The 55,338-nt window shown below is 72.9% G+C and carries 52 protein-coding genes, 4 pseudogenes and 1 riboswitch (1 of these 57 only partly in view); of the genes and pseudogenes, 28 read left to right on the top strand and 28 right to left on the bottom strand.

Annotated features, from left to right (window positions below; translation table 11 throughout):
• The 5 genes and pseudogenes from ACIPYQ_RS29180 to ACIPYQ_RS29200 all read right to left on the bottom strand — a co-directional run.
• Nucleotides 1–335, bottom strand: a pseudogene (locus tag ACIPYQ_RS29180) (urease subunit alpha); the annotation flags it as partial.
• Entirely contained in the window at nt 332–1,036 is a 705-nt protein-coding gene (gene ureA, locus ACIPYQ_RS29185; protein WP_401256714.1) for an urease subunit gamma, read from the bottom strand. The gene ureA and the pseudogene ACIPYQ_RS29180, both read right to left, overlap by 4 nt.
• A gap of 450 nt (nt 1,037–1,486) precedes the next feature.
• Entirely contained in the window at nt 1,487–2,068 is a 582-nt protein-coding gene (locus tag ACIPYQ_RS29190) for a helix-turn-helix domain-containing protein (RefSeq protein ID WP_361770110.1), read from the bottom strand.
• Nucleotides 2,069–2,142: 74 nt separating this feature from the next.
• Nucleotides 2,143–3,309, bottom strand: a complete 1,167-nt coding sequence (locus ACIPYQ_RS29195; protein ID WP_401256716.1) for an agmatine deiminase family protein — start codon at nt 3,307–3,309, stop codon at nt 2,143–2,145.
• A 124-nt stretch (nt 3,310–3,433) separates the two neighbouring features.
• Nucleotides 3,434–5,143 carry a serine/threonine-protein kinase gene (locus tag ACIPYQ_RS29200; RefSeq protein WP_401256718.1) on the bottom strand — a complete coding sequence of 570 codons (1,710 nt, stop codon included), beginning with the start codon at nt 5,141–5,143 and terminating at the stop codon, nt 3,434–3,436.
• 111 nt (nt 5,144–5,254) lie between these two features.
• Between ACIPYQ_RS29200 and ACIPYQ_RS29205 the strand changes: the two genes are divergently transcribed.
• Together ACIPYQ_RS29205 and ACIPYQ_RS29210 are read left to right on the top strand one after the other, a co-directional pair.
• Nucleotides 5,255–5,854 carry a TetR/AcrR family transcriptional regulator gene (locus tag ACIPYQ_RS29205; protein ID WP_401256720.1) on the top strand — a complete coding sequence of 200 codons (600 nt, stop codon included), beginning with the start codon at nt 5,255–5,257 and terminating at the stop codon, nt 5,852–5,854.
• A 181-nt stretch (nt 5,855–6,035) separates the two neighbouring features.
• Nucleotides 6,036–7,187, top strand: coding sequence for an agmatine/peptidylarginine deiminase (locus tag ACIPYQ_RS29210; RefSeq protein ID WP_401256721.1), 1,152 nt, complete (start codon nt 6,036–6,038; stop codon nt 7,185–7,187).
• Nucleotides 7,188–7,512: 325 nt separating this feature from the next.
• On the opposite strand, the pseudogene ACIPYQ_RS29215 reads toward ACIPYQ_RS29210, so the two are convergent.
• Nucleotides 7,513–8,115, bottom strand: a pseudogene (locus ACIPYQ_RS29215) (Ku protein); the annotation flags it as partial.
• 238 nt (nt 8,116–8,353) lie between these two features.
• Between ACIPYQ_RS29215 and ACIPYQ_RS29220 the strand changes: the two are divergent.
• Nucleotides 8,354–9,172, top strand: a complete 819-nt coding sequence (locus tag ACIPYQ_RS29220; RefSeq protein ID WP_401256722.1) for a hypothetical protein — start codon at nt 8,354–8,356, stop codon at nt 9,170–9,172.
• A gap of 131 nt (nt 9,173–9,303) precedes the next feature.
• Here ACIPYQ_RS29220 and ACIPYQ_RS29225 read toward each other — a convergent pair whose 3' ends face one another.
• Nucleotides 9,304–9,927: a DUF6262 family protein gene (locus tag ACIPYQ_RS29225; RefSeq protein WP_401256724.1), complete on the bottom strand. Its 624-nt coding sequence runs from the start codon at nt 9,925–9,927 to the stop codon at nt 9,304–9,306.
• A complete protein-coding gene (locus ACIPYQ_RS29230; protein WP_401256726.1) occupies nt 9,924–10,073 on the bottom strand; it encodes a hypothetical protein in 150 nt (49 codons plus the stop codon). The genes ACIPYQ_RS29225 and ACIPYQ_RS29230 overlap by 4 nt, the downstream gene beginning before the upstream one ends.
• Before the next feature lie 272 nt (nt 10,074–10,345).
• On the opposite strand from ACIPYQ_RS29230, the gene ACIPYQ_RS29235 reads away from it, so the two are divergent.
• The 3 genes from ACIPYQ_RS29235 to ACIPYQ_RS29245 all read left to right on the top strand — a co-directional run bounded on the left by ACIPYQ_RS29235 (nt 10,346) and on the right by ACIPYQ_RS29245 (nt 11,624).
• Nucleotides 10,346–10,612, top strand: coding sequence for a hypothetical protein (locus ACIPYQ_RS29235; RefSeq protein WP_401256728.1), 267 nt, complete (start codon nt 10,346–10,348; stop codon nt 10,610–10,612).
• A gap of 15 nt (nt 10,613–10,627) precedes the next feature.
• Nucleotides 10,628–11,002 carry a hypothetical protein gene (locus ACIPYQ_RS29240; protein WP_401256732.1) on the top strand — a complete coding sequence of 125 codons (375 nt, stop codon included), beginning with the start codon at nt 10,628–10,630 and terminating at the stop codon, nt 11,000–11,002.
• Nucleotides 11,003–11,132: 130 nt separating this feature from the next.
• On the top strand, nt 11,133–11,624 hold the full coding sequence (locus tag ACIPYQ_RS29245; protein WP_401256734.1) for a hypothetical protein: 492 nt from the start codon (nt 11,133–11,135) through the stop codon (nt 11,622–11,624).
• A 411-nt stretch (nt 11,625–12,035) separates the two neighbouring features.
• Here ACIPYQ_RS29245 and ACIPYQ_RS29250 read toward each other — a convergent pair whose 3' ends face one another.
• Nucleotides 12,036–13,304 (bottom strand): hypothetical protein, encoded by a 1,269-nt coding sequence (locus tag ACIPYQ_RS29250; RefSeq protein ID WP_401256735.1) that lies wholly within the window; start codon nt 13,302–13,304, stop codon nt 12,036–12,038.
• A 359-nt stretch (nt 13,305–13,663) separates the two neighbouring features.
• On the opposite strand from ACIPYQ_RS29250, the gene ACIPYQ_RS29255 reads away from it, so the two are divergent.
• A complete protein-coding gene (locus tag ACIPYQ_RS29255) occupies nt 13,664–14,311 on the top strand; it encodes a hypothetical protein (RefSeq protein ID WP_401256737.1) in 648 nt (215 codons plus the stop codon).
• A gap of 291 nt (nt 14,312–14,602) precedes the next feature.
• Here the strand turns inward: ACIPYQ_RS29255 and ACIPYQ_RS29260 are convergent.
• From ACIPYQ_RS29260 to ACIPYQ_RS29285, 6 genes and pseudogenes are all read right to left on the bottom strand, one after another.
• Nucleotides 14,603–14,995 (bottom strand): annotated as a pseudogene (locus ACIPYQ_RS29260) (transposase family protein); the annotation flags it as partial.
• Nucleotides 14,996–15,244: 249 nt separating this feature from the next.
• Complete coding sequence (locus tag ACIPYQ_RS29265; RefSeq protein WP_401256739.1) at nt 15,245–16,345, bottom strand: S8 family serine peptidase; 1,101 nt, start codon at nt 16,343–16,345, stop codon at nt 15,245–15,247.
• 545 nt (nt 16,346–16,890) lie between these two features.
• Nucleotides 16,891–18,204: a competence protein CoiA family protein gene (locus tag ACIPYQ_RS29270; protein ID WP_401256741.1), complete on the bottom strand. Its 1,314-nt coding sequence runs from the start codon at nt 18,202–18,204 to the stop codon at nt 16,891–16,893.
• 251 nt (nt 18,205–18,455) lie between these two features.
• Entirely contained in the window at nt 18,456–19,028 is a 573-nt protein-coding gene (locus ACIPYQ_RS29275) for a hypothetical protein (protein ID WP_401256742.1), read from the bottom strand.
• A 229-nt stretch (nt 19,029–19,257) separates the two neighbouring features.
• A complete protein-coding gene (locus ACIPYQ_RS29280; protein WP_401256744.1) occupies nt 19,258–19,686 on the bottom strand; it encodes a hypothetical protein in 429 nt (142 codons plus the stop codon).
• A gap of 159 nt (nt 19,687–19,845) precedes the next feature.
• The gene (locus ACIPYQ_RS29285; protein ID WP_401256746.1) at nt 19,846–20,049 is read right to left on the bottom strand and encodes a GDP-mannose 4,6-dehydratase; all 204 of its coding nucleotides are present in this window, start codon (nt 20,047–20,049) and stop codon (nt 19,846–19,848) included.
• A gap of 53 nt (nt 20,050–20,102) precedes the next feature.
• On the opposite strand from ACIPYQ_RS29285, the pseudogene ACIPYQ_RS29290 reads away from it, so the two are divergent.
• Nucleotides 20,103–20,192: pseudogene (locus ACIPYQ_RS29290) on the top strand (glycosyltransferase family 2 protein); the annotation flags it as partial.
• A 338-nt stretch (nt 20,193–20,530) separates the two neighbouring features.
• On the opposite strand, the gene ACIPYQ_RS29295 reads toward ACIPYQ_RS29290, so the two are convergent.
• Nucleotides 20,531–21,718 carry an MFS transporter gene (locus ACIPYQ_RS29295; protein ID WP_401256748.1) on the bottom strand — a complete coding sequence of 396 codons (1,188 nt, stop codon included), beginning with the start codon at nt 21,716–21,718 and terminating at the stop codon, nt 20,531–20,533.
• 79 nt (nt 21,719–21,797) lie between these two features.
• On the opposite strand from ACIPYQ_RS29295, the gene ACIPYQ_RS29300 reads away from it, so the two are divergent.
• The gene (locus ACIPYQ_RS29300) at nt 21,798–22,187 is read left to right on the top strand and encodes a MerR family transcriptional regulator (RefSeq protein ID WP_401257074.1); all 390 of its coding nucleotides are present in this window, start codon (nt 21,798–21,800) and stop codon (nt 22,185–22,187) included.
• Between the two features lie 791 nt (nt 22,188–22,978).
• Here ACIPYQ_RS29300 and ACIPYQ_RS29305 read toward each other — a convergent pair.
• The gene (locus tag ACIPYQ_RS29305) at nt 22,979–23,440 is read right to left on the bottom strand and encodes a VOC family protein (RefSeq protein WP_401256749.1); all 462 of its coding nucleotides are present in this window, start codon (nt 23,438–23,440) and stop codon (nt 22,979–22,981) included.
• On the bottom strand, nt 23,437–24,024 hold the full coding sequence (locus tag ACIPYQ_RS29310; protein WP_401256751.1) for a DinB family protein: 588 nt from the start codon (nt 24,022–24,024) through the stop codon (nt 23,437–23,439). Before ACIPYQ_RS29310 ends, ACIPYQ_RS29305 begins: the two co-directional genes overlap by 4 nt.
• Before the next feature lie 62 nt (nt 24,025–24,086).
• Here ACIPYQ_RS29310 and ACIPYQ_RS29315 point away from each other — a divergent pair, with 62 nt between their 5' ends.
• Nucleotides 24,087–25,112, top strand: coding sequence for a helix-turn-helix transcriptional regulator (locus ACIPYQ_RS29315; protein WP_401256753.1), 1,026 nt, complete (start codon nt 24,087–24,089; stop codon nt 25,110–25,112).
• A gap of 174 nt (nt 25,113–25,286) precedes the next feature.
• Here the strand turns inward: ACIPYQ_RS29315 and ACIPYQ_RS29320 are convergent, their stop codons facing one another.
• Both ACIPYQ_RS29320 and ACIPYQ_RS29325 read right to left on the bottom strand, forming a co-directional pair.
• On the bottom strand, nt 25,287–25,538 hold the full coding sequence (locus ACIPYQ_RS29320; RefSeq protein ID WP_401256755.1) for a hypothetical protein: 252 nt from the start codon (nt 25,536–25,538) through the stop codon (nt 25,287–25,289).
• A gap of 75 nt (nt 25,539–25,613) precedes the next feature.
• The gene (locus ACIPYQ_RS29325; protein ID WP_401257076.1) at nt 25,614–25,820 is read right to left on the bottom strand and encodes a DUF6262 family protein; all 207 of its coding nucleotides are present in this window, start codon (nt 25,818–25,820) and stop codon (nt 25,614–25,616) included.
• Between the two features lie 148 nt (nt 25,821–25,968).
• On the opposite strand from ACIPYQ_RS29325, the gene ACIPYQ_RS29330 reads away from it, so the two are divergent.
• The 4 genes from ACIPYQ_RS29330 (at nt 25,969) to ACIPYQ_RS29345 (ending at nt 29,958) form a co-directional block, all read left to right on the top strand.
• On the top strand, nt 25,969–26,391 hold the full coding sequence (locus ACIPYQ_RS29330) for a hypothetical protein (RefSeq protein ID WP_401256757.1): 423 nt from the start codon (nt 25,969–25,971) through the stop codon (nt 26,389–26,391).
• A riboswitch (cobalamin riboswitch) is annotated at nt 26,389–26,615 on the top strand. It overlaps the preceding gene by 3 nt.
• 390 nt (nt 26,616–27,005) lie before the next feature.
• Complete coding sequence (locus ACIPYQ_RS29335) at nt 27,006–27,995, top strand: ABC transporter substrate-binding protein (protein ID WP_401256759.1); 990 nt, start codon at nt 27,006–27,008, stop codon at nt 27,993–27,995.
• Between the two features lie 101 nt (nt 27,996–28,096).
• On the top strand, nt 28,097–29,113 hold the full coding sequence (locus ACIPYQ_RS29340; protein ID WP_401257078.1) for a FecCD family ABC transporter permease: 1,017 nt from the start codon (nt 28,097–28,099) through the stop codon (nt 29,111–29,113).
• On the top strand, nt 29,083–29,958 hold the full coding sequence (locus tag ACIPYQ_RS29345; protein WP_401257079.1) for an ABC transporter ATP-binding protein: 876 nt from the start codon (nt 29,083–29,085) through the stop codon (nt 29,956–29,958). Before ACIPYQ_RS29340 ends, ACIPYQ_RS29345 begins: the two co-directional genes overlap by 31 nt.
• A gap of 12 nt (nt 29,959–29,970) precedes the next feature.
• Here ACIPYQ_RS29345 and tsaD read toward each other — a convergent pair whose 3' ends face one another.
• On the bottom strand, nt 29,971–31,029 hold the full coding sequence (tsaD, locus tag ACIPYQ_RS29350) for a tRNA (adenosine(37)-N6)-threonylcarbamoyltransferase complex transferase subunit TsaD (protein ID WP_401257081.1): 1,059 nt from the start codon (nt 31,027–31,029) through the stop codon (nt 29,971–29,973).
• Nucleotides 31,030–31,233: 204 nt separating this feature from the next.
• Here tsaD and ACIPYQ_RS29355 point away from each other — a divergent pair, with 204 nt between their 5' ends.
• The 6 genes from ACIPYQ_RS29355 to ACIPYQ_RS29380 all read left to right on the top strand — a co-directional run bounded on the left by ACIPYQ_RS29355 (nt 31,234) and on the right by ACIPYQ_RS29380 (nt 36,768).
• On the top strand, nt 31,234–31,464 hold the full coding sequence (locus ACIPYQ_RS29355; protein WP_361770700.1) for a hypothetical protein: 231 nt from the start codon (nt 31,234–31,236) through the stop codon (nt 31,462–31,464).
• Nucleotides 31,465–31,517: 53 nt separating this feature from the next.
• A complete protein-coding gene (locus ACIPYQ_RS29360) occupies nt 31,518–33,803 on the top strand; it encodes a heavy metal translocating P-type ATPase (RefSeq protein ID WP_401257083.1) in 2,286 nt (761 codons plus the stop codon).
• Nucleotides 33,803–34,327 (top strand): copper chaperone PCu(A)C, encoded by a 525-nt coding sequence (locus ACIPYQ_RS29365; protein ID WP_401256760.1) that lies wholly within the window; start codon nt 33,803–33,805, stop codon nt 34,325–34,327. Before ACIPYQ_RS29360 ends, ACIPYQ_RS29365 begins: the two co-directional genes overlap by 1 nt.
• 157 nt (nt 34,328–34,484) lie before the next feature.
• On the top strand, nt 34,485–35,120 hold the full coding sequence (locus ACIPYQ_RS29370; RefSeq protein WP_361770706.1) for an ABC transporter ATP-binding protein: 636 nt from the start codon (nt 34,485–34,487) through the stop codon (nt 35,118–35,120).
• Nucleotides 35,117–35,983: a metal ABC transporter permease gene (locus ACIPYQ_RS29375; RefSeq protein ID WP_401256762.1), complete on the top strand. Its 867-nt coding sequence runs from the start codon at nt 35,117–35,119 to the stop codon at nt 35,981–35,983. Before ACIPYQ_RS29370 ends, ACIPYQ_RS29375 begins: the two co-directional genes overlap by 4 nt.
• Nucleotides 35,941–36,768 (top strand): metal ABC transporter solute-binding protein, Zn/Mn family, encoded by an 828-nt coding sequence (locus ACIPYQ_RS29380; RefSeq protein ID WP_401256764.1) that lies wholly within the window; start codon nt 35,941–35,943, stop codon nt 36,766–36,768. Before ACIPYQ_RS29375 ends, ACIPYQ_RS29380 begins: the two co-directional genes overlap by 43 nt.
• 126 nt (nt 36,769–36,894) lie before the next feature.
• Here the strand turns inward: ACIPYQ_RS29380 and ACIPYQ_RS29385 are convergent, their stop codons facing one another.
• Nucleotides 36,895–38,640 (bottom strand): class I adenylate-forming enzyme family protein, encoded by a 1,746-nt coding sequence (locus tag ACIPYQ_RS29385; RefSeq protein WP_401256766.1) that lies wholly within the window; start codon nt 38,638–38,640, stop codon nt 36,895–36,897.
• Nucleotides 38,637–40,424, bottom strand: coding sequence for a CoA transferase (locus ACIPYQ_RS29390; protein WP_401256768.1), 1,788 nt, complete (start codon nt 40,422–40,424; stop codon nt 38,637–38,639). Before ACIPYQ_RS29390 ends, ACIPYQ_RS29385 begins: the two co-directional genes overlap by 4 nt.
• A gap of 128 nt (nt 40,425–40,552) precedes the next feature.
• On the opposite strand from ACIPYQ_RS29390, the gene ACIPYQ_RS29395 reads away from it, so the two are divergent.
• The gene (locus tag ACIPYQ_RS29395; protein ID WP_401256770.1) at nt 40,553–41,764 is read left to right on the top strand and encodes an acyl-CoA dehydrogenase family protein; all 1,212 of its coding nucleotides are present in this window, start codon (nt 40,553–40,555) and stop codon (nt 41,762–41,764) included.
• A 36-nt stretch (nt 41,765–41,800) separates the two neighbouring features.
• Here ACIPYQ_RS29395 and ACIPYQ_RS29400 read toward each other — a convergent pair whose 3' ends face one another.
• The gene (locus ACIPYQ_RS29400; protein ID WP_401256772.1) at nt 41,801–42,841 is read right to left on the bottom strand and encodes a sugar ABC transporter permease; all 1,041 of its coding nucleotides are present in this window, start codon (nt 42,839–42,841) and stop codon (nt 41,801–41,803) included.
• 59 nt (nt 42,842–42,900) lie between these two features.
• Nucleotides 42,901–44,019: an MFS transporter gene (locus ACIPYQ_RS29405; protein ID WP_401257085.1), complete on the bottom strand. Its 1,119-nt coding sequence runs from the start codon at nt 44,017–44,019 to the stop codon at nt 42,901–42,903.
• Nucleotides 44,020–44,351: 332 nt separating this feature from the next.
• Between ACIPYQ_RS29405 and ACIPYQ_RS29410 the strand changes: the two genes are divergently transcribed.
• The 3 genes from ACIPYQ_RS29410 (at nt 44,352) to ACIPYQ_RS29420 (ending at nt 47,242) form a co-directional block, all read left to right on the top strand.
• On the top strand, nt 44,352–45,107 hold the full coding sequence (locus tag ACIPYQ_RS29410; RefSeq protein WP_401256774.1) for a hypothetical protein: 756 nt from the start codon (nt 44,352–44,354) through the stop codon (nt 45,105–45,107).
• A gap of 151 nt (nt 45,108–45,258) precedes the next feature.
• Complete coding sequence (locus ACIPYQ_RS29415; protein WP_401256776.1) at nt 45,259–45,999, top strand: sigma-70 family RNA polymerase sigma factor; 741 nt, start codon at nt 45,259–45,261, stop codon at nt 45,997–45,999.
• A gap of 157 nt (nt 46,000–46,156) precedes the next feature.
• Nucleotides 46,157–47,242 (top strand): PI-PLC domain-containing protein, encoded by a 1,086-nt coding sequence (locus ACIPYQ_RS29420; protein WP_401256778.1) that lies wholly within the window; start codon nt 46,157–46,159, stop codon nt 47,240–47,242.
• Between the two features lie 78 nt (nt 47,243–47,320).
• Here ACIPYQ_RS29420 and ACIPYQ_RS29425 read toward each other — a convergent pair whose 3' ends face one another.
• Nucleotides 47,321–48,520: a S8 family peptidase gene (locus ACIPYQ_RS29425; protein ID WP_361758746.1), complete on the bottom strand. Its 1,200-nt coding sequence runs from the start codon at nt 48,518–48,520 to the stop codon at nt 47,321–47,323.
• Nucleotides 48,521–48,808: 288 nt separating this feature from the next.
• Between ACIPYQ_RS29425 and ACIPYQ_RS29430 the strand changes: the two genes are divergently transcribed.
• Nucleotides 48,809–49,018 carry a hypothetical protein gene (locus ACIPYQ_RS29430; protein ID WP_401256780.1) on the top strand — a complete coding sequence of 70 codons (210 nt, stop codon included), beginning with the start codon at nt 48,809–48,811 and terminating at the stop codon, nt 49,016–49,018.
• A gap of 244 nt (nt 49,019–49,262) precedes the next feature.
• Here the strand turns inward: ACIPYQ_RS29430 and ACIPYQ_RS29435 are convergent, their stop codons facing one another.
• Nucleotides 49,263–50,756, bottom strand: coding sequence for an FAD-dependent monooxygenase (locus tag ACIPYQ_RS29435; RefSeq protein ID WP_401256782.1), 1,494 nt, complete (start codon nt 50,754–50,756; stop codon nt 49,263–49,265).
• A gap of 27 nt (nt 50,757–50,783) precedes the next feature.
• Between ACIPYQ_RS29435 and ACIPYQ_RS29440 the strand changes: the two genes are divergently transcribed.
• From ACIPYQ_RS29440 to ACIPYQ_RS29450, 3 genes are all read left to right on the top strand, one after another.
• On the top strand, nt 50,784–51,434 hold the full coding sequence (locus tag ACIPYQ_RS29440; RefSeq protein WP_401256784.1) for a TetR/AcrR family transcriptional regulator C-terminal domain-containing protein: 651 nt from the start codon (nt 50,784–50,786) through the stop codon (nt 51,432–51,434).
• A 79-nt stretch (nt 51,435–51,513) separates the two neighbouring features.
• A complete protein-coding gene (locus tag ACIPYQ_RS29445) occupies nt 51,514–53,595 on the top strand; it encodes a DUF4139 domain-containing protein (RefSeq protein WP_401257087.1) in 2,082 nt (693 codons plus the stop codon).
• 8 nt (nt 53,596–53,603) lie between these two features.
• Nucleotides 53,604–55,166, top strand: coding sequence for a mucoidy inhibitor MuiA family protein (locus tag ACIPYQ_RS29450; RefSeq protein ID WP_401256786.1), 1,563 nt, complete (start codon nt 53,604–53,606; stop codon nt 55,164–55,166).
• Between the two features lie 69 nt (nt 55,167–55,235).
• On the opposite strand, the gene ACIPYQ_RS29455 is transcribed toward ACIPYQ_RS29450, so the two are convergent.
• Nucleotides 55,236–55,338 carry the 3' portion of a Fur family transcriptional regulator gene (locus tag ACIPYQ_RS29455; RefSeq protein ID WP_401256788.1) on the bottom strand. Its footprint extends 326 nt past the window's final position, so only the last 103 of its 429 coding nucleotides appear in the window; the start codon falls outside the window, past its right edge; the stop codon is at nt 55,236–55,238.

Consider the following 55,338-nt stretch of genomic DNA (forward strand, 5'->3'; position numbering starts at 1 on the left):
CCGATCGCGTGGATCCGGCCCTCGCGGATGCCGATCGACACCTTGCGGATGCCCAGGACGGCGTCGATGACCAGCACGTTGCTGATCACCACGTCACAGGTCTCGCGGACCGCGGCCGCCTTCAGGTGCAGGCCGTCCCGGGCCGTCTTCCCGAAACCGGCCAGGAACTCGTCACCGGGCCTCTGCGCGTCGGACTCCACCCGGACGACGAGGCCCGAATCGCCCAGGCGTACCCGGTCCCCCGCCCTCGGGCCGTGCACCGCGACGTACTCGTGCGGGTCGATGTGCCGGCTGCCGGGCGCGCAGTGGTCGCTGTGCCGGGTCGGTCTGCTCATGACGGGGTTCCTTCTGGGGTGGCCGCGCCCAGGTAGCCGCAGGCCGCGGCCTTGTGGAGGGCTTCTTCCTTCGCGCCGGGAGCGTCGAGCGGGCCGTCCACCAGGCCGGCGAAGCCGATCGCGATGCGGTCGCCGCCGATGGGGACGAGGCCCACCTCGACGGTGGAGCCCGCGTCGAAGCGGGTGGACGATCCCGCGGGGACGGCCAGGCGCATGCCGTAGGCCGCGGCGCGGTCGAAGTCGAGGCGCGGATTGGCCTCGAAGAAGTGGAAGTGCGAGGTCACGCTGACCGGGACCGTCGCGGTGTTGCGCACCGCGAGGACCAGCGCCGGCGCGACGGCCTCGACGGTGTCGGTGGCGGGCAGTACGGCGCCCGGCGCCCCGTCGTCGCGCGGGCACGCGCCGAAGGGTTCGCTGACCGCCGCGAGCCGGGTGCCGTCCTCGAACACCGCCTCGACCATCACCTCGGTCACGATGTCCACGACGCCCGGCAGGACGTCGTCCGGGCCGAGGACGCCACGGCCGCGTGCGAGGGCGTCGGCCAGGCGGAGGCCGTCGCGCGCCGCCTCGCACACCGTGTCGGCGATCACCGCGGTCGCCTCCGGAACGTTGAGCCGGAGGCCCCGCGCGTGGCGCGCCCGGGCCAGTTCGGCGGCGCTGAACAGCAGGAGCCGGTCACGTTCGGTGGGCGTCAGGGGCATGACGTCCGCCGGGCGTCCGCCCGGGCAGCGGGGCGGCTGCCCGGGCCTGTCGATACGTTCATGATCTTTGACTCCTTCAGAACTTCGGAACCTCGGAAGGCGAGCGGCGGGCGGGGCGGGGGCGGGCCACCGGAGCCGGGCCCTCGCCATCCGTGTCCGGGTGTACGGGTGCACCGAGCACGGGAGGGGATGCCGGTGGCGCGGCGGAGAACGAGGGCCGGATGCGGCCCGCGTGACGGTTCAGGGCCTGCGGGGCGGGCCGGAGCGGGGCCCTGCGGTGGTCGGGCGGCTCGTGGCTCACTCTGACATTGACTGAAAATTCAGTCAATAGATGGGACGGCGAAAGGTTCCGGCCATGGGAGGAAGGAGGGGAGGAAGGAAGGAACGGCGTCCGGAGCACCGGCGTCCGTCAGCCCGGCAGCCCCCTTCGCGAGGGCGTCGCCGGGTACGTCAGCCCTGCCGGAGCCCGGCCAGTTCGGCGTCGATGGCGCCGCGCATGAGTTCCCGCGCGTGGCCGATCTTGGTGCCACCGCTGAGCCAGCGCATGCTGAGCCCCTCCAGGAGGGCGGTGAGCCGTTCGGCGGCGGCGGCGAGCGACGAGGCGGGCGCCATCGGCTGGACCTGGCCCAGAAGCGCGGCGACCTCCTGGACCCACACCAGGGTGGCCCTGGCGAGGTCCTCGCGCAGCACCTCGTCGAAGACGGCGCTCGCCCGCAGTTCACCCCAGGCCGAGCTGTTCTCCCGTACCTCCACGGTGTCCTGGAGCTCCAGCAGCAAGGTTTCCTCCAGCTCTTCCCGAGGGGTGAGCGGAGGGTCGTCCGGGTCGCGGTCGGTGGTGTAGCGCTCGGCGCGGTCGTTGATGAATTCGAGGGTCTGGCGCAGGACGCCCGTACGGTCCTTGAAGTGGTAGTAGATCAGGGCGGTGGAGACCCCGGCCTCGGCCGCGAGTTCCTCCACGCGCAGCCCGCGGACCCCGCGCCGGGCGATCACCCGTGCGGCCGCTTCGAGGATCTGAGTGCTGCGAGACGCCATGACCCGCACCTTACCGGGGCCTTCCGGGGCAGGTGCACACGGCCCGTCACCGGCAGTTCGGGGCGCGGCGGGCATCAGGACGCCGGCGGGACGGCCGGGTGCGACTGGGTGGCGCAGTGGATGCCACCGCCTCCGCCCGCGATGTTGTCGATGCCGACCTGGACCACCTGCCGGCCGGGGTAGGAGGCCTGCAGCACGGCGTGGGCCAGGCCGTCGGCGTGGTCGTCGCCGAACCGGGGTGCGATGACGGCGCCGTTCACGGTGTAGTAGTTGGTGTAGCTGGACAGGAACTCCGCTCCCCCGCCCCGGATGAGGCGACGGTCGGGGCCGGGGAGTTCCGTGACGGCGAGGCGGCGGCCGCGGGTGTCGGTGGCGCTGTCCAGGACCCGCCGGGTCTCCTCGTAGACGGCGATCCACTTGCGGTCCGCCCCGGCTCCGGGCTTGTCGAGGATGACGCGTCCCGGGGCGGTGAACCGGGCCAGGCAGTCGATGTGGCAGTCGGTGATGTCCTGGCCGGCCAGGCCCGGGACCCAGATGACCTTGTCGATGCCGAGCGCGGATTTCAGGGCCTGCTCCACCTGCTCCTGGCTCATGCCCGGGTTGCGGTTGGCGTTCACCAGCGAGCTGACGGTGGCCAGCAGCGTTCCCTCGCCGTCGGTCTCCAGCGAGCCGCCCTCGCCGACGAATCCCGCGCGGATCCGGCGCACCCCGTACTCGTCGAGGAGGACGCCCGCGGCCGCCGCGTCGTTGGCGAAGGGCTGGGCGTACGGGGTTCCGGTCTTGCCCCAGCCGTTGAAGTTGGTGTCCACTCCGGCGACGGCTCCCGGGCCCACGACGAAGGTGGGCCCGAAATCACGGATCCACAGGTCGTCGGTGGGGATCTCGATGACGTCGATGGCGTGGCGGGCACCGCGCCCGCACCGGTAGCGGGCATCGGCGGCCTGGCCGGGGCGGGCCAGCATCACGACCGGCTCGAAGCGCGATATCTCGTACGCGACGTCGGCGATGTCCCCGCGCACCGCCTCCAGCTTGCCGTCCCACACCGCGGAGAGCGCGGGCCAGGACATGTAGGTACGGACGTGGCGCTCGCTCTCCTCGGGCATCCGCAGGGTTGCGGAACCTCCGTCGGGGGCGGGGGCCGCGTGCGCGGCGGCGGGGAGGGCCGGGCCGAGGGCGGCGATCGGCAGGGCCGCCGCTCCGAACCGGAGCAGTCGGCGGCGGGTGGTGCCGGGCGTGTCCATGGGTCTCCCTGAGGGGTGAGCGGGCGGGATGACTCGGCATCCTTGCGTTAACTGAAAATTCAGTCAAGTCATTCGAGTGGGCGAGTGGGCTCGTGCGCCCTACATCCGGGCCCCGTCCCGGGCGTCAGACCCGCCGGTACTGGTCGACCGCGATCGTGACCGAGCCGTCGGCGGGCGCGGCGACCAGCCGCACGATGGCGATCTCGCTCCGGTCCGGACTGCGCACGCAGAACGGCCGCGCGTTCGCGAGCGCACTGAAGGGCAGCGCGGCGGCAGGGCGCGATTCGATGCCCTGCACGCAGTCGGCCGGGGTCGGTGCTGTGCCCTCGGCGACGAAGGCGTCCGACTCCTCGGACGGCAGGAAGGCCTGACCGTCGCGGGCCAGGTACCAGGTGGCCGTCTCGGCCGGGACCACCTTGCCCGCTCGCAGATCGAACTCGTAGCCGGAGTCGGGGGCGGTGAGCTGGGACTTCGTGTAGCCGGGCAGGTACGCGGGGCCGGTGGGCGGTGTCGATCCGCCGGCGGTGGGAGGTGTCGACCCGACGTCCACGGGCGGGGTCGGTCCGACGGAGGGGCCCGCATCGAGGTCCGCTCCCCCGTCCAACGGGTCGTCGAAGTAGTACAGGGCTCCGCCGCAGGCCAGCAGGGTGGCGACCACCGCCAGAGCCACCGCCGACAGCCGCCCGCCCCGGGCCGCACGGCGGCGCGCCCCCGACGCAGGGACCGGCGCCGACACAGCGACGGGTGCGGGTGCGGGTGGGGCGGCCCGTGTGGGGGTCGGCATCGGGGTGCCGGGCGCCGGCGGGGCCGCGGGAGCCGCAGGGTTGGCGGCTGCGGCGGTCGGCGCGAAGGAGTCGACACCCGGAGGCACTGGGGCGGCGGGGGCGGCGGGGGCCGCCGGGCCGGTGCCGACGGCCGCGCCCGCGCCCGGGCCCGCGACCTCGTCCCGGACCGGGCGGGGCAGCCAGCCGTCGGTGAACTCCGGCCGGGGGCCCACCTCGGGGTGCGCGTGCACGGACGCGATCAGATCGACGGTCGTGGGGCGGTCCTCGGGGCGCTTGGCCAGACACCACGAGATCAGGTCGTGCAGGTCACGGGGTACGCGGGTGAGGTCGGGCTGTTCGTGGACCACCCGGTACAGGGCGCTGGACTCCGGCCCGTTCCCGAAGGGCGGAGCCCCTCCCGCCACGTAGGCGGCCAGGGTTCCGAGGGCGAAGACGTCGGTGGCCGCCGTCGCCTGGACGCCCAGCGCCTGCTCGGGTGCCATGAAGGCGGCGGTGCCGATGCGCAGGCCCGTGCCGGTGAGCGCGGCCGCGTCGGCCGCGCGCGCGATCCCGAAGTCGATCACTCGCGGCCCGTCCCCGGCGACCAGCACGTTGGCCGGCTTGAGGTCGCGGTGGACGACACCCGCCCGGTGGATGGCCTGGAGCGCCTCGGCGATGGCCGCGACGAGAAGCAGGACCGTGCGCACGGGCAGCGGTCCGTGCCGTCGCACCACCTCGTGCAGCGACGGGCCGGGGACGTAGGCCGTGGCGAGCCACGGGGTGCGGTCGTCGACCCCTGAGTCGACCACCTGGGCCGTGAACAGGCCGTGGATCCGGCGGGCGCTGGCCACCTCCTGGGCGAACCGCTCGCGGAACTCGGGATCCGCGGCGAACTCCCGGCGGACGGCCTTCAGCGCGATGGGGCGGCCCCCGGGCGTGTACGCCAGGTAGACCACCCCCATTCCGCCGGCGCCGAGACGGGCGTGGAGCCGGTAGCCGCCGATCTCGTAGGGGTCGTCGGCGGACAGCGCCGTGGGGGTGGGTGGTACGCCGGGGGGCTGCTCGGGCATGCGGTGGCTCTTTCAACGTTGCGGCAATGACCTGCGCGCATCGTGCCGCTAACTAAAGTTTCAGTCAATGTGTGACAATGCGAGACGCACACGGCCAGGAGGGATCACACAGTGACCGACCGCAGACGAGCAATCCTCACGGGCGCCGCGCGGGTCATCGCGCGCCAAGGCGTCCGGGGCCTGCGGGTGGCGGACCTGGCGGCCGAGGCCGGCGTGTCCACCGCCCTGATCTACTACCACTTCAAGGACCGGCCCGGCATCCTGCGGCACGCCCTGGCGTTCATCGGGGACCGGGCGGACCGCTACACCGCCACGGAGGACGGCCAGGCCGCGACCCGCCCGTCCGACCCCCGGCAGCTCCTGGAGCAGACCCTGCTGCTGGAGTTCCAGGACCTGCCCGAGGTGCGCGAGAACAGCACGGCCTGGGGAGAACTGCGGGCCCACTCGGTCTTCGACCCGGAGCTCCGGGACGAACTCGCCGCCGCGGGGGCGGCCTGGGTGGCCGAGGTCGCCGGCCACCTCGCCGAGCTGTGTCCGGCCGCGCCGGCAGGTGCCGTCACGGCCGCCGCGGAGCGGCTGACCGCCCTGCTGGAGGGGCTGAGCGTCCGCTGGCTCAGCGGCCTGCTCCCCCTCGGACACGCCCGCGGCCTGCTGAGCGAGGCGATCGGAGTGGAAATAGGCCGACTGGGTTCCGCAGCGTCCATGAATTGACTGAATTTACAGTCAGTGGGACAGTGACGACACGAGGCCGCATCACTCACCGTGCAGAGCGGCCGTTCGCGGCGCGGTGCGCGCACCCTTGTCCGTAGGGCCCGGTTTGTCGTCCTACGCCACTTTCGCGCCCGCCCTGGCCGGATGCACCCCGTCCGCCAGTCCACGATCGGAGTTCCCCGTGTCCTTCCTGCCCCCCACCCGGCGGACCGTCCTTCGCACCCTCGCCGGAATCGGCGCCATCGTCGCGGGCGCGTCGGCCTGTGGCCCCTCGGCGAGCGGAGCCCCCGCCGGCTCCTCCCAGCCCGCCCCGGCGGGCGGCAAGCGCCGTCTCGGCGCCGAGTGGGAGAGCCACACCCGCACCTTCATGTCCTGGCCGGCCCTGTCGTCGGTCTGGGAGGGAGACCTGCCCTACGTGCGCGAGGACATCGCGCGGATCGCGCGGGCCGTCGGGGAGTACGAGGCGGTCGTCATGATGGCCCGGCCCGATCAGGCGGACGCCGCCCAGCGGGCCTGCGGATCGCAGGTCGAGGTGATCCCGCTCGCCGTGGACGACCTGTGGGCCCGCGACACCGTTCCCGTCTTCGTCGAGGAGGGCGGCAAGGTCGTCGGCGTCGACTTCAACTTCAACGGCTGGGGCAACAAGCAGGAGCACAAGAACGACGGGGTGGTCGGCCGCGCCCTGCTCCAGAAGTACGGGATCCCCCGGGTCCAGGCCCCGCTCGTCGCCGAGGGCGGTTCCTTCGAGCCCGACGGCGAGGGCACCCTGCTGATCACCGAGAGCTCGATCGTCAACGACAACCGCAACCGGGGCAAGAACCGGGACACCATCGAGGCCGAGCTCAAGCAGACCCTGGGCGTCGAGAAGGTGGTGTGGCTGGCCGGCGTACGCGGTGAGGACATCACGGACGCCCACGTGGACAGCCTGGTGCGCTTCACCGCGCCCGGTGTGGTCCTGCTGGACCGCGCGCACCCCAGCACCCCGGCGGACTCCTGGTCACGCTCCGCCGACCAGGCCAAGTCCGTCCTGTCGAAGGCTACGGACGCACGCGGGCGGCGCTTCGAGGTCATCGACCTGCCGCAGCCCGACCTGAACCGGATCACGGGCGAGGGCGACGACTTCGTGTCGACCTACGCCAACTTCTACATCGCCAACGACGCCGTCTTCATGCCCAAGTTCGGCGACCGCAAGGCCGACGACAAGGCCCGCGGGATCCTGCAGGAGCACTTCCCCAAGCGGGACGTCGTGCCGGTCGCGATCGACACGATCGCCTCGGGCGGCGGCGGCATCCACTGCTCGACCCACGACCAGCCCGGAAAGCCCGCCGCCTGAGCAGCGGCCGAAGAGAACGGCGGCCCGCGGTGGGCGTTGTCAGACCCCCCATGATGGAGAGCTCCAAGGGGGCATGGAGGAGGGGCGAGTTGGAGAAGCTCACCGCGGCGGAGCTGAGGGATGTGTTCCGCCTGTCGGAGGCCGCGTGGTCACGCATCACGACCGGCATGATCGCCCCCATCGAACCCGCCGGCACCGGAGGCGAGACGAGGTGGTCCGGGCATGCCTTCGGCCGGTGGCTCGCCGCCGAGCATCCCGGCCTGGCCGACAAGGGCCCCCTCCTGCTGCGCCCGACGCCTCCGGTCGAGCCCCGCTACCTCGGCGGTCATGGCTCATGCCGGATCGGCCGTGGATGCCGGCCTTGGTGGCCTTCTCGTACAGCTCGGCCTTGGTCAGCGACCGGAGCGACCGGGGACGGGAGGTTCCGGAAGAGCCGGTGCGCTTCTTGGCGGCGGCTTCCTCCCGGTGGTCTTCGTACCGGCCGTGGCGGTGCTGGCCTTCTCCCCGGTGTCCTTGGGGCTGCGGGCCCACTCGACGGAGGCGCGCAGGCCCCCATGAGGTCCACGGCGCCGGTGGCCTTCGGGGCGGGTTCGGCCTTCTCAACGCTCTCGCCGGCCTGCTTGGCCTCGATGAGGGCGGCGACCTTCTCCTGATAGACGTCGCGGTAGTCCTCCGGCTGCCAGTCGATGGCGAGGGCGGCGATCAGCTGGTGGGCCATCTTCAGCTCGCCCGCGCTCGCCTGCCCGGTCTTGGGCAGGTCGGGGATCTCATGGTGGGGGTCGCGGATCTCGTCCGACCAGTGCAGCGTGTGCACGGCCAGCAGGCCCTTCTCCGCCTTCAGGGCGACCAGGTACTCGCGGCCGCGCATCACGAAGGTCGCGATCCCGGCCCGGTTGGACTCCTCCAGCGCCTGCCCCAGCAGGCAGTAGACCTTGGTTCTCTTGGGGAGAAGTGTGGCGCGAGGCGCGTCGGGACGACTTTGTGCAGCTCAGCGCAGGTGTCGATCACCCTGGCCTGTGCGACAGGTGTGGCGCTATCGCTGGATCAGGTGACTGCCAACGCTTCAATGCGTGGGCCCCTCGTAGCCCGGGAGGCCCGCGCGGAACGGTGGTCGGATGCCTATAGGGCGGGGCCGGCGGCAGCCGTCTGGGCACTACGCTGCACGCGTGATCGATCATTCGAACGTACGTCTCGCCGATCTTCTCGACCGCCGTGCGGACGGGCACGAGCCCGCGCCGGACACGGTGCTCGCCGCGCTGTTCGAGGGCGGGGTGTTCGTTCCCGTCACCGACACCGGATCGGTGATGTTCCTCCCCGACGACGAGCAGCCACCCACGCTGCTCGGCTTCACCGACGCGGCGCTCGGCGCGCAACTGCTGCCGACGGCCGCCGGGATGGTGCACTGTGACGCGGCGCGGCTGAAGGACATCCTGGAGAAGACCGGCGTCGCCGTGCTCGGGGTCCGCTCCGGAAACGGGCAGGCGATCTTTCCTGAGCAGGTGCTGCGGGACTGGGCGACCTACGGGCCCGGGGCGGAAATGAAGCTCGACTGGTCCACCGACCCAGTGGCGGTCGCCCTGCGCGACGCACTGGTTCGGCGGGTCCGCGAATTCCCCGCCGTCCGCTCGGTGTGGGTGGCGCAGGTCCGGTGGCGGGCCAGCGGCGAGGAACACCTGATGCTGCACGTCGCCGTGGACGAGGACCTGCCCTCGGCCTCCGCCGACCGCCTGATGCAGATCCTGCTCGGCGAGGAGGTGAAGCTCGGCCCGATGCACCCGAAGGTCGGGATGCTCGCCCTGAACACCACCACCCACGCCGACACCATCGCCCAACTGGACCGCCAGGGCCTGGACACGGTGCGCCACGACGTCGAGTCGGGCCAGGTCCAGGTGATCTCCCGCGAGTACGACGACCCGTCGGCGGCCCCGGCGAATGGCGCCGCGCCCCCGCCCCGGGCCAAGCGCCGCTGGTTCGGCCGCTCCTGACGGGACGTCGCCGATGGGCTCTCCTTCGGATCTTGCCGGGCGCCCAACGCGCGTGCCGATCCGACAAGTTCCGAAAGGGAGGGCCCAGGACTGGCTGACCCAATGAAGATCGTTTCCCGATCTCGGAGTGATCATTTCCCGTTGTCGACACTCGCGTCCGTCCGAATCTCGTTGATCCTCTCCGGCAGGGCCGCTGGGCCTGCAGCCCAGGCACGCCCGGCTGAGGTCGGTCGTGGGGTTGCCTGGTTCAGAGCTCTGGTCAGCTCTCGGTTGGTTTTGCGGGCGGCGCGGAGTTCGGCTGTGCGCTCGTCCAGGGTCGAGGCCAGCTCGACGGTCCGCTCTTCCAGTCGGGTGATCGTGCGCTGCAGTTCCTCGATGTCGGCGGGGGCGCCGAGGCCGGATGCCTGCCAGGCATGGGTGCCCAGGGCCTGCGACAGCCGCTTCTCCAGTTGCTGGATGCGGGCGGACTGGCGGGTACTGCGGGCCAGCGCGTTGGCGAGGTCGGCCTGTAGCGAGACCCGGCTGCCGGGCGCCGCGGCGGGATCGTGGTCGGCCGGGGTGTGCTCGGCGGCGTGAACGAGGGCGAGCAGGTCGCGGTGCCGGTAGAGGAAGCCGCGGTCCACCCCCGCTTGCCGGGCAATGCCGGAGACGCTGACCGGGGTGCCGTTCTTCACCGTGTCCTTGATCGCGGTAGCGACGCGCTGGCGCCTGCGGTCGGTTCCGGCTTGGCGGCCGGCGCGCAGCGCGGGAATCATCCGCTCCTCCAGGGCCGGACGTCGGGCAGGGGCTGGCGGACCTTCGGCAGGCCGAGCATCGTGACGGTTCGGCCGCGGCGGACCACGGCGACCGGTAGCGAGACGAGCCCGAAGGAGAGGACCCCGGTCCATACCGGTCTGGCCATCGTTGATCACCACCTTGACCTGCGGTGCCGTCCTACTGGGGCACCTTCCCTGCGCAGGGCCTGATCACCCCTGCCACGCAGATCGCGGCTCAGGCCGCCGGCCCGAGCCCGCCGCCGAGCCGCTCACCGCGGGCGTGACTGGCCGTGTCACGGGGATGGCCGCCCCCGGAGGTACTCCTTTGCGACCGTGGCAGAGGCCACCTGGGGGAATAGCACCCCCGACCGGCCCCTTGTTCAGTGACTCCGCGGCAACTGGCAGCGATACGGCGTTCATGGCTCACCACATCGCTGCCCGCATCGCCACGGGGGCTGCTCTCGCGGTCCTCATCGGACTCGTCTCCATGCCCACCGCCCAGGCCGCTGAGCGCCCGAGCGGCGGCACCGGCTCCGTGGCGGGCCCCCTCGGAGTCGACAACCTGCTGTCGCTCGGCTTCCTCGCGCCGACAGTCCGCGATGCGAAGCGTCAGATCTCCGGCCTTGCGTCCGGCCTGTCACCGGCGCCCGCGAGTGGCGTCGGCCTCGCCAGCCTTCTTAAGTAGACAAGGACAGTCCGAATGAAGCTCACCAAGGCACTTGCCACCGTGTGCACGGCGGCGGCTGTGGCGTTCGTCCTCTCCGGCGGCGTAGCCGCCGCCGACGACGATCTCCTCTCGGCCCTCAACAATCCCGCGATCGGAGCGGCCTGCCTCCCGTCCGGCCAGGCTGGGGTCGGTAACACCGTCAACGGCACGCAGAGCATCAGCTGCAGCCAGAGCACGTCCCAGGACATTGCCAACCCGCCGACTCCCACGAATGGCGGGGTTACCGGGCAGGTGATCGAGGTAGATCCCGTGACCATGGAACCGAACACCGTCAGCGCAGAAGTGGTGCAATGCCCGGCTGGAAAGGTGGTTACAGGTGGGGGTTCGAACACGGAAGCGCAGACCTGATCCTCATCTTCAACCGCCCGTCAGACACCGGGGACGGAGGGATCGTGGGTGGCTTCAACCCGACGGGCACCGCTGTAGAAGCCAATGCCTACGCCGTCTGCGTGGACGCAGCCGAATGACAGGTACGCGAATGAAGATCAGGACAAGACTGGCAACGATCGGCAGCGCCGCCATGGCCGCGATGCTGCTTGGGGCGGGCGGATCTCACGCTGCGGACGACGGCTCGCTGCTGTCGCTCCTCAACCTGCCCTCGGTCACCTTGGTCTGCTACCCGACTGGGCAGGCAGGCGCGAACAACACGTTCACCGGCACCCAGACCGTCAACTGCAGCCAGTCCGCCACCGCCACGAACACCGGGAACGGCATCACCGGCTACCAGGTGGTCAGCGGCGGGTCCGAATCCGGGACCGACTTCAACAGGTTCATCGACATCGAATGCCCAGCGGGGAAGCACGTTCTTGGCAGAGGAGCAACGGTGACCAGCGAAGACCCACGGGATCTGGATCTGCGCTCATCCGGCCCTTCCGCTGACGGGACGTCTTGGCAGGTCGCCGTGGAGAACTCCTCGGGAAACCAGCTCGGGGTCGAGGACTTCGCCATCTGCACGAACGCCAGCAGCTGACAGCCCGGCCCGGGCCGCGCGACAGGCCCGGGCGCCGGCAGTCCAGCCGCGCGCCCCATCGCCCTGGACGGCCGCCCGGCAGGGCGGCCGCGGGCTTCCGCTGGCGGCCCTCTCGCTCACCGCGCCCTACGGTTGGAGCCGGTCGTGTGCCGTGATCTCGGGTTCGGTCACGAGGCCCACCCGTGACTCGGCTGTCTGGTCCGCGATGTCGCCTCCGGCACCGCGCTTGCTGATGGCCGTAGTGGTTGAGGAAGTCGCCACGCAGTACGAACCATGCTGGACCCGGCGCGCGTACATCACACGGCGCTACAGACGGGTTGGCGCTTCCGTCGCTGGCCTGGCACCCAACAGGCTGGGCTTGATGGGGCTCGGTTCCGCATCAGGCTCGAATACTGCAGCGGGAGGGACAGTTTAGCCGCCGGCCGGGTAGCTGAACAGGCGATTGTCGTCGAGCACGAGCCCGGCGAAGGAGTTGACGAGGAGCGGCGCGGCTTCGGGCTTGGTCGGCATGTCCGTACCCGTCCGCGCGTCGAGAACGACGGGTCCGCCCACGCCGCGGCCGTAGACCCGCCCGTGCCACACCGCAGTCACGGTCGGGGCCTTGCGGCCCTGGTCACCGTCCTTGAGGGCCCACAGCGGCTTGCCGGTGGCCGCGTCCACGGCCACGACCGCGAAACCGTGCGTGCACACCAGCGTCTGGCCGCGGTCGAAGGTGCAGCTCATCGCGCGCATCCCCGGCGGCATGGTGGCGCGGGCCTTCCCGCTGGTCACATCCAGGAGCTGGTCGCCCTTGTCGCCGACCTGCGGGCCAGCGACCCGGACCGTGCCGGGCCCGGCACCGTTCATGATCGCGGCGTACGTCTTGGCCCCGCGCCACTTCTCGGTGCCGGTGGCGAGATCGACCCCGAGCGGTACGGAGGTGAGGGGTTCTACGTGGAGCAGGCCCACCGCCGTGCCCGCGCCAGTCTGGACGGCCTCGAGCCCGGGCTGCGTCCAGCGCAGGGCGTGGGAGGCGGTGTCGATGCCGTACGACACGGCATTGTCGCCGCCCGTCACGGTGACGACGGCCGTGCCGTCCTCCGCGCCGACGGCCGCGGCCTGCACCTTGCCGGAGGACTGAAGCGCCCAATCGGGCAGTTTGACGGTCGTCCGCCAGGCGGCCTTGTACGGGGGCGCCGTGCTGACCGCGACGAGCTCGACCATCGCGCCCGCGGTGTGGGTGCCGGAGGCGGGCATCGTCAGCAGGAAGGGCACCAGCACTTCGCTGCCGGCCAGGACCGGCGGCAGGATGAACCCGTCGGTGTCCTGTGCCAGTACGTCGCCGCGGGCGGTCTCCTCTCCCACGGTCCGGCCGTCGGCAAGGTCGATGACCTGGACGCCGGTGGGGGAGACGACGAAGGCCCGGTCCTCGTGGAGGAGCACCGGCAGGTCCTCACCGCCGCCGCGGACCTGCCCTGCCAGGTTGGTCCGGCCCTTGGTGGCCGCCTCCGGCAGTGGCGTCTTCCCGCGCGCGTCGAACCACTGCGGGGGATCGTGCGGCGTCAGGGTCCGCTTCGCCGGCGCCGAGGGGGTGGCGGCCGCCGGGGGCGTGCTGCTGTTCTGCTTTCCGTCGTCGGCTGCCGGACCGCATCCGGCGAGCAGAGCGACGGTCAGGGACAGGGCGAACGCTAACGGCCGCACAGGAGCACGCACAGGTACCTCACTCGGGATCGGGCAGACGGGAAAGATCACGTCGGAGAATACGCTCTGCCCGACCCCCGGTTGAGGCCTCAACGCAGAGCTGAGCCACGCACCCGGGAAGGGCGGCGCGGAACGGCCAGGCGGCCCGGCGGGCGGGGACGCACTACGTGGCCTCCGGGCCCGGCTCCCAGTGCATGCCGATGGCCTCCAGCCGGCTGATCTGGTCGTGGGTGAGGGTGCCCTTGCGGCGGGCGGCCCCCTAGCTTGCCGTCGCCTCCGTGCCTCCCGCACGCTCCACGATGAGATCATCGAACTTGAACTGAACATGCACGGAGGGGCAGAGCGTGAGCCAGGGGCGAGTGACGTACGAAGTGATGACCAAGGTGTCCCCGCCGGTGGTCGTCATGAGCGGTCAGGACGAGCAGGTGTCCGGAGCGGTCCGGCTCTACCGTGATGTCAACGCCCCCACGCTGGACCGACGCCGCTCCGTTCGAGCCTTCCACATCGTTCCGGACGGCCAGGTGCCGGCCGCCCGCGTCTTCACCGAGCAGGCCCTGGGGTCGCGCCTGAGCGGGCGCCCCGCCGTCTACCGTGTCGAGGACCCGCTCGGTGTGCCGCTTGGGCGGATCACACTGCGGCGCCGCCGTTGGCTTGGCTTTGGCCGGATGCTGTGGACTGTGGAGCCGTCGGCGGGTCCCGTGCTCCGCGGCTACCGAGGCCGTCTCGTGTGGTGGGCGTTGTGGTGGCCCTTCGGCCTTCCCGTCAGCCTGCTGTGCCTGGTCTTTTCTATCCTGGGCGAGGGTGACGGCGGGTTCGGCTCACCCCGGCGCATCACATGGCGCGACGACTCAGGCCGGGCCCACCTCGTCTTCCGCGGTATGGAGGCTGACGACTTCCAGGTACTCGTTCCTGGCTGGGACTCCCGCCTGATCACCGGCCTCGTGGCTCTTCACCAGGCGTTCGAGCCATCGGAGGAATCGGGAGCCGCAGGCTGGTACGGACGCTGAGCTTGACGTTCAACCACCATCGCGGTGGGCGTCGCGGTCACCCTGGTACTGGGCCTGGCACCGCAGTACTTCCTGGAACTGGCTGGACAGGCTAGCACCTTCGTCCGCTGACCGGTCCTCCCCACGCCACAGGGCCCGGCCCCCTTCGGGGGAGCCGGGCCCTTGGCCATGACCGTAGAGTCATGATCATGCGGATGTTCGAAGCGGCCTCCGAACCCATGTCCCTGCGCTGGGACGGCGAGGAACTGGAGGACGTCCTGGGCGGGTTCCGTCGCTGGGCGGCAGACGGCACGCCGAGAACCGGTAGTTCCTCGACGAGGCACCGACGGTGCGGTCACGGACGGGGATGAGGGTGCCGTCCACGATCCACAACCGGTCCACATCGGCGACCGGCCGCGGGGCCGGCTCCAGCGCCAGCAGCGGACGCAGGCGCTGGATGACCCGGCAGACCGTCGCCGGGGAGATCCCGAACAGCGGCGCGAGCTGCCGCATCGTGAGGTTGGTGCGGTAGCACACGGCCACCAGCAGCACGCGGTCCGCCAGCGGCAGGCACCACGGACGCCCACCACCGGGGCCATTGCCGCCCCGCTCCCGCACCACCTTCACCAGCTTCGCGAACCGATCCATCCGCAAGCCCGTGAACGTCTCCACCCACAACAGCTCAGCCCTCAACACCCCACCCATACAGGCAAAATGCCCAGAACCGAACCTTCTGCAACACCCTTTAGCCGGCGCCGCCCCGAGCCCTCGGCCCCCTGCGCGTCACCGCCTCCACCGGCGTGCACCGCCAGCTTCTCGCCGGCTGCCGGCCCCTTGACGGCGCAAGGGCGCCCCGGCCTTCCCTGCCCAGTGCAAGGCCCGCCGCGAGGATCAGCACGCTCGTGCCGGCCGGTTCATGATCGCTCTCAGCGGCAAGGGCTGCATGATGCTCCGTCAGCTGCGGCGGCGCTTGACGATCAGCGTGGCGGCGAGGCCGAGGCCCGCAGCGGCGATGGCGCCGAGTGCCAGCCACTGCCAGGGCAGGCCCGCTTCCGCAGCCGCAGCTTCCGCTGGCGCAGCAGCAGCTGTCTGGCTTGGGGCGGGGGTGGGGGTGTTCGTGGGGGCCGGGGCCAGGGGATCGACGTCAGGTGCCCCCGGGTTGCCTGCCTTCTTCAGCAGTACCCAGCTCGGGCGGGCCGCCCCGTAGCCGACCCAGTCGTTGCGCTTGGCGCCGTCGACGGGGCCGCCGGCGGTCTCGATGAGGACGCGGGCGACTTGATTGGCGGTCCAGTCGGGGTGAGCCGACCACACGAGCGCGGCGGAGGCGGAGGCCAGAGCAGTGGCGTACGAGGTGCCTCCGACAGCCACGCACCAGCCGCTGTTCTCCTTGCAGCGGATCCGGGCCTTGCTGCCGTACCCGGCCAGGTCCGTGTTCGGCCCGTGGGAGGAGAGATCCAACGGCTCGCCGGTCTCGTCAATGGCTCCTACGCCGATGACTCCCGGAACGTTGGTGATCAAGTTGGTCGCGTTGTTGCCTGCGCCCTCATTTCCCATGGCGGCGAAGACGAGTACCCCCTTGCTCTGGGCGTACTGGACAGCCGGCTTGAGCTTCTCGAAGGCGTAGTAGTCGCCCCAGCTCAAGTTGATGATCTTGGCCCCGTTGTCGGCCGCGTACCGGATCCCCTGGGCGCCCTCGGCGCCTGCAGCAAAGGCCATGGGCGTGCCGAGGCTGGTGCGGACGGGCATGACCTTGGCGCCGGGAGCCAGACCCTTGGGGGCGCCTCCTGAGCCGTCGCCGACGATGGCCGCGGTCATGGTGGTCCCGTGCCCGTCGACATCGTCGTGCGACGGGTACTTCTTGTCCGGCTCCTTGATCGGCGGTGACATGACCGAAACGCCTGGAAGGACGGACTCGCTCCGCACGCCAGGGACTTCCTTGAAGCCGCTGTCGACGACGGCCACGGTGATGCCGCTGCCGTCTGCGACCTTCCACATCTCCTGGGCTTTCATGAGCGTGAGGTAGTCCGGCGGGTCCGTGTCGGCTGCCGCAGGCATCACGGATCCTGCGCTCACCGTCAGCGCTGCGACGGTGACGCCCGCCGCCCTCCGCCACGACCCGTGTCGACGTATCTTGCCCTGCACTTTCGCCCCTTTGTCTCCATGCGCTGCGATCTTGCGCGGACCCACTTCATCACACTGCCCCGCCACTTCCGCACCAGCCAGGATCCGCCGAACCGGCTTCCGCTGACGTGCGCCGCTCGGCGGTGACGATGTGCGCCCCGCGGGCTCGGAAGGGTGGGGATGCTGGTGCGCTACGCGGTGGTGGGTCTGTCTTCATTCACGTCGAACTCGCCGGCGAGACGGCGAGGGTTGCCCGTACTGCCTCAGGTGAGGGCGTAGACCACGTACACGGTGGTGCAGGCGATCGCGCCCGCAGCGAGGAACGCGGCGGCCGCTGCGAGGAGGCCATGGCCGCACGCTCCATACCGCGACGGTGGCCCGCCGGTTTCCAATCACGCTGGTCCATGATCACAGCCTGCGGCCAGGGCCCCACTACCGCATGAGTACGTGTACTCAGGTCCTCGAAAGCGGCTAGGCGCTCACACCCTGTCAACACCCGTCATGACCCGGACCATGTCCCGAACGCTGATGTGGCCCGGGCCCCGGCCTACCGGCGTCACGGTGACCCCGCCGCCAGCGCGCTGCTCGGGGACCTCGCAGGCCTCGGTCTCCAGGACGACGACCCGTTGCCCCGGCGCGGCCTGCCCTGAGACACGGGCCGCCTCCCGCTCCGTCGCGGCGAAGAACACCAGCCCCTCCAGCTCCCGCCGCAGCGCAGGCAGACGGCTGGCCACCGGGCAGATCACCCCGTACAGCTCACCGCGCACCGTCACCGGCAACCCCATGGCGAACGCGGGTTCCGTGTCCCTCCCCGTACGGACGGCGGCGACAGGATCCCCGGTCTCCTGGCACACCCACGCTCGGACCGGGCCGCGAAGGCCGGCCTGGCGGGCCTCCAGCTCCCGAATACGCGCCATGTGGTCGGCCTGGTCCTGCTCCCGCCGCCGCTCGGCGGCCGCGGCCCGCTCGGCCGCCCGCCGATGCGCCTCGGACGCCGCCAGCTGCTCGGCCTCCCACTCGAAGTACCGCCGGGCGATCCACCGGAGCACCGGTTCCCCGACCCGAAGCCGGTACGGGCGCACGGTGTTCGCGACCAGGGCCGCCACGAACTGCTCCAGCGCCAGCTCGGCGACGTCCACCCACCGACCGTGTCCACCGCACGGGAGCGCCCCCTGGACGCGTTCGCACAGTGGCCGCTGGACACACCACTCCCGTACGAACCGGGCCGCCCCGGCGACGACCAGGAGCGGGCCGCCGTCCTCGGCCCGGGCCAGTCGGACCGCCGGCACGGCGCCGAGCCACGGCACGGTCTTCCGGTCCGTGAACCAACAGACCTCCACCCCGGCCGCCGAGTACCGGGCGGTGCGCTGCTCGATGTCCTCCACCGTGATGGCGGACACCTGCGCCTCCAGCGCCACCAGGCGGCCGTCCGGCATCGTCGCCAGGACGTCCGCCCGCCAGGACCCGTCCGACGCGAACGCCTCCAGCTCGGCCTTCCCGCCGGCGTCCCGGACGGCCAGGGCCAGGTCCAGCTTCAACAGGTGATGCGCCATCGACTCCCCGGCCGTCGGGCAATGCGGGGCGCCGTCCGCGTGCCGCAAGTACCAGAGATCCCGGCCGCCGTGGGTGACGTGCACCAGGTGTAGCGCCCACCCGCACGCCGGATCACGGCAGACCAGCGGGGCCGGCCCGTCCTTCGGCCGGTGAATCGCGGTCCGGTCCTGGCCGCATCCGAGGTCCGGCAACGTGACGTCGACACGCCCCCACTCGGCGTGGATCCCGACGAACACCATGGGCTACCCCTTCCCCTGGGCGGCCGTCCCCACGACCGCGTGACAGGGCCATGGTTGCGCCGGAATCCACCTCGCGCATCGATGCCCACCCCCGTGTCGGAACCACGGCAACGGCGAAGGCCCGCGACTTCGCCCCCGAGCGCGCCGCCGCCACCGCCAGAACCCGCACCGATCCTCCCCGAAAGCCGGGTACCGGGTTCGGCCGATCCGCCCCGGACCTCGCGGCTACGCGGGGCTCTAGGTTGACGGCGTCAGGCGTCGGCCCGCTGCGGCTGGTCCTGTGGGCGGAACCCCTCGACCCCGGCCGCGACGGGATCCGCGACCGGGGCAACGTACTCGGCGACAGCCCGCCGGCACCACGCAGTCGTGTCCGGGGAGCGGGTCGTCTCGATCTCGGTGTCGAGCTGCGCCCCGGCGATCCGCTCCGCGTCGGCGGGCAGCAGGTGCCGGTACATCAGGTCGTCGATGGCGTGCCGGACCACGGTCCGCTCCAGCCCCTCCGGAAGCGCACGGCGGGCGCTGTGCAGCGCGCGGCAGATCGTGGCCTGCCCGACGCCGAGGAGCTCCCGGTACTCCGCCCCGCCCTGCTCCAGCCGTACGGCGGCTTCCTCGCGGGTCAGCCCGCCGCGGTCGGCGAGCGCAGCCACCAACGCGTTCTCCTGGGCGGCCTGCTCGGCGTCGATCAGCGCGGAGCGCTCCGCGTACTTCGTGTCGGGGAACCGGCCGCACAGCTCCCGGCCCTCCTGCGTCCATTCGTGCAGGTACCCGTCCGGGTGCCGCGGCCCCCAGCTCTCCGCCCACGCGAACGCCCCGCCGTCCCCCACGCCGATCGCGACCGCGATGGCGGACGTCTGCCAGCCCGTACGCCCGCGGGTGCAAGGTGTTCGAGGAGTTCGCCCGGGAGCACGGCGCCCACCCGATGGCCGTGAAGTTCACCCTGGCCGACGGATTCCGGCTCTGACTGGAGACCACGCCTCAGTGGGTGCGGGTCAAGGGCGGCCGGCGGGGAGAGATGGCCCGGACCGGCAAGCCGTACTCGATGCTCCTGGTGCTCTACACCTGCTGCCTGCGCATCGACACCCTGCTCAACGCCCGTGTGGAGGACCTCGGGTACGACAAGGGGCACCGGGTACTGCTGCTGGAGAAGGTCAAGGGAGGCGGCCGGGCGAAGAAGCCGATCCCGCCGGCGGCGTGGGACGCGCTCCAGGAAGGAAGTCGGGCAGGGCGCGGGGGGTGTTGTCGAGCCAGGCGACGTAGCGGGCCATGCCCTCGGCCACCATGATCCGGGGGCTCCCACTCCAGGGCTGCGGTCATGCGGGCCGTGTCGGCCGTCCCGCCGAGCGGGTCGCCCTCGGGAAGCGGCCGGTCCTGGAACTCGGCGTCGAGGTAGTGGTTGCGGATGAGCTGAGCCACGTCGGCGATGGACGTGGCCTGGCCGGTGCCGATGTTGAGGGTCTGCCGGTCGGCGCCGGGGGCGAGCATGGCGCGGATGGTGGCCTCGGCGATGTCTTAGACGTGGACGAAGTCGCGGACCTGCCGACCGCCGCCGTTCAGGTGCAGCGGCAGGCCGAGCTTCGCGCGCATCGCCATCCAGGCGACCACCCAGAAGTGCGAGCCCTCCTTGACGGTCTGGGGCTCGCCTCACGCCTTCGTGTTCGCGTACACCGACAGGGGGGCCAGGGCCAGGTCTTCGTTCCACCTCTGCACGTCGTGGCGCTTGGGGTCGCCGTTGCCGTAGACGGCCGCCGAGGAGACGAACACGAACCGGCGTACGCGGGCGTTGCAGCGGCGGACCGCGTCCAGGAGGACCTGCGTGCCGGTGACGTTGGTCTGGATCGCAGCCACGGGGTTGCGGGTGCAGGCGGCCACGTCGGCGCGCTCGCGCAGCGGCCCCGCTGTCCGGCCTGGCCGCCTGGTGGGGCGGCTTCTTCGAGGGGGTACGGGTGCCGTGCCCGCCGAGGCGGCCCATGCGGTGGCGGACGGTATGACGGATGACCCGACTGGGCCGCCCCCCTGTGATCTGACGCCCTGAGCGCCGGGGCGGCCGTCCACCTCCAAGATCAGCAGACTCGAGACCAGCCAAGGGCGTGCCAAGGCACTGAGGTTGTCCGCAGGGCGGGCCTTGTCGGCCGTGTTCTCGTATTTAGCTGCCGCAACCCGTCATGTAGCAGAACGGGATCAGGCTGGGGTGCGGTTCTGTGCTTTCCGTCCAGGTGGGGCGGGTGATCGCCACGATGTGGAGATCCAGTTTGGTTGAGGCCCGCCGTGACGAGCGATTGGGATCGGGTACATGGCGACCTCCTATGCGAGGCGAGTGGACAGGGAATCAGGTGACCGAAGCTTCGCGTGCGGCGTCCTTCGCCGACGTCCGGGTCCGGGGAAGGACGAGATAGGTCAGGGCCAGGCCGATCAGGCTCAGTACCGCGCCCGCCAGGCCGGTCCACCGCAAAGCACCGGCGGCGACGATCGCGCCGCCGATGACCGAGCCGGCTGCTGCACCGAGGTTGAAGGCGCCCACGTTGACGGAGACCGCCAGGCTCGGCGCGGCACCCGCGTGGTGCAGGATCAGTCCCTGCAACGGGGCGATGGTCGCGGTGGCGAACAGACCGAGTACCAGGACTGCTGCCACGGCGGTGGGCTGCCACACCACGGCGAACGGGACGAGCAGGAGCGTCCCCGCCAACCCGCCGAAGACCCCGCGTACGGTGGCGCTCATCGACTTGTCGGTCAGCTTTCCGGCGGTGAGGTTGCCAAGGAAACTACCCGCGCCGTAGGCGAGCAGCAGACCGGAGACCGCCGCGGCGGAGAAGCCGGAGACCCGGCTCAGCAGCGGGGCGATGTAGGTGAACACTGTGGCGACCCCGGAGAAGCCCACCGCGGTGGTGGCGATGGCGAGCATGACCGGCCGACGCGTCACCACGCGTATCTCGTCACGCAGTCGCGTGGACGGTGCTTCCTGCCGGGGCAGTACGGCGGCCAGGAGCACGGTGCCCACCAGGGACAGAACGGTCAGCGCGGCGAATGGAGCCCGCCATCCGGCGCCCTGCCCGAGCAGTGCACCCAGGGGCACTCCGAGGAGCGTGGCCACGGTGAAGCCGGAGGCCACGGTGGCAATGGCCGAGCCCGTCTTCTCAGCCGGGACCACCCGAGTCGCCGTCACCAGCGCCAGGGCCAGGAAGGCGGCGTGACTCAGCGAGGACACCACGCGGCCCACCAGGAGCAGGCCGAACGACGGCGCCACGGCGCTGATCGCGCTGCCCGCCGCGAACAGCAGCATCAGCCCGATGGCAAGGCCCTTGCGCGGCAGACGCGAGGTCAGCAGGGCCATGAGCGGCCCTCCGACCACGACCCCGAGCGCGTATGCGGTCACTGCTTGTCCGGCGGTTCCCACGGAGACGTCCAGATCCTCGCCGACCTGGGGCAGCAACCCGGCGATCAGGTACTCCGAGGTACCCACGACGAAGACGCTTGCGCACAATGCGGCGAGCGTCGCGAAACCCTTGTTCACCTTCATGCCGCAGACGCTAAAGTCTCACATCGGTATGAGAGTCAAGCCGAACGGGCAAAGCCCGCGCGACCATCAGGAGGTCCATGTGCGCATCGGTGAGCTGTCCCGACGGACCGGCGTGGCCGTGTACTTGTTGCGCTACTACGAGGAGCAGGGTCTGCTCCACCCGCAGCGGCGCCCCAGCGGATACCGGGAATACGTCGAGGAGGACGTTGCCATCGTCCGCCGCATCCGCAGCCTGCTAGCCGCCGGCCTGGGCACCTCTACGATCACCGCGGTCCTGCCGTGCCTGCGTGATACCGGCGACCGTCTCGTCCCCACATGCTCGGACCTGCTTGCCGACCTCCACCAGGAGCGCAACCGCATCGCTCGGGTCATCAGCGACCTTCAGGCTTCGATGGACGCGCTCAACAAAGTCATCGCTGCGGCCCCAGCCGACGTCACTCGCAGGGCACTGGCTTCACTCGACGTGTAAACGAATCGGCTCTCACAAACGGCCCTTTCCCGGAACGGGGCCGCCGGCAGCCCGGGGAGACCTTCCGGCCCCCGGATCGGTTCTCACAACCAGTTCTCACCCAAGACCGGTGGGACCCCGTTCTGAGAACTGCATCGTGAGAAGGTCCGGGGCCATGACGGACCCTCACGCCCCCACCCCGGCCGACGCCGACGACGTCGAGCGCCACCGCTGCCCCCGATGCTCGGCCGAACCCGGCTCGCCGTGCCGCTCGCGCGGCGGCGCGGTCACCGGGACGTACCACACGGGCCGCTTCACCAGGGTGCCCCGGCTCGCGAAGCTCCTACGGGTCCAGATTCCGGCCGATCGGGACCGGGGCAGCCGTGGCGGCCCGGCACCCCGCCACCGGCACCGACCAGCCCGGACGCCCCGGGCGCGGACATCCGCATCGGGTACGCCCGCTGCTCGACCCTGGGCCAGGAACTCGACTCCCAGCTCGACGCGCTCGCCGCGGCCCGCGAGATCAAGGCCCACGCCCCGCACTGCTGGGTCATCTTCACGGTGTACGAGATGAAGCGCCTCGGGCGCTTTACCGATCGTCGATCTGGCCGGATGGACTGTGAACTGCACGGATGCGTCGCGTAGGTGTCCGTGACGCGGCGGGCTCGGTGGCGAGGGCGGCTTCGAGCGTGTCCGCGTGAAGGCACAGGGCCGCGCTGAACGCTTCACTGGCACGGTTGAGCCCGAAGTGCGGGTCCAGTCGAGATACGGGCAATACCGGCCGTGGCTTCCGCGACTACAGCTGAGCTGCGTCAGTCCAGGCAGAACTCGTTGCCCTCGGGGTCGGTCATCACGATGAAGCCGGCACTCATCGGGGGAGCGGGCTCGTCGCGACGTACCCGCTTCGCTCCCAGCGCGACGAGCCGGTCGCACTCGGCCTCCAGTGCCGCCATCCGCTCCTCTCCCTGCAGTCCGGGAGCCGCACGGACGTCGAGGTGGACGCGATTCTTGGCGACCTTGTCCTCCGGCACCTGCTGGAAGAACACTCGTGGGCCGTGCCCGTCCGGGTCCTCGATGGCCGATTTCGCGTTGCGCTGCTCCTCCGGTACGCCGACCCGCGCGAGGAAGTCGTCCCACGCTGCCAGCGGGTCGGCGCCCTCGGGCAGGTCCACCCCGGGCGGGCCGGGGTGGACGTAACCCAGTACGTCGCGCCAGAAGGACGACAGCGCCCGCGGGTCATGGGCGTCGAAGGTGACCTGGATGTGGCGGCTCATCGGGTTGCTCCGTTCGTAGCGGGATTCGTGTGCCGGTAGAGGTCGCGCAGCAGACAGACCTCGGACAGGTGGTGGATCAGCTCGCGGTGGATGTGCAGCACCAGATCGGCCATGGGCGCCTCGGGGAAGGGCTCCTTCTCACCCATCGGGCCCCGGAGCCCGGCGTCGCCGAGGCTGCGCACCCCGGCCAGCCAGATGTCGAGCTGGGTCTCGAGCTGGTCGAGCGCGGTGGCCGCGCTGCCGGCGTACTCCCAGTTCTCGTACGACGCCGCCGACGCGCCGAAGTGCGCCGCGTTGCGCGCGGCGAGCACGCCGACGATGACGTGACCGAGTCGCCAGGCGATCGTGGTGAAGGCCGCCGGGACCGGCTGCGGGACGGCGAAGTCGATCGTGAAGTCCCCGGCACCGACTTGCACGGGCGCCGTCGAGCTGCCGCGCGGCCGCACGCTCCAGGCGTCCGGTACCGGCGACCAGAAGTACTCGTCGTCGGTGAGGCTGTCGAGCCGGGCTCGGAGCTGATGGTTCCAGTGGACCTCCCACTGCTCGCGCAGCGTCCGGTTCCAGTCGAGTTCGTTTGCGTCCATGGAGCCACCCTGGCACCTCTGGCGGACAGGATCGGTCCGCTATTTCTGGCAGGGTGGGCGGCATGGACGGGGCAAGCGGTAACGAGCGGGGTACGACGGAGCGGGTGCTCACCCTGCTCGGGCTGCTGCAGCAGCGCCAGGTCTGGACCGGCCCCGAGCTCGCCGACCGGCTCGGGGTCACGCCGCGCACGGTACGGCGTGATGTCGAGCGGCTGCGCACGCTCGGCTATCCGGTGCATGCCAGCCAGGGTGTCGGCGGCGGCTACCAACTCGGCCCGGGGCAGGACCTGCCGCCGCTGCTTCTCGACGACCAGGAGGCGATCGCCACCGCAGTCTCGCTGCTCGCCGGCGCGGGTGGCGCGGTTGCCGGCGCCGGCGACGCCGCACTCCAGGCGCTGACCAAGCTCGACCAGGTGCTGCCCACCCGGCTTCGGCACGAGGTGCGCGCGCTCTCCGGCTCGGTGGAGTTCTTCGGTGGAGGCCGCACGCCGGTCGATCCCGAGGTGCTCATGACGCTGGCCAGAGCCTGCCGCGACGAGGTCGAGGCAGGCTTCGACTACCCTCCCCCAGACTTCGTCCGGGAGGTGCCTCCAGGGGGCGAGGTGCGACGTCGGCGGGTCGAGCCCTACCGCCTGGTCGCCTCCGACCGGCGCTGGTACCTCCTCGCCTACGACCTCGATCGCGACGACTGGCGCAGCTTCCGCGTCGACCGGATGACCGACGCGTCCGCACGGACCTGGCGCTTCCGCCCGCGCGCGGCGCCCGACGCGGCAACGTACGTGCAGGAGGGTGTGGCGAGTCGGGTCTACCCGCACCAGGCGCGCTTCCTCGTGCACGCGTCGGCCGACACGGTGCGCGCGCAGATTCCGGCGTCGGCGGCCGTCGTACGACGGCGAGGGAGCAAGCTCTGCGAGGTGCTCAGTGGCGCCGCCAGCCTCGACTTCGTGCTCATGCACGTACTCCTGCTGGGGCACGACTTCGAGGTACTCGACCCTCCGGAGCTCGGGAGGCGCTGTCGCGCGCTGGCGGAGAGACTGCTGTCGGCCGGTACAACGATCTCACCGGTGCCGGACATGAGGGAGTCATGAGCCGCGACCACGCCAGTGCCGACTGAGCGCCTCCGCTGCCTCTATGCCGAGCACTCGACCCGATCCTGGGCTTCGCCATACGCCGGCCCGACCAGGCCGACGACGCCGCAGACATCGTCGCGGAGACCTTCCTGGTGGCCTGGCGACGGATCGGGTCGGAGTCGGGCGGTTCGGTCATGAGTGGTCCAGTTCGAGGAGTTGGGCTTCGAAATCGGCGATGCGCTTGTCGGCGAAGCGGAGGTTGGACCGGGCGCCTTCGAGGCGTTCTTGCAGCGTGCGGTGTTCCTGGGTCAGCTGCTGGACGCGGTGCTTGAGACTGGTGTTCTCGGTGACGAGCTGCTGGACGGATTTACCGGGGACCATCTGTTCGACGTCGCGGATCTGGCCCATCAGCTCGCCGATCCACTGCCGCTGCGTGAAGATCACCTTCTGCGCTCGGGTGAGTTCTTCCTCAGCGTTGAGCGCGCGTTCGCGCCAGGACGCTTCGATCCGCTCGTGCTCCTACTGGACTTCGTGGTCGTGGCTGCTGCGGTGGTCGGCGACGGCATGCTGGACGAGGGACCGCGCGTCGGTGTTCTCGTAGAGGAACGTGGCGGAGACCCTGGCCCGTTCGGCGACGGCCCGGACGGCCAACCGGCCTCGCTCTCGACGGAGTTGGCCGATCGCCTTCTCGACTCGGGTGAGCTTGTCCTGGGGTGGACGGGCCAGCCGCTACTGGCACACGCTCAGAGGTCGACTGCCCTGAGTCACTGCGAGAAAACCGCAGTTCAGAAGGCATGCACTTCCCCTCACAGCGACTGATCTGCGGGCCGGCTACCCCTGCGTCTCCCCCGAACTCCGGCGGGCCCTGGAACACGTGGCCTTCCACGATCTCCACCGGCACCTGGGCGAGGAGGCGGCCGCGGAGATTCCGGACGTGACCCGGAACCTCATCGACGAGGCGTCGGCGTACGTCCTGTTCTCCCTGACCCTGCTCGACGTCTTCGGCGAGGGTGACCTGGCCCGCCGCCGCGACGAGGCGGCGTCACGGGGCCCGGAAGGGGACCTGGACCTCCTGGGCCAGGCCCGTCAGGAGCTGGAGGTGTCGCCGTACAGCGCACGGCAGTTGATCGGCTCCATCCGCACGGCGTGGCGGCTCGCGGACGGCCCGGCCGCCGGTCTCCCGCCGACGGTCCCGCCCGCCCGCAGCCCCGACTGCCCCCGCCACCCGCGACCCGCGACCCGCGAACTGAGGCCGTCCGGAGGCCGGGGCGGCCGGGGGGACCGGCCTCGCGGGTAGGGTGTGAGCGCAGCTGGTTCGCACCCGTCAGCCGGACGGGGTGCGTCGTAAGAGGGAACCCGGTGGGAATCCGGGACTGCCCCGCAGCGGTGAGCGGGAACGACCGCCGTCATACGCACTGGGACCGGATCCGGTCCTGGGAAGCGACGGCCAGTAGGTGCCCGCCGGGAGACCGGCAGGCGTGCCCGCGAGTCCGAAGACCTGCCACTGCCCGCATGACGAAGCGTCGTGCGGGGGCCCGGGCACGCCTCCCCGGGACCTTTCTGCCGCGACTCGCGAAGGAGAGTTGACGTGGCCGACCAGACCGTCACCACCGCTGGGTGCGTTGAGCACGACACCGGCTTGCCCTATCTCGACGTCGACATCGAGGTCCCGGGGCTGATCCCCTCGTAGACGACGGGCCGCCCGGCGGGCCCGTGCAACGCCCTGCCCCCAGGCGCCGTGGTGCACCGTGCGGGGACACCGCCTTGCCGTCCCCGCGAGCCGTGGCGCGATGCACCGCGCTCGGCTCCGTGCGCCCGTTCGCTCCCGGGCCCCTGTGCGCCCTGCGCCCTGCGCCCCCCGACGGGGCGTCAAGAACATCCGAACCATCCGCGGTGAGAGGACCACCACCCATGCCCCGCAACCACCCGAAGGCCGTGCTGTCCGCGCTCGCCGTCGCCCTGCTGATATCCGGCTGCGGAGGCGGCACCACGCCCTCCGCCGCCCCCTCGCCGGGCACGACCGCCGAGGGCTTTCCGGTCACGGTCACCAACTGCGGGGTGACGAGCACCTATCGGCGTCCGCCGCAGCGCGCGGTATCGCTGAACCAGCACGCGACCGAGGTGATGCTGGCGCTCGGTCTGGAGAAGTCGATGGTGGGGACGGGCTATCTCGACGACAAGATCCTCCCCGAGTACCAGGCCGCCTACGACGGCGTGAAGGTGCTCTCGAAGGAGTACCCGTCCTTCGAGGCACTCCTGGAGGCCGAGCCCGACTTCGTCTACGGCGGGTGGTCCTCCACCTTCGACGAGAAGGAGGGACGCAGCCGGGCCGCCTTCACCAAGGCCGGGATCAACACCCGCCTCAACACCGAGGAGTGCCCCACCGGCCCGGTGGACGTGGCCGCCATGGACGAGGAGATCCGCACGGTCGCCAAGATCTTCGGCGTGCCCGAGCGGGCCGAGGAGCGGCTGGGGAAGCTGCACGCCACCCTCGACAAGGTCGAGACCGGGCTCGCCGGCGTCACCCCCGTCAAGCTCTTCGTGTACGACAGCGGCGACAAGACGGCCTTCACCGCGGGCGGCAAGGGCATCGGCAACGAGATGATCCGGCGGGCCGGCGGGGTGAACCTCTTCGCCGACCTGGACAAGGCCTTCGGCGACGTCTCGTTCGAGCAGGTGGCGCAGCGCGCCCCCGAGGCCATCGTCATCTACGACTACGGCGACCAGTCCGTCGAGGACAAGAAGAAGTTCCTGCTCGCCCATCCGGCGCTGAAGGACGTGCCCGCGATCAAGAACCAGCGGTTCGCGGTCCTGCCGCTGTCCTCCACGGTGGTCGGCGTGCGGGTGCCGGCGGCCGTCGAGTCGCTGGCGCGTCAGCTCCACCCGGGCCTCGTCCAGTGACCGGGGCGAAGGCCCCGGCACCTGTGGGGGCCGGCCTGCGCGAGGAGGCCCGGCCAGGCCTCCGCGAGGAAGGCCGGCCCGGCCCCGCGCGGCGCCCCGGGATCCCGTACGCCGTCGTGCTGGCCCTCCTGGGCGCGCTGGTGGCCGGCGCCGCCACCGCCGGCATCGCGGCCGGCTCGATCAGCGTCCCGGCCGACCAGGTGTGGGGCATCCTGCTGCACCGCGTGCACCCGTCCCTCGCCGAGCCGACGTGGACCCCGGTGCGCGAGACGATCGTCATGGACGTCCGCCTGCCCCGGGTGCTGCTGGCCGGGGTGGTCGGCGCGGGTCTGTCGGTGGCCGGCATGGCACTGCAGGCACTGGTCCGCAACCCGCTGGCCGATCCGATGCTGCTGGGCGTGTCCTCGGGCGCGTCGGTCGGCGCGGTGCTCGTCCTCGTCCTGAACCTGACGGTGTTCGGGCTGTTCACCCTGCCGATGGCCGCGTTCTGCGGGGCCCTGGCCGCCCTGGTCGCCGTCTACTTCCTGGCCCGCTCCGGCGGCCGGATGACGACGGTACGGCTGGTCCTGGCGGGTGTGGCCACGGCCGAGGTGCTGTCGGCGCTGGCCAGCTTCCTGATCGTCACCTCGAACGATCCGCACAAGACGCAGTCCGCGCTGCGCTGGATGCTCGGCGGTCTGGCCGGCACCACCTGGACGACGGTGTGGATCCCGGTCGGTGCGGTCCTGCTCGGGACGGCCGTCCTCCTCGGTGTCTGCCGTCCGCTCAACCTCCTGCTGGCCGGCGAGGAGGCCGCTGCGGCCCTCGGTCTGGACGTGCACCGGTTCCGCGGCGCCCTGTTCACGCTGGTGGCCCTGATGATCGGCACGATCGTCGCGGTCAGCGGGCAGATCGGCTTCGTCGGCCTGATCATGCCGCACGTGGTGCGGCTGCTCGTGGGCGCCGACCACCGCCGCGCGCTGCCCGCCGCGGCGCTCCTGGGTGCGGCGTTCCTCATCTCCGCCGATCTGGCCGCGCGCACCCTCATGAGCCCGGAAGAGATACCGGTGGGCATCCTCACCGCCCTCGTCGGCGGCCCCTTCTTCCTCTGGCTGATGCGACGGAAGGCCGCCCGGTGACCCACCGACCGACCGGAGAGCCCGGATCCCTGCGCGCCGAGGACGTCAGCGTCGTGGTGAACGGCAAGGCGCTGGTCCACGAGGCGTCCCTGCACGTGGCACCCGGCGAGATCGTGGGCCTCGTCGGCCCCAACGGCGCCGGCAAGTCCACCCTGCTGCGCACCTTCTACCGGGCGGTGCGGCCCACCTCGGGCCGGGTCCTCCTCGACGGCGAGGACGTCTGGCGGATGCCGGGCAAACGCCTCGCCCAGCAGCTCGCGGCCGTACTGCAGGAGACGTCCGGGGACTTCGAACTGACCGTGTACGACGTGGTGGCGATGGGCCGCACCCCGCACAAGCGGGCCTTCGCCGGCGATGACGCGGACGACCGCGACATCATCACCCGGTCCCTGGCGGAGCTGCGCGTCGACTCCCTCGCGCACGCGCCGTTCGACCGGCTGTCGGGCGGGGAGAAGCAGCGGGTCCTGATCGCCCGCGCGCTCGCCCAGCGCACGGGGACCATGGTGCTGGACGAACCGACCAACCACCTGGACCTGCGGCACCAGCTGGACGCCCTGCGGCTCGTGCGAAGGCTCGGCGTCACCGCCGTCGTCGCGCTGCACGACCTGAACCTCGCCGCGGCGTTCTGCGACCGGATCTGCGTGATGACGGGCGGCCGCGTCGTCGCCACCGGCACGCCCGCGGAGGTGCTGACGGCGCCTCTGCTGTCCGAGGTGTACGAGGTCGAGGCCGAGGTCATCGAGCATCCGCGCACCGGGGTGCCGTTCGTCAGCGTCCTGCCAGGCCACGAAGGGCCGGCCGACGGGGCGCCGGAGGGAGGCGAGCCGGCCGTTCGCCGGGACTGATCGGTACGCCGCTCACGCGACCCTCGCGGCCGTGCGGGCAACGGGGTGCAGGGCCGCGTACTCCAGCGGCGCCGACGGGTCGATCGAGACGTCGAGCTGCGCCGGGGCCGAGCCCGCCCGCACCAGGAGGTCGCCGACGGCGGCGATCATCGCCCCGTTGTCGGTGCACAGGGTCAGCGGAGGCACCCGCAGTTCGACGCCGGCCGCCGCGCACCGCTCCTCCGCCAGCGCGCGCACCCGCGAGTTGGCGGCGACCCCGCCCACCACGACGAGCGTCCGCACTCCGTACTCCCGGCAGGCGGCCAGGGCCTTGCGGGTGAGCACGTCCGCCACGGCCTCCTGGAGGGAGGCGGCGCCGTCGGCCAGCGGGATCTCCTCGCCGCGCAGGCGGTGCTGCTCGGCCCAGCGCGCGGCGGCGGTCTTCAGCCCGGAGAAGGAGAAGGCGTACGGGGCGTCTCCCTGACGCGTGAGCGGGCGCGGGAACGCCACCGCGCAGCCGTTGCCGCCGCGGGCGGCCCGGTCGATGGCCGGCCCGCCCGGATAGGGCAGGCCGAAGACCCGGGCCACCTTGTCGAAGCACTCCCCGGCCGCGTCGTCCACCGTGTCGCCGAGGTGCAGGATCGGATCGCGTACGAGGTCCCGTACGAAGAGCAGCGAGGTGTGCCCGCCCGACACGATCAGCACCATGCACGGGTTCGGGAGCGGCCCGTGCTCCAGGGTGTCGGCGGCGACGTGTCCGGCCAGGTGGTGCACTCCGTACAGCGGCACGCCGGCCGCGTAGGCCAGGGTCTTGGCACCGGCCAGCCCGACCTGCAGCGCACCCGAGAGTCCCGGTCCGGTGGTGACCGCGACCGCGTCGATGTCGGAGATCCGCAGCCCCGCCTGGTCCAGGGCCTCCCGTACGACGGGGTTGAAGGCGTGGAGGTGGGCGCGGGCGGCGATCTCCGGCACCACCCCGCCGAACCGCGCGTGTTCGTCCATGCTCGACGCCACCACGTGCGCGAGCAGCCGGCCGTCGGACACGATCCCGGCACCGGTCTCGTCACACGACGACTCGATGCCCAGCACCACAGGAGAGCCCACCAGAACCTCTTTCGCGCGCATTCAGTAGTTGCAAATTTCTCGCAATAAGGTACGCCGCCGGAAGGGGTTCGACGCCAACGGGTGTCGGCGGGAACTCGCACCGCACCGCGCACGACTACCTCTCCGGCGGCTCCCGCACGGATGACCGCGACGGGCACAGCGCCGTACACGTACCCAGGATCTGGAGAGCCGATGACCGGAAGGCAACCCGAGTCCCGCCCCCGCCCCGCCTGGCCCCGTTGGGCGCCGCCGCCGGCCCTGGCCGGGTTCGTCGTGCTCCTGACGGCCGTGTTCGCCCTCTCCTACGGGGTGGGATCGGCCGCCGGGCCGGTCGCTCCCGGCCTGCACCGGACCGGCACCGATGGGGGATCCGGCGGCGGTATGGGCGGCATGGGCGGTACGCATCCGGGGAGCGGGCGGTGACCGCGGACGCGGTGGGCTCCACCCTGACCACGACCGATCTGACCGTCGGCGGTATGACGTGCGCGGCCTGCGTGAACCGGGTGGAGAAGCGGCTGGCGCGGCTCGACGGGGTGACCGCGACGGTCAACCTCGCGACCGGGAAGGCGCGGGTGAGCCATCCGCCCGCCGTGACGGTCCAGGACCTGGTCGCGGCGGTGGAGCGCGCGGGGTACACCGCCGAGCCGCCCCCGGCGCCCGTACCGCCCGAGGACTCCGCGCCTGCGGAGCAGACCGCTGACGGCGAAGGCAAAGGCGAAGGCGAAGCCGGTGAGGGCGAGGGTGAGGGCGAACGCCTGGAGCGCGAACGGCTGTTGATCACCGTGCTGCTCTGCCTCCCGGTCCTCGTGCTGTCGATGGTGCCCGCCCTGCAGTTCCGCAACTGGCAGTGGCTGTGCCTCACTCTCGCCGCTCCGGTCGTCGTGTGGAGTGCCCTGCCCTTCCACCTGCGGGCGGTACGCGGGCTGCGGCATGCGGCGGCCACCATGGACACGCTGGTCTCCCTCGGGGTCGCCGCCTCGTTCTCCTGGTCCCTGTACGCGCTGTTCCTCGGCGGCGCCGGCGATCCGGACATGCGGATGCCGTTCACCTTCCTCCCCTCGGCGGGAGGGGAGGTCGCGCACGTCTACCTGGAAGCCGCCGTCGGCGTTCCCCTGTTCGTCCTGGCCGGCCGCCATCTGGAGGCGCGGGCCCGGCGCGGCACCGGCGCGGCCCTGCGCTCGCTGGCCGGGCTCGCCGTCAAGGACGTGACCGTACGGGAGGACGGCACGGAGCGGCGGATCCCCGTGGAACAGCTGCGCGTGGGGCAGGAGTTCCTCGTGCGGCCCGGCGAACGGGTCGCCACCGACGGTGTGGTGGTCACCGGCAGCTCCGCCCTGGACCTGTCCCTGGTCACCGGTGAGAGCGATCCCGTGGAGGTGGGGCCCGACCGGAAGGTGGTGGGCGCCGCCGTCAACGCCGGCGGTCTGCTCCTCGTACGGGCCACCGCGGTCGGCGCGGACACCCAGCTCGCCCGGATCACCCGCATGGTCACCGAGGCCCAGGCCGGCAAGGCGCGGGCCCAGCGGCTGGCCGACCGGGTGGCCGGGGTCTTCGTGCCGGTGATCCTGACCCTGGCGGTCACGGTGCTCGGTTTCTGGCTCGGAGCCGGGGCGGACGCGCAGGCGGCCGTGACCGCGGCGGTGGCGGTCCTCGTCGTCGCCTGCCCGTGCGCACTGGGGCTGGCGACCCCCACCGCGCTGCTGGCCGCGACCGGCCGGGGCGCGCAGCTGGGCGTGCTGGTCAGCGGTCCGCAGGCGCTGGAGGCCCTGCGGCACGTGGACACCGTGGTCCTGGACAAGACGGGCACCCTCACCACCGGCCACATGAGCGTCGTCCAGGTCACCGCGGTCAGCGGCGGCATCGGGCGCGAGGCGGTCCTGCGCCTGGCCGGGGCCGTGGAGCAGGGCTCGGAGCATCCGCTGGGCCGTGCCCTCGCCGCGTACGCGCAGCGCGCACAGCCCGGGGGCACGCTGCCCCCGGTCACCGGTTTCCTGGCCACTCCGGGGGCCGGCGTCACGGGGTTCGTGGAGGGGCGGCGCGTCGACGTGGTCTCCCCCGACGACGGCCTGCCGAAGTCGCTGGCGCAGGCGCTGGCCCAGGCGGAGGCGTCCGTGCTCACGCCCGTCCTGGTCCGGGTGGACGGCTTCGACGAGGCCCTGATCGCCCTCGGGGACGTCCTGCGGCCCGGGAGCTACCGGGCCGTGGACCGGTTGCGCCGGCTCGGCGTGGAACCGGTGCTGGCCACGGGTGACCGCGATGCCACGGCTCGTACGGTCGCCGCGCAGCTCGGCATCTCGGCGGTCCATGCCCGCTGCACTCCGGAGGGCAAGGCCGAACTGGTGACCGGCCTGAAGGAGGAGGGACGCCGGGTGGCGGTGATCGGCGACGGGGTGAACGACGCCGCCGCCCTGGCCCGCGCCGATCTCGGCATCGCCATGGGCAGCGGTACGGACGTGGCGATCGGAGCGGCCGACGTGACGCTGGTGCGCGGTGACATCGAGGCGGTGGCGGACGCCGTCCGGCTGGCCCGTCGCACCCTGGGGACGATCCGGGCCAACCTCGTCTGGGCGTTCGGCTACAACGCGGTCACCGTGCCGCTCGCCGCGGTCGGCTGGCTCAACCCGATGGTCGCCGCGGCCGCGATGTCCGCCAGTTCGGTGCTGGTGGTCGGCAACAGCCTGCGGCTGCGGGCCTGGCAGCCCTCGCCGAAGCGCCACGGCGGCGTGGCGGCACCCCGTTCCGGCCGAAAGGACTTCCAGTGATGACCGGTCCCCTTCCCCCCACGTCGTCGGCCGAGGCGGGGCCCGGCAACCGCCGGCTGCGCGAGGGGCTGATCTCCGTGCTCGCACCGGTGACGGCCTGTCTGACGGCCCTGGTCGGGCTGACCGCGTGGACCACGGCGGGCGCGGCGGGCACTCCGGCCCGCATCGAGGTCGGCATCGGGCGGGTCTTCCTGCCGTACGCCGACAGGGAGCGCACCGCCGCGTTCTTCCGGATCACGAACACCGGCGGGTCCGGGGACCAGTTGGTCTCCGTGACCTCTCCCGTCGTGGAGGCGGTGATGCTGAGTCGGCACACGAGTGCCGCGGGAGGGGATTCCATGCGCATGGCCTCCTCGACGGAGATCCCCGCCGGGTCGACGCTGCAGATGACCCCGAGCACGCTGGACGTGATGATGACGGTCAAGGGCCGCTGGCATGTGGGGGACGCCGTGCCGTTCGTCCTGCACTTCCGCAACAGCGGGCCCGTCGAGGCCGTGGCGTTCGTCGTGCGGCCCGGCAGCTGAACCGCTTTCCGTCACCGCTCTCCGTCACCGGTCCCTTCCGGTCTCGTGCGATCTTTCCGTCTTTGGGAACCCGGAGCCCGCGCCGTCCGACTACTGCGGCGTAAGGGGCGGACACCGCGGCGAAGTCATCCTGCCGCGGAGGATCGAGGGACGAGTGATGGGCGGGCTGGACGTCCACATGCGCGAGGTGGCCTGCCGGCACGGCCGGGTGGAGGCCGTCGCCGAGGTGGACCTGGAGATCGCGGCCGGAGAGCGGGTGGCCCTGACCGGAACGAACGGTTCGGGCAAGACGACGCTGCTGCGTGCCGTGCTCGGCCTCCACCGGCAGGTGTCGGGCTCGATCACGGTCGGCGGACGCGGCACCGGTTCGGCCGCGGAGTGGGCCTGGCGGCGCCGGGCGTGCGCCTGGATCCCGCAGAAGCCGGCCGCCGGGCGCTTCCCGCTGCTCGGCGGCGAGCTGCTGGCGAGCAGCGGAGCTCCGGGGGAGGCGGCCGAAGCCGCGGACCGGCTCGGGGTGGGTCCGCTGACCGGGCGGCCCCTGCACACCCTCTCCGGAGGGCAGTTGCAGCGCATGTACCTGGCCCGGGCGATCGGCTGTGTCGCCGCCGGGGCACAGGTGCTCCTGGCCGACGAGCCCACCGCCGCCCTCGACTTCGACGGCCAGGAGGAAGCGGCGGACGTCCTCACCTCCCTGCCGGTGACCCTCGTCGTGGTGACGCACGACCGTACGCTGGCGAAGCGCTGCGACCGGGTACTGGAGATGGCCGCGGGCCGGCTGCGGGAGGTCCGGTGACACTCGCCACCGCCGACCTGGGCGAACTCCTGCAGCTCCTGCCCGTGCAACGGGCGGGCGTCGCCCTGCTGCTGGCCGCGGTCGGACTGCCCGTGATCGGGGTGGTCATCGTCGGGCTCGACATCATGCCGGTGCGGTTCGCGATGATGCACGTCGCGTTGCTCGGCATCGCGGTCGGTCTGCTCACCGGCCTCGACCCCATGCTGTGCGCGCTGGTGGCCTGCGCCCTGGCCGGCGCGGGCGTCGCCCCGCTCGCCCGTACCCCGGACGGGCTGTCCGGGGCGATGGGGCTGCTGATGAGCCTGGCCATCGCGGCGGCCCTCCTCCTGCTCGCCGTATCGGGCGTCAACGCCTCCGGCGCGTTCGCCCTGCTCTGGGGCTCGATCCTGTCGGTGGGCACCGCCGATCTCGTGGTCCTCGGGGTGCTCGCCGTCGTGGTCCCCGGCCTGTTCTGGTGGCGGCGCCGCGAGATCGGCCTGCTCCTCTACGACCGCGAGCTCGCCCAGTGCTCCGGCGTCCCCGTGCGGGCGCTGACGGCGGCCCTCCTGGTGCTCGTCGCCATCGCGGTCGCCGGGGCCATCAAGCTCACCGGCGCCCTGCTCGTCGACGCGCTGACCCTGCTCCCCGCCCTCGCGGCCCGCCGCCTCGGCAGTTCGCTGCGGTCGATCACCCTGTGGGCGGTCGGCATCGGCGTCGTCGTCAACCTGACGGGGTTCCTGCTGGCCCTGTGGCTGGACTGGCCGCCCGGCCCGGTCCTCGTCCTGACGGCGGGGGCGCTCGTCCTCGCCGTGCATTTCATACCCGAACGGAGAATCAGCTCATGGCGCGCACCGGCGTCCGTATCTCTTCCTTCCTCGCACTGAGCGCGGCAGTCCTCCTCACGGCCGGTTGCGGAGGCGACGGCGACACCGGCACCAGCGCCGCCGCCGACGGCCCGGCGAAGGCCGGCGCCCCGGCCGGCAAGAACAAGCCCGTGGTGGTCGTGACCACCACCTGGGAGGGCGCGTTCGCCAAGGCCGCGGGGGCCGAGGACGTCAAGGTCATCGTCCCGCAGTCCGTGCACCACGCCCCCGACTACGACCCGAAGCCCTCGGACCTCGCCGCCGTCGCCAAGGCCGACTTCGTGCTCTACGCGCCGTTCGAGCCGTACGCCGCGAAGATCAAGGAGGCCGCCGGCTCCAAGGCCAAGCTGGTCGAGGTCAACCTCGACAACGACCCCGACAAGGTCAAGGCCGAGGTCGACAAGCTGGGCGCCCTCTTCGGCACGGCGGACGCCGCCACGCAGTGGAAGACCGGCTTCGACACCGAGTACGCGAAGCTGAACAAGGAGGTCCAGGCGGCCTGGCCCGGCGGCAAGAGCCCCTCGGTGGTCACCCAGGTGTTCACCGCCTGGGCCGCGAAGCTCTCGGGCGCCACCCCCGTGGGGACGTTCGGGCCCGAGGCCGTCACCCCGGCGCAGCTCGCCGAGCTCTCCGCGAAGAAGCCGGCGCTCGTCCTGGACAACGCCCACATGTCCACCGGCACGGTCCTGCCCGACTCCGGAGCCAAGCAGGTCAAGATCGTCAACTATCCGGGTGAGGACCTCGACCTGCTGCCGGTCTACCGCAACGCGGCGGGCGAGCTGAAGAAGGCCATGGGCGCCTCGTGACCGTGCGCCGCACGGCGTGACGACGAAGGGAGGGCACGCGCGGGGCGCGTGCCCTCCCTTTCTTTCCGGGGCTTTCCTGCCGGGGGCGGAGCCCGGCCGGCGCGGCGCCGGCCGGGCCCCGCCCTCTCATCCGGCCTGGGCGAGCGGGAAGGTGTCGGTCCCCAACTGCGGGACGCCGCCGGGCGCCGGCCGCGGGATGGTGCCGGTCTCCGGCTGCGGACGGATGTCGGTCAGGCGCGCGCGCAGGGCGCCCCGGTCGGGCTTGCCCGCCGGGGTCAGCGGGAGTTCGGCGACGACCAGGAGCCGCTCGGGGAACTTGCGCTGCTCGAGCCCGCACTCCGTGAGGTGCGCGCAGAGCTCCTTCAGGGAGGGGGCGTGCGCCGTGCGGGGCACGACGCAGGCCGCCAGCCGCTCCCCCATCACCGCGTCCGGAACGCCCACGCACACCACGTCGCGCACCGACGGGTGGGAGGACAGCCGGCGTTCGACCTCGGCGGGGCTGATGTTGGCGCCGCCGCGGATGACGATGTCCTTGAGCCGGCCGACGATGTGGAGGGTGCCCTCCTCGTCGAGGAAGCCGAGGTCTCCGGTACGGACCCAGCCGTCGGGGGTGCGGTAGCGGGCGTCGAGGTCCGGGGAGGCGACGTAGCACAGCGGGGTCATCGGGCCGCGCGCGATGATCTCCCCGACGCTGCCCTCCGGCAGCGGCTCGTGGGTTTCGGTGTCGGCGATGCGGATGTCGGCGACCCGGGGGTCGGGGCGCCCGGCCACGACCCCCTGGCCGTCGGCGGGCGGGGTCTCGTTGGCCAGTCCGGTGTGGCAATTGACGCCGTCGGCCGAGCCGTAGAGGTTGACGACCGGGCAGCCGAACGCGCGGGCGGCGTCCTTGGCCGTGCGCTCGTCGAGGGCGGATCCGCCCAGGACGAGGGCGGTGGGGGCGGGCAGTGCGCCGCCTCCGCCCTCGCCTTCGCCTTCACCTTCGAGCCGGTCCAGCATCATCCGGACCATCGTCGGTACGCCGAGGATGTGCGTGGGCGCGTGCTCCCGCACCGCCGCGAGGGCCGCTTCGGGGGTGAAGTGGTCGAGGAGGACCAGCGTGCCGCCGTGCCGGGCCAGGGTGACGGCCGTGCCGTTCGAGCCGAAGGCGGAGCCCAGCGGCACCAGGAACAGGCAGCGCGGAGCGGTCCCGTCGGGCATCAGGGAGGCGAGGAAGTTTCCGCGGCCGCCGGCGAGGGCGTTGTGCGAGTACGCGACCATCTTCGGCTCGGCCTCGGAGCCGGAGGAGACCAGGATGCGGGCCGCACTGTCCGGGTCGGGCCGGGCCGGTACGAAGGCGCTCGCGTCGGAGCGAAGCAGGGCGGAGAAGGCGACCGTGCCCTCGGGGACCGTCCCGGGCCCGGCGGCGATCACGTGCCGGAGGGCGGGCAGGGCCGGCGCCAGGGTGTGCAGGTCGGCGGCGTGCCGGCTGCCGCGGTGGTCGATCGCGGCGATGACGGCGACGGCCTCGGCGCGGCGCAGCAGGCATTCCGCCTCCAGGCTGCCGCGGCCGACGGGGAAGGGCAGGGCCACCGCGCCGAGGGCGGCCAGGGCCAGGTCGGCGATGACGGCGTTCCGGTGGTTGGGGAGCTGGACGCCGACCACGTCGCCCGGTCGTATGCCGAGGTCCCGCAGGCCGGTGGCCAGAGCGCGCACCTTGCGGTCCAGTGCGGTGTAACAGAGGGGGCCCTTGGCGTCGATGACGGCGGTGGCGTGCAGGTCGGCGATCTGCCGGGCCCGGAAGAGGCTGTAGAGGTCGAGGTCGGGGCAGGTGCCGTCGACCACCCAGGAGCGGCGGAGGTCGGCGGGCAGCAGGTCGTGCAATTCGACGGTCATCCGAAGCTCCAGGGGTCGGGAACGGCAGGGGCGCCGTGCGCGTCGCGGCTGATCGAGCCGGTGAAGCGCCGGTCGTGGTGCAGGTCGGCCAGTTCGGTGGTGACGGCGGTGGCCGTCAGGCCGTGCTCCCTCAGCTGCTTGAGGGCGTCCTCGGTGGGCAGGTCGCGCAGGTCGTACGCTGCCGCGGCGGCGGCGCCCTCGTCGGTCGGGGCGATCCAGCCGTCGGCCGTGGGCAGGGGGCGCCGGAAGCCGGCCGGCCGCCGGGGGTCCTCGCCCCGGACCGCGCGTCGCAGGGCGGGTGCGGTGAGCGTGTCGGCGGCGCCGAGCAGGGAGGAGTCCACCCGTACGCCGTGGCCGGTGCGTTCGCGCAGCAGGAGTCCGGCGAGGACCGCCTCGGTGCCGTGCAGTCCGCCGAGGACGTCGAGCAGGGTCATCAGCGAGGGGGCCGGGGCCTCGTCCTGCGGGCGGACGGCCTCGCCGACCGCGGTGCGGGCCTGGACCATGAAGTCGGTGCCCATGGGGGCGTCGTCGAGCCGGTCGGCCCAGCCGCTGGTGTACGCGTAGACGAGGGCGGGGTTCACCGCCGCGAGGTCGTCGTGGTCCAGGCCGAGTTCGGCGGCCTTGCCCGGGGCCCAGTTGTGGAGGAAGACGTCGGCCTCCGCGGCCATCTCGCGCAGCCTGCGCCGGTCTCCGTCCGCCTTGATGTCGATCTCCACCGCCTGCTTGCCCCGGTTGAGGGCGAGCCAGCGCGCGGAGATGCCGGAGCATGCGGGCGGCATGCCGCGCAGCGGGTCCCCGCCCGGCGGCTCGATCCGGATCACCTCGGCGCCGAGCAGGCCCAACAGGTGGGCGGCGAGCGGGGCCTGGATGCGGCGGCCGGCCTCCAGCACGGTCAGTCCGGCCAGCGGCCGGCTCGCGCCGGGCCCGTCGCCGGGCCCGGCCGCCGTTGTCGGACGGCCGGCTTCCGGTCCGAGGAGCCGGAGCGCCCAGGGGGCGGCGCCGTCGTCCTCCAGTGCCCTTTCCGCCAGGGTGCGCAGGACGCAGACCTCGGCGCCGGAGAGGGCGGCAGCCCGCCGGATGCCCGTCATGGGGACGGTCCGGGTGACCTCGTGGAGGGCCGGCGGGAACGGCGCGCAGGCGGTGGCGTACCGGAACTGGAAGGGCCGCCAGCCTGCCCGGATCGCGTCGGCGGGTGCCTCAAGTGCCCGCCAGAAGGCGGCCCAGGCTCCCGGGTCGAGGGTCTCCAGTTCGAAGAGGACTCCTTCGGCGGAGCGGAAGGGCGGTCCGCCGGCGGCGAGTTCGGCGGCTTCGCCCTCGTCGGCTCCGGCCGCGGCGAGGTACTGGGACACCGTCAGCAGGCCCGCCCGGTCCGCGCGGGTGGTGACCTGGGTGGCGGCTCCGCCCCGGGCCTGGCCTATCAGGCCGGCGAGCAGCCCCTGCACGGTCAGGACGGCGGTGGCCGTGGCCGTGTAGTCGGCGGCCAGTCCGCGCGGGGAGCCGTCCCGGCGGCCGTGCACGGCCATGATGCCGGTGGCGGCCTGGACGGTCGCCTCGTCGACGAGGCCGCTCGCGGGACCTGCCCACGTGGCGGCCGCCCGCGTCGGTGCGAAGCCGCCGCCGGTCAGCGTGATGCGGTCCGGCGGGGCCTGGCCGGAGTGGTCCCCGGTCGCGCCGAGCATGCGCAGGTGGTCGGCGACGACGTCCGTGATCTGCGGGGGCCCCGAGGTGTCGAAGCGCAGTGTGTCGAGCGGCCGGACCGTCTGCGTGGTGGCTGGTGACGCCATGCCTCTCCTCTCCCGGCGCGGCGGTGGCCGTCGCCCGGTTCGTGCGATACGCGGGAACCGGGGCGCGTTCGCAGCCGACCAGTTCCACGGACAGACAGTCGGACAACCGTTCCCACGAGTTCCCGGGAATGAGGAGGAAAACAGTGATAGATCCAGGCACGGCCACCCGACACGAGCTCCGAGGAGCCGAGTTGAAGGCCCGGGTCGGCGCGTTCGTCCGCGGCCGGGTGATCCCCCGGGAGGGCGTGCTGGACGCGGGCGGCCCGGCGGCGGCCGAAGCGCTCACCGAGCTGAGGGGGCGGGCCCGGGAGGAAGGGCTCTGGGCGCTCCCCCTCCCGGCCGAACTGGGCGGCGGCGGAATCCCCTTCGCCGCGTACGCCGCGCTGGCCGAGGCCGAGGGTTCCAGTGACCACGGTCCCGCCGCGCTCGGCTCCGCTCCCCTGCTCGACGTCACCATGCTGGCCCGGCACGGCACGCCCCGGGTCCGCGAGGAGTACCTGGAACGGCTGGTCTCCGGGGAGATGCGCACCTGCTACGCGATGACCGAGCCGGACGTGCCGGGCACCGACCCGTTCTCGACCGCCACCGGCGCCGAGCGCCTGGCGGACGGCAGCTGGCGCGTCACCGGCCGCAAGTGGTTCACCTCCGGCGCCGCGGGCGCCGACCTGGTGACCGTCCTGGCCCGCACCGGCGGAGTGGCCGGGGACCGCGAAGGGCTCTCCCTGTTCCTGGTGCCCACCTCCTCCCCCGGCTTCCGCGTGGTGCGCGAGCTCCCGGTGCTCGGTGCGGCGGGTCAGTACGAGATCGCACTCGACCGGGTCCGCGTGCCCGCCGACCACCTCCTCGGCGAGCCCGGCAACGCCCTCGCCATCGCGGGTGAGCGGCTGCTGCTCGGCCGTACGCTGCGCTGTCTGCGCTGGCTGGGCCAGGCCCAGCGCGCCTTCGACCTCATGTGCGAACGGGCCGCCACCCGCAGCGGATCCCGCGGGCCCCTCGCCGACCACCAGCTGGTCCAGCAGCACGTCTTCGACGCCCTGCTCGCGCTGCGCACCACCCGTCCCCTCGTCCACGAGGCGGTGGCCCTGATCGCGTCCGGGCAGGACGCCCGTACGGAGGTGGGGCTGGCCAAGGTCGCCGCCGCCCGCATGCTCCAGCAGGTCACCGACTCGGCCATCCAGGTCCACGGCGCCGCCGGGCTCGGCCCGGACACCCCCCTGCCCGCTCTCTTCCGTACGGGGCGCGCCGCCCGCATCCTCGACGGCCCCGACGAGCTCCACATCACCTCCGTGGCCCGCCGCGTCCTGCGCGAACACGGCGCGGGGCGGGCTGGACGCGGGTGATGCGGGACGGCCCGGACGCGGGCGATGCGGGACGGCCTACACGCGGGTGATGTCGACGAGACCGTCCAGCGCGGCCAGCCCGAGCGCGAGGAAGAAGTCGCCCCAGATCAGCTCGTGCCGGACCGCCAGCCCCTTCGCGGCGTCGTAGCAGCCGTCCAGCAGCATTCCCGGCGGGCGGGCGGAGCACGCGCCGGTCAGGTGGGCCTGTGCCAGACGGTTCAGGATGGCCACGGCCCGGTGCGAACAGGCCTCCGACCGGGGGCCGGGGACCCGTGCGAGCTTCAGCAGGGCCACCGCGGTGATGGCGGCGGCCGACGTGTCGAGGGGGCCGCCGGGCCGGGAGGCGCCGGCCGGCGGTACCAGCCGTCCGGACAGCACCTCCCCCTGCGACAGCAGCTGTTCGGCCGCCTCGTCGAGACGGGCCGGGTCACGGCTCACGAGGTCGGGCCGCGTCAGGGCGTCGGCGACGGCCAGCAGCAGCCAGGCCTGGCCGCGGCTCCAGCCCGGCGCGGGTTCGTCGCAGCGCTGCCATCCGGCTCCCTCGTCGAACAGCCGGGCGGGCCACAGCCACGGGCGCCGCTCCCCGTCCGCGCCGAGGCAGAGGTCGAGGTGCCGGTGGAGGTGGGCGGCCGCGGCGGCGGCGCCCTCCGCCCCGGCATCCGCCAGCAGGGGCACCATGCCCGGTACGCCGTCCACGCGGGCCAGCAGGCGGGGCCCGCCCAGGGCGTCGCCCCAGGGCACCAGGCCGAGTGCGGGATCGTAGGCCGACAGGCAGGCCCGGGCGGCCCGTTCGCGCAGCCGGCCGGTTTCGGCATCGGTTCCGGCGAGCGAGGTCCCGTACCAGAAGATCAGGCCCCGGGTGGCGGTGTCGGCGTCCGCCCACGGCGCGAGCCGGGCGGTGCACGCGGCGGCGGCCCGCCGGTCGGCGTCGGTGCCGGTGTAGCGGGCGCGCAGCCACAGCAGCCCCGCCCAGAAGCCGCCGGTCCACGAACCACGGCCGGTGGTCGTCCATCGCCCGTCGTCGGGCTCCGCGTGGAGCGGGAAGCGCTCGCCGACCTGGGCCTCGGTCACGCTCACGCGCCCGATGACGGCCGCGAGGGCGTTTTCGGCCCAATCCGTGGGAGTCGTCGAGCTGTTCACGAGGTGGCCTTCCGCCGGTCCCGCACGGCCCAGGCGAAGGCGACGGCTCCCGCCGCCGCGAACTCCACGGCGACCAGCAGCCACCCGTGGCCGTACCGGCCGCTCCCGGCCAGCAGGCCGAACAGGGGCGGCCCCAGGGCGAATCCGCCGAAGAACCCGGCCGCGACGAGCGCCGAGTCCTGGCCGGCCCGGCCCGGAGCGGCCCGCTGCATGACCAGCACCATGGAGACGGCGTTCCCGGACACGGCGAACACGCCGACGGCGATCGCCCCGATCCACACCAGCGGGCCGGCGACGAGCGCGGCGCCCAGGAGGAGGGCCGCCCCGAGCGCACCGCAGGCGAGCCATCCCGGCAGCCACTCGGCGCGCCCGGGCCGGGCCGCCTTCGACCAGCCGATCCGGCCGGCGATCCCGGCGACGCCCAGTACGGCGACCAGGGCACCGGCCGCCGTCGGACCCATGCCGAGGCGCTGCGCCCCGAACAGGGCCAGGTAGGTGTTGACCGAGGCGATTCCGGCTCCGAGGAACAGCGAGAAGGCCGCCAGCCAGGCGACCATTGCGCGGGGGACGAGCGAGCCGCCCGGTCCGGCCGGGGGCGGCGAAGGATCGTCGGGCAGCGCCCGCAGCGCCCACCCCCCGGCGAGCAGGGCCGCGCCGGCCGCCGTCCACACCGCGCCCCGCCAGCCGATCCCGCCCGCCAGCATCACGAGGGGCAGTCCGGCCACGAAGGCGCCCAACTGGACGCCGGACTGCTTGAGTCCCGTCACCGCACCCCGCCGGGCCGCCGGGACGACGCGCATGATGGCCTTGTTGGTGGCGGGGTTGGCCAGCGCCTGCGGTACGCCGCCCAGTGCGACGGCGCCCAGCAGCACACCGGTACCGGGCGCGGCGCCGATCAGGGCGAGCGCCGCGGCCGAGACCAGCAGCAGGACGACCAGCGAGCGGCGCGGGCCGATCCGGTCCACGATCCGGCCGCCGGCCGGGGACAGCAGGGCGGCCGTCCCGAAGCCGAGCGTCGTCGTGAGGCCGAGGACCGTGGGCGACACGCCCAGTTCGCCGACCAGCCGCGGACTCAGGGCGCCGAGGAGGAAGAGCTGCAGCATCGAGAACGCCATGGCGCACGTGAGGAGCGCCGTCACCCGGTGTTCCGCGGCCTCGTCCGTCCGCGTCCGCACGGTCCCGGGTTCCTCCACCGCCACTGATTGACTCCTTCCCCCACGCTGCGCGCACTTCGATCCGACCGGCCATGCAGTCGGCCCGCGAGGGCGCCCAGTTCCCCGCGCCCCCCTGTGTTCCGGCTCACAGTAGGCAGGCGCTCAAGGCGCAGCGGGGCCGGCCACCAGAACTTGTCCAGAAGTGCGCACCCTTCTTCGAACTCCCGGAAGCTGGTGCGAGGATGAGCCCCGCCATGAACCCGGGCCGATGTTCACGAGTCGTACGGGCTGCGATGTTCGCAGCCCTCTGCGTGCTGCTCGCGGCCACCGGCCACATCCTCATGTCGGGCACGGCCGTGCCCTGGTGGGCCCTGTCCGCCGCGTTCGCCGGCACGGCGGCAGCGGCCTGGGCCTTCGCCGGCCGGGAGCGCGGGCTGCTCGCCGTCACCGGCGCGGCCGTCACCGTCCAGGCCGCGCTCCACGCGGGGTTCTCCCTGGCCCAGTCCCTGGTCCGCCCCTCGCTGCCCACCGGGACCTCGTTCGCCCGCCAGTGGGCCGAGTACCTGACCTGCGGAGACGGGGCGACCACTGCCGTCTCCCCGCGTGAGGCACTGAGGGTGGTCGACGAGGCCGGGGTCGGCGGGCTGGTCTTCCGGCCGCCGCCCGGCACCGCGCTCTCCGATGCCGCCGCCCATGGTCACCACGCCGTGCACGAGATGGCCGGCGCCGTCTCCGCCGGGACCGCGGTACCGGGCGGCGGCCACGACATGGGCGGCATGTCGCCGACGGCGATGCTCACCGCCCACCTGGTGGCCGCGGTGGTGTGCGGCCTGTGGCTGGCCTACGGAGAGCGGGCCGCCTTCCGGATCCTGCGCGCCGTCGCCGGATGGTTCTGGACACCGCTGCGCCTGCTGCTCCGCCCGGCCGCGACCCCGCATCCGCCGCGCGCCCTCGTACGCCGTGCGCGCCGGCGCCACGCGCTGCGCCGGCTGCTCCTCGTCCACGCCATCACCTCACGGGGTCCCCCGGCGGGAGCCGCTGTCCTCTGACAGCCGGCTCCCCGAGCACGCGTCGGCATCCGCGTTCGCGCACGCCCCTCGCGCCTCGGGCATCGGCCCTGCCCTCAGGCGGGCCGTACACCCCTCACCGGCCCCGCCCCCGCGCGGCGCCGTACCTCCCTTCCCCGAAGGACCTGTGGCGATGACTCCTGCCCTGCCCACCCAGCACTGTCCCGCCGGCGAACAGCGTGACCGGCACACCGCCGACGCGGCGGTGACCCGACTGGCCCTGGACGCCCGCGACGGCGACCCCGCGAAGGCCGACCGCTTCGTGCGTGCGCTGCACCGCGACGTCTGGCGCTACGTCGCCTACCTCAGCGCCGACACCCAGGCCGCCGACGACCTCACCCAGGACGTGTTCCTCCGGGCCCTCGCCGCCCTCCCCCGCTTCGAAGGCCGGTCCTCGGCGCGCACCTGGCTGCTGTCCATCGCCCGCCGCACCGTCGTCGACAGCCTCCGCCACGCCGCCGCCCGGCCCAGGCTCTCCGACCGCCACGACTGGCAGACCGCCGCCGAGCAGACCCAGCCGTGCGACGTCCCGGGCTTCGACGAGGGCGTCGCACTGGCCGAACTCCTGGCCGCGATCCCGTCCGAGCGCCGGGACGCCTTCGTCCTCACCCAGCTCCTGGGCCTGCCGTACGCCGATGCGGCCGAGGCCATCGGCTGCCCCATCGGCACCGTCCGCTCCCGCGTGGCCCGCGCCCGCACCTCCCTCATCGAGCTGCTGACGGACACCACGCCGGCGGCACCCGCAGCGGAGCACCCGCTCGCGGAGCGGGGACCCCGGTTCGCCGCGCCGACCGTGCCTGCCGTGCCGACCGCGACTGCCGCGCCTGCCGACCGCTCCGTGCGGAAGGGCGCGCTCACCCCGTCACCCGCCTGATCCGGCCGGGGCGCACGGGGGGGCCCGGTGTCACCGCGGCCCTCCCGTGCGCCCTGCGGGAGCGGCGGACCCGCGCCGACGGGGCGCGTACGAGGGTTCCGCGTACGAGGGCTCCGCATTCGACGGCGGGCGCGCTACCCTCCACCGCATGATTGACATGGGCATGTTAAGAACCTGGGCGCGCGGGCGCCTTCGCCGGCGTACCGGCCGGCACGCCTTCGTCGGGCTCCTCCTGCTGGCCCTGCTCGGCACGGCCACCACCGCGGCCGCCTCGCCCCCGGGCCCGCGCCCCTCCGCCCCCGCCCTCGCCTCCGCCTCCGCCGCGCCGGCGGGCACGAGCGCGGCCGGCGCCGCGGCCGCCCGCTGGGGCGACCGGCGCCTCGACGAGGCCGCCTTCCTGACCACCCACAACGCGTTCACCAACTACGAGGACTCCCGCTGGAGTTCGGTGAACCAGGCCGAGTCGGTGCGCGCCCAGCTCGACAACGGGGTCCGCGGCCTGAGCCTGGACACGCACTGGTACGAGCGCAGCACCTGGCTGTGCGTCATCAGTTTCGGCAGCGACTGCTACCCCAGCGACGTGTACCTGTGCCACGGCGAGTGCAAGACCTTCGCCGGCGCCACGTACGCCCTCCCCCGCCAGTCCTTCCACGGCACCATGCAGACCGTGGTGGACTTCCTCGCCGCCCATCCGCAGGAGGTGGTGACGATCTTCCTCGAGGACTACGTCAGTGCCGAGCAGCTGCAGCAGTCCCTGGGCAGGGTCAGGGGGCTGCCCGAGATGGTGTTCCGGCCCGACGCCTGGGGCGTGCGCGAGCACGGATGGCCGAAGGTGGCGGACCTGGTGACCGCCGGCAAGCGGCTGCTGATCTTCTCCGACCGGTCCGACCGCGAGCACCTGGGCGTCATGTACGACAGGTCCTGGACGGTGAGCAACTACTGGAGCCTCGGCGACCTGGGCAACGACCTCGCCTGCGTCAGCCGCTGGTCCGACGTGCCGCTGGACCGTCAGGAGCCGGGATTCCGGCGCCTGTTCACCATGAGCCACCACCGCAACGTGCCCACGGTCATGACGGCGGCCCTGGACAACGGCTCCAAGCTGCGGAACCGCATCGCGGGGCAGTGCCGGACGGCGACCGGAGGCCGCGATCCGAACTTCGTCTCCGTCGACTTCCACCGCCTGTCGGACGGGAGCGGCCACACTCCCGCTTCGATCGTCGCGGAGCTCAACGCGGGCCCCTGAGCCGTGTCCCCGTACGCCGAAGCGGCCCTCCACGAGGTGGAGGGCCGCTCCCGGTCAGACCGTTACCGCCTCAGCGGACTACGGCGTGACCTTCAGCAGCTTGTTCGCGGTGCCGGAGGACGGGTTCTTGATGGCGCCCTTCGTCGCGGCACCGGTCAGCGCGGTGGCCGTGTCGGCGGGCGTCGCCGACGGGTGGGCCGCCAGGTAGAGCGCGGCGGCGCCCGCCACGTGCGGGGCGGCCATCGACGTTCCGGAGATCGTCTTGACGGCGGTGTCGCTGTCCTTCCAGGCCGACGTGATCTCCGAGCCCGGCGCGTACAGGTCCACCACCGAACCGAAGTTCGAGAAGTCCGACTGCTGGTCGCCCTCGGTGCTGGACGCGACCGTCAGGGCCTCGGGCACGCGGGAGGGCGAGCCCTGACCGGCGTCGGAGGACTCGTTTCCGGCCGCCACGGAGAAGGTCACGCCGGAGGCGACGGCCCGCTTCACGGCCGCGTCCAGCGCCTCGTCCGCGCCGCCGCCGAGGCTCATGTTGGCCACCGACGGCCCGGAGTGGTTCTTCGTCACCCAGTCGATGCCCGCCACGACCTGCTCGGTGGTGCCGGACCCGTTGTCGTCCAGCACCCGCACCGCGACGACCTTGGCCTTCTTGGCGACGCCGTGGGCAGTGCCGGCGATGGTGCCCGCCACGTGGGTGCCGTGGCCGTTGCCGTCGTCAGCGGTCTCGTCGTTGTCGATCGCGTCGAAACCGTGAGCGGCCCGACCGCCGAAGTCCTTGTGCGAGATCCTGACGCCCGTGTCGATGACGTACGCCGTCACCCCGTCGCCGCCGGCGTCCGGGTACGTGTACTTGTCGTCGCCGGCCGTGGCGGCCTGGTCGATCCGGTCCAGGCCCCAGGACGGGGGCTTCTCCTGCGTCTCGTTGATGCGGAAGCGCTTGTTCTGCACGACCGTGCCGACGGCCGGGTCCGCGGCGAGCCGCTTCGCCTCCTTCACCGTCATCCCCGATGCGGAGAAGCCGTTGACCTGCGAGCCGTAGGAGCGCTCCAGCTTGCCGCCGTACTTCTTCGCCAAGTCCTCCTTGTTCGCGGATGCGTCGAGGATGACGACGAAGCTGCCGTCCACGGCGTCCGCTACGCCGAGTCCGTGCACGGTCCCTTCGGCCGGTGTGGCCGCCCCCGCGAGGGGGCTCGCAAACACGGCCGCGGCGGCCGCAGTTGCGGCAGTCGCGGCTATGGCCGCGTTGCGAAGGGCTTTGGATCGCTTGTGAGTTGCCATGTAGAGGGTTCTCCTCGTGGTGACGTGTGGGGCGTCAAACCTTCTGGATAACCCTGTTCCGATTGACAGGAGCAAATCAAGAGCGAACCTGGGGTAAGGGCTTCTTCAACAAGGTTTCTTAATGGACCCTCCGCACCGCCTCCATCTCGCACACACGTTCTCGGGAACTCCTGCACGGAATGGACACATGATCGTTTCGTCGGCGGGAGGCCGGGGCCGCGTGTTTGGCAGGGGCCTGACGGGTTAGGCGCCGGTTACCGGGAATTCCCGTGAGGAGTGTGATCCGTCATGGGCGGAGACAAGCGCCGGATGCCGGGCAAGGGCCGCGAGGAACAGATCCGCGGGCGGGCGCCGGAGCCGGACCAGCTGAAGACGGGCGGCCGGCCGCGCAGCCCCGACGAGATCGCGCACGAGCGCGGCCGCGAGGACGCGACGATGCGTGACGTGATGCACGACCTGCGTGAGGCGGACCTGGACGAGATGCGCGACGACCGCTGAGGGACGTCAGGCCCCTCACCCGGTTCATGCGCCCTGCGATGACGCCGGGCGGCGGATTCCTGCGGTCGAGGGCGGCCGGCGCGGCGCCGACGACGTCGAAGGAGTCGGTCCGGGTGGCTCCGGGCGACAGGGCCGGCACCCACCGTGCCGGATCGGCCTGGTGGAAGCGCGGGCGCCGGCGCGGGCATCGACGCCCGGCCCGGCGGCGATTCGGGGCGACCTGCCGCACCGCCGAGCGGTGCGCCTACGCCGCGAACCCCGCCGCGTAGGCGGCCAGGCCCTCCGCGGCCCTGCCGGCCCAGCCGACGTAGCCGTCCGGGCGGATCAGGAACAGCCCGTCCCCGTAGGCCTCGTACGAGGGGATCCGGACCGTACGGACGACCGGGAGCCCGGGGAGTCCGGACAGGTCGGCCAGGTCCGGCAGGCCGGAGGCGGCGCCGACGGTCAGCAGCGTCCAGTGCGTGCCCTGGAACTCGTCGAAGAGCCGGAGGCCGCCGCGCAGCCCGTCCGGTGCGCGGTCGCCCGCCCGGAGGGCCCCCTCGGCCAGGCCGTCGCGGGTCTCCACCGCCAGGGCCGAATCCCGGTAGCCGATGCCGAGCTGCATGGTGGCCTCGCCGCGCCGGGCCTCGCCGCGGTGGATGCGGGTGGACAGGCCGAGCATCTCGGCGGCGACCGGCAGCCGCTCCTCCTCGTAGGAGTCGAGCAGCGAGGCGCGGGCCCCCTCGCGCAGCACGGCCGCCAGCTTCCAGCCCAGGTTGTACGCGTCCTGGACGCTGGTGTTGAGGCCCTGCCCGCCGGCCGGCGAGTGCACGTGCGCACTGTCACCGGCGAGGAAGATCCGGCCGTCCCGGAACCGGTCGGCCATCGCGGCCCGCGGCCGGAAGTCCGAGGCCCAGCGCACCTCCTTCACGTCACCGGGCGCCAGGTGCGAGCGGGCGCCGACCACCTTGCGGATCCCTTCGAGCGAGAGGTCCGGCTCGATGCCCTGCGGGAACTGGGCCACCACCTGGAACTCCTCGGTCGCGGCCAGGGGCCAGATCGCGAGGTAGCCCCCGCCCTCGGCCGGCGGGAAGACGTGCAGGTGATCGCGGTCGAGGCCCTCGATCCGGACGTCCGCGACCAGCATCGGGTTCGGGTCGACCGTCTCGCCGGTCATGCCGATGCCCAGGGCCCGCCGCACGGTGGACCGGCCGCCGTCGGCCGCCACGGCGTACCGGGCCCGGACGGGCGGGCCGGAGACGAAGGCTGCCGTCACTCCCTCCGGGTCCTGCTCGATGCCGGCCAGCTCCCGGCCGAAGGCGATCTCGCCGCCCAGCTCCGCGAGCCGCGCGGCGAGGATCTCCTGCGTACGCCACTGCGGCACCATCCAGGGCTCGGCGTAGGGGGCGCCCTCGTCCGGTTCCACCGCGTCGAACATCCGGTGCTCGCCGGTACGGACGCCGTCCTCCCAGATCACCCCGACCGGGTACGAGGCTCCGGCCGCCCGGATCGCGTCGCGCACGCCGAGGTCGTCGAGCACCTCCAGCGTGCGGGGCTGCAGCCCCTTGCCTCGCGATCCCGGGAAGAGGGAACCGGAACGCTCGACGACGAGGGCCGCGACTCCGCGGCGGGCGAGGTCGATGGCGAGGGCGAGCCCGGTGGGGCCGGCTCCGACGATGAGCACGTCGGTGTGGCGCGTGGGGGCGTGCGTGGTCACGGCATTCTCCTTAACGTTGTTAAGTGCTGCGCTCCACAGCATGCATTTAACGGTGTTAAGCTGTCAACCGTGGCAACCCGGAAAACCCCCAAGCTGGACAAGAAGCAGGCCGTCGACACCGCACTGCGGCTGTTGAACGAGGTCGGCCTCGACGGACTGACCCTGCGCGCGATCGCCAAGGAGCTCGACGTCCAGGCGCCGGCCCTCTACTGGCACTTCAAGAACAAGCAGGAACTCCTCGACGAGATGGCCACCGAGATGTACCGCCGGATGGTCTCCGGGCAGCGGATCGCTCCCGGCACCACATGGCAGGAACAGCTGATGGCCTTCAACAAGGGACTGCGGGACGCCCTGCTCGGCTACCGGGACGGTGCCAAGGTCTACAGCGGCTCCCGCTTCACCGGCACCGAGCACGCGGTCCAGCTGGAGGAGAACCTCCGCGTCTTCGGCGCAGCGGGCTTCGAGCCCGCCCAGGCCGTACGCGCCCTCACCACGGCCTACTACTTCACCCTGGGCTTCGTCACCGAGGAACAAGGGGTCGAACCCCGGCCGGGCGACCGCCGCGACGGCTACGACGTCGACGAACGCGCCGCGCGCATGGCGGACTTCCCCCTGGCGGCGGCCGCCGGAGCCGAACTCTTCCAGGACTTCGGCACGGGGTTCGAGGAGAGCCTGCGCCTGCTCGTCGCGGGCATCGAGGCGCGCTACGGCATCGCCTGAGCCGTCGTCACGGGCAGCGTCACGCTCCCCCGGGCGCGGGCGTAGGCTTCGCCCCATGGAGCGGCGGGGGGCGGACCACATGACGGCGGAGACGGCACGGACCTGGGCGGCGACCCTCGATTCGGTCGTGGTGTACGCGCAGGGCGCGCTCTGCCGCCGCCTGGCCCGGGGCAGCGTGCCGCCCGGCGGCCGGGTTCGGGTGACGGGACTGCCCCGCTCGCTGGATCCGGGCTCGCTGCGGGCCCGTGTCCTGGGGGCTCCCGGAGTGCGCGTCACCGAGGCCCGGGCGGAGGTCGAAGCCGAACCGCTCGGCGCGGGCACGCCCGACGGGCTGCGGCGCGAGGTCGAGCGGCTGCGCGACGTCCACGCGGCGGCGCGGGCCCGCCGGGACCGACAGCTGAGCCTGATCGAGGAGGTCGGGTCCCTCCGCCCGGTGCCACCTCCCCGCAAGCGCGACGACCCGCACCGCCGCACCCCGGTCGACGCGTGGCTGGAGCTGGCCGACTTCGTCGAGGAGCGGCTGACCGGACTGCATGCCCGCCTCGTCGAGCTGGAGGAGGCGCTGCGCGCGGCCGGGCACGAGCTCACCGTCGCAGCCGACCGGCTCGCCCGGGCCTCCACCGACGCACCCCCGGCGCACGTGGAGACCACGGTCTGCGCCGTCCTGACCCTCGACGGCGCCGGTGCGGACGAGGTGGAACTGGAGCTGGAGTACGGGGTGCCGGGCGCCGTCTGGGTGCCGGCCTACCGGCTCACCCACCGTCAGGGCGACGACGGCGGCCGGCTGGTGCTGCGCGCGTCGGTCGCCCAGCGGACCGGCGAGGACTGGACCGGCGTGCGCATCGCCCTGGCCACCGCCGATCTCCGGCGCCGCACCGACCTGCCGAAGCTCACCTCGATCCGGATCGGACGCCGTCAGCCGGCCCCCGCGCCCTCCGGCTGGCGCGAGCCTCCCGCGGGGCTCTCCGGCCTGTTCGCCGGGTACGAGGCGGCCGGCCCCCGCCCCGTCACGGCCGCCGCCGTGGCCGTCGCGTCCCCCTCCGCTCCCTTGGCCGCCAGGCCCTCCGGGAGCGGCTCCGCGTCCGGTCCCGTTCCGCCACCGCCGCCTCCCCCGCCGCCCGCACCACAGGGCTACGGCGGCGCGATGCCCGACCTCGCGCAGGCGGCCCCCGCGCCGGCCCCCCTGCGGCCGGGCGCCAGGCCACGTACCGCCGCCCGGTCCTTCGCCGGGGCCCCCGCCATGCCACCCGCGGCGATGCCACCCGCGGCTCCCGCGGCTCCGGGCGGGGCCCCGCCGCCGCCCCCTCCGGAACCGGTGGCCGGCCCGCCGCGGCCGAGCGGTGCCGAGCTCGACTACGCCGCCCTCACCCTGTGCGGCCCCGACGAGCCGGGCGGACGCAGGGGCCGGCTGTTCCCCGGCGCTCCCTCCGATCCGGTGGCGGCCGAGTGCCGTCGCCGCGCCGAGGCGGTGGCCGCGCTGCCGCTGCCCGGACAGGCCGTACGGCCCCGCGAGTCGGCGGGCTCCTTCGACCACCGCTTCGATGCCGCCGCCCGCGCCGACGTCCCGTCGGACGGCACCTGGCACACCGTCACCGTCGCCGAGGTCCCCGTCGGCCTGCGCACCGAGTACCTCTGCGTGCCCTCCGTCGAGCAGACCGTGTACGCCACGCTGGTGCTCTCGAACGCCACCGACCAGGCGCTGCTGGCCGGCCCGGTGGAGGTGGTCGTCGACGACCAGTTCCTGCTGACCGCCGCGCTGCCCACGCTCGCCCCCGGCGGCGTCCGCCGGGTCGGGCTGGGGCGCGCCGAGGGCATCCGGGTCACCCGCCGTACGAACGTGCACGAGTCGACCGCGGGCCTGCGGGGCAACACCACCGTGCTCGACCACCGCGTACACGTGGAGCTGGCCAACGGGCTGGCCAGGCCCGTCACCGTCGAGGTCCGCGAGCGGGTTCCGGTCACCTCCGATCCGGACGTCCGCATCGAGGAACGGGCCGACTGGACGGCGCCCGAAGAGGGCAAGGGGCCCGAACACCACGCCCCGGGCACCCGCCTCTGGCGGCTGGAGCTGCCCGCCGGCGCCACCGCCGCCCTGGGCGGCGGCTACGAGATCCGCATCCCGACCGGCAAGGCCCTGGTCGGCGGCAACCGCAGGAGCTGACGCACCCCATGTCCACGGCCCCGAAGCCGATCGCCCTCCCCGTCACCGCCGTCACCTGTCTCGAGGACCGCGCCCATGTCGAGCGCAGCACCGTGCTCGACCTGGAGGCCGGCGTCCAGCGGCTGCGGCTCGGTCCGGTCAGTGCGCTGGCCGTCGACCGGACCCTCCACGCCGAGCTGACCGCCGACGACCCGGCGACGGTGCTCGACGTGCGGATCGTCCGCAGCTGGACGCCGCGCGGGCCGCTGCCCTCCGCCGACGAGGACTCCGCGCTGCGCCTGCGCGAACACGCCCTCGAAGAGGAGCGGTCGGCCCTGGAGCAGCGGCGCGACCGGCTGCGCACCCGCCTCGACCTGCTCGGCCGCCTCGCCGCCGATCTGCTGCGGGACATCGGCGAGGGCGCCGGTTCGGGCGAGGCCGAACGGCCGCGCTGGGCCCGCGAACTGGACCGGCTGGACGCGGAGCGCGACACGTACGGCGAGCGACTGCGCACCGTGGAGGTCCGGCTGGCCGAGCTCGGCACCGAGATCGGCGCGGTCCAGCAGGCCATGGACCTCTCCGAGGGGGAGCCCGCCGAGCTGGTCGGCCATGTGGAGCTGACGGTGCGGGCCGCGGTCGCGGGTCCGGTCGGGCTGCGCCTGAGCCACCTCACCCCGTGTGCGCTGTGGCGGCCCGCCTACCGGGCCGTGCTCGACGGGGAGGCCCTGACCCTGGAGACCGACGCGGTGGTCTGGCAGCGCACCGGCGAGGACTGGTCGGACGTACGGCTGACCCTGTCGACCGCCCGCTCGGCCCTGGCCACCGACCCGCCGCGGCTGGGCGAGGACCGGCTGACGCTCAAGGACCGCTCCGCTGCGGAGCGCCGCACGGTCGACGTGGAGCTGCGCGAGGAGGAGATCGGATCCCTCGGCCCGGCCCCGGTGCTCGGTCTGCCCGGGGTGGAGGACGGCGGCGAGGCGCGCGTCCTGCACTCCCCCGCGCCGGTCTCCGTGCCCGGGGACGGCCGCGCCCACCGGGTGCCGCTCTCCGTGTTCACCTCGGACGCGAGCAGTGAGTACGCCTGCTCTCCGGAGGTGTCGCCGCTGGTCACCCAGGTGGTGCGGTGCGACAACCTGTCCGGCCACGCGCTGCTCGCCGGGCCGGTGGACCTGGTCCGCGGCAGCGGATTCAGCGGTCGCGGCACGCTGGACTTCACTGCTCCCGGCGCCCCCGTCGAGCTCGCCTTCGGCAGTTGCGACGACCACGGGGTGGTCCGGCGGTTCGAGGAGTCCCGGGAGTCCGCCGGGATCATGCAGCGGACCGTGGTCACCCGCACGGTCCGGCTGCACCTGTCCCGGTTCTCCGCCCCCGGGGAGCGCGGTGACCGGGTGGTCGTGCTGCGGGAGCGGATCCCGGTCTCCGAGGTCTCGGCGGTGGAGGTGCGCCTGCGCAAGGACGCCTGCTCCCCGCCGCCCGAGGTGGTCGACGCCGACGGGATCGCCCGCTGGGACGTCGCCCTCCCGCCCGGCGGCCGGCGCACGGTCACCCTGGTCTACGAGATGTCGGCGAGCTCCAAGGTCGCCGGGCTCTGAAATCCGCCGGACTCCGGACCCGCCGGGCTCCGAGCCCGCCGGGCCCTGAGCTCGCCGGGCTCCGGGCCCTCACCCGTGCGGCGGGCCTGAAGCGCAGGAGGGGCACAGCCCCCGGTAGATGATCTCGGCTTCGGACACCGTGAACCCGAAGCGTTCCTCCACGGGGAGGCCG

The sequence above is a fragment of the Streptomyces sp. NPDC090045 genome (assembly GCF_044747975.1).
Lineage (GTDB): Bacteria > Actinomycetota > Actinomycetes > Streptomycetales > Streptomycetaceae > Streptomyces.

Coding starts and splice junctions, on each gene's coding strand:
- ACIPYQ_RS29355 (WP_361770700.1), top strand. CDS start 31,234: ATGACCGGAAGGCAACCCGAGTCCCGCCCCCGCCCCGCCTGGCCCCGT.
- ACIPYQ_RS29270 (WP_401256741.1), bottom strand. CDS start 18,204: ATGGTGTTCGTCGGGATCCACGCCGAGTGGGGGCGTGTCGACGTCACG.
- ACIPYQ_RS29360 (WP_401257083.1), top strand. CDS start 31,518: ATGACGTGCGCGGCCTGCGTGAACCGGGTGGAGAAGCGGCTGGCGCGG.
- ACIPYQ_RS29245 (WP_401256734.1), top strand. CDS start 11,133: ATGAAGATCAGGACAAGACTGGCAACGATCGGCAGCGCCGCCATGGCC.
- ACIPYQ_RS29445 (WP_401257087.1), top strand. CDS start 51,514: ATGACGGCGGAGACGGCACGGACCTGGGCGGCGACCCTCGATTCGGTC.
- ACIPYQ_RS29200 (WP_401256718.1), bottom strand. CDS start 5,143: ATGCCCGAGCAGCCCCCCGGCGTACCACCCACCCCCACGGCGCTGTCC.
- ACIPYQ_RS29415 (WP_401256776.1), top strand. CDS start 45,259: ATGACTCCTGCCCTGCCCACCCAGCACTGTCCCGCCGGCGAACAGCGT.
- ACIPYQ_RS29390 (WP_401256768.1), bottom strand. CDS start 40,424: ATGGCGTCACCAGCCACCACGCAGACGGTCCGGCCGCTCGACACACTG.
- ACIPYQ_RS29305 (WP_401256749.1), bottom strand. CDS start 23,440: ATGAGCCGCCACATCCAGGTCACCTTCGACGCCCATGACCCGCGGGCG.
- ACIPYQ_RS29265 (WP_401256739.1), bottom strand. CDS start 16,345: ATGCCTGCGGCAGCCGACACGGACCCGCCGGACTACCTCACGCTCATG.
- ACIPYQ_RS29230 (WP_401256726.1), bottom strand. CDS start 10,073: ATGGCCAGACCGGTATGGACCGGGGTCCTCTCCTTCGGGCTCGTCTCG.
- ACIPYQ_RS29315 (WP_401256753.1), top strand. CDS start 24,087: ATGGACGGGGCAAGCGGTAACGAGCGGGGTACGACGGAGCGGGTGCTC.
- ACIPYQ_RS29450 (WP_401256786.1), top strand. CDS start 53,604: ATGTCCACGGCCCCGAAGCCGATCGCCCTCCCCGTCACCGCCGTCACC.
- ACIPYQ_RS29295 (WP_401256748.1), bottom strand. CDS start 21,718: ATGAAGGTGAACAAGGGTTTCGCGACGCTCGCCGCATTGTGCGCAAGC.
- ACIPYQ_RS29370 (WP_361770706.1), top strand. CDS start 34,485: ATGGGCGGGCTGGACGTCCACATGCGCGAGGTGGCCTGCCGGCACGGC.
- ACIPYQ_RS29420 (WP_401256778.1), top strand. CDS start 46,157: ATGGGCATGTTAAGAACCTGGGCGCGCGGGCGCCTTCGCCGGCGTACC.
- ACIPYQ_RS29380 (WP_401256764.1), top strand. CDS start 35,941: ATGGCGCGCACCGGCGTCCGTATCTCTTCCTTCCTCGCACTGAGCGCG.
- ACIPYQ_RS29240 (WP_401256732.1), top strand. CDS start 10,628: ATGAAGCTCACCAAGGCACTTGCCACCGTGTGCACGGCGGCGGCTGTG.
- ACIPYQ_RS29190 (WP_361770110.1), bottom strand. CDS start 2,068: ATGGCGTCTCGCAGCACTCAGATCCTCGAAGCGGCCGCACGGGTGATC.
- ACIPYQ_RS29310 (WP_401256751.1), bottom strand. CDS start 24,024: ATGGACGCAAACGAACTCGACTGGAACCGGACGCTGCGCGAGCAGTGG.
- ACIPYQ_RS29430 (WP_401256780.1), top strand. CDS start 48,809: ATGGGCGGAGACAAGCGCCGGATGCCGGGCAAGGGCCGCGAGGAACAG.
- ACIPYQ_RS29425 (WP_361758746.1), bottom strand. CDS start 48,520: ATGGCAACTCACAAGCGATCCAAAGCCCTTCGCAACGCGGCCATAGCC.
- ACIPYQ_RS29395 (WP_401256770.1), top strand. CDS start 40,553: ATGAGGAGGAAAACAGTGATAGATCCAGGCACGGCCACCCGACACGAG.
- ACIPYQ_RS29235 (WP_401256728.1), top strand. CDS start 10,346: ATGGCTCACCACATCGCTGCCCGCATCGCCACGGGGGCTGCTCTCGCG.
- ACIPYQ_RS29280 (WP_401256744.1), bottom strand. CDS start 19,686: ATGCTCGCCCCCGGCGCCGACCGGCAGACCCTCAACATCGGCACCGGC.
- ACIPYQ_RS29225 (WP_401256724.1), bottom strand. CDS start 9,927: ATGATTCCCGCGCTGCGCGCCGGCCGCCAAGCCGGAACCGACCGCAGG.
- ACIPYQ_RS29410 (WP_401256774.1), top strand. CDS start 44,352: ATGTTCGCAGCCCTCTGCGTGCTGCTCGCGGCCACCGGCCACATCCTC.
- ACIPYQ_RS29335 (WP_401256759.1), top strand. CDS start 27,006: ATGCCCCGCAACCACCCGAAGGCCGTGCTGTCCGCGCTCGCCGTCGCC.
- ureA (WP_401256714.1), bottom strand. CDS start 1,036: ATGCCCCTGACGCCCACCGAACGTGACCGGCTCCTGCTGTTCAGCGCC.
- ACIPYQ_RS29365 (WP_401256760.1), top strand. CDS start 33,803: ATGACCGGTCCCCTTCCCCCCACGTCGTCGGCCGAGGCGGGGCCCGGC.
- ACIPYQ_RS29405 (WP_401257085.1), bottom strand. CDS start 44,019: ATGGCGTTCTCGATGCTGCAGCTCTTCCTCCTCGGCGCCCTGAGTCCG.
- ACIPYQ_RS29435 (WP_401256782.1), bottom strand. CDS start 50,756: ATGCTGTGGAGCGCAGCACTTAACAACGTTAAGGAGAATGCCGTGACC.
- ACIPYQ_RS29385 (WP_401256766.1), bottom strand. CDS start 38,640: ATGACCGTCGAATTGCACGACCTGCTGCCCGCCGACCTCCGCCGCTCC.
- ACIPYQ_RS29195 (WP_401256716.1), bottom strand. CDS start 3,309: ATGGACACGCCCGGCACCACCCGCCGCCGACTGCTCCGGTTCGGAGCG.